The sequence below is a fragment of the Veillonella caviae genome (assembly GCF_003992125.1).
Classification (GTDB): domain Bacteria; phylum Bacillota; class Negativicutes; order Veillonellales; family Veillonellaceae; genus Veillonella; species Veillonella caviae.
The window spans coordinates 1-44,200 of record NZ_RQUY01000017.1 but is presented as its reverse complement, the minus strand read 5'-3'; the positions used below and the strand labels follow the sequence as shown (position 1 = coordinate 44,200).

General features: G+C 39.7%; 35 protein-coding genes and 1 riboswitch. Of the genes, 30 read left to right on the top strand and 5 right to left on the bottom strand.

Annotation, left to right across the window (positions count from 1 at the left end; all coding sequences use genetic code 11):
• The first annotated feature begins 423 nt into the window (after nucleotides 1–423).
• From EO120_RS06920 to EO120_RS06910, 3 genes are all read left to right on the top strand, one after another.
• A complete protein-coding gene (locus tag EO120_RS06920) occupies nucleotides 424–951 on the top strand; it encodes a hypothetical protein (RefSeq protein ID WP_127134755.1) in 528 nt (175 codons plus the stop codon).
• Between the two features lie 488 nt (nucleotides 952–1,439).
• On the top strand, nucleotides 1,440–2,063 hold the full coding sequence (locus EO120_RS06915; protein ID WP_127134754.1) for a hypothetical protein: 624 nt from the start codon (nucleotides 1,440–1,442) through the stop codon (nucleotides 2,061–2,063).
• 444 nt (nucleotides 2,064–2,507) lie between these two features.
• Nucleotides 2,508–3,938: a reverse transcriptase domain-containing protein gene (locus EO120_RS06910; RefSeq protein WP_127134753.1), complete on the top strand. Its 1,431-nt coding sequence runs from the start codon at nucleotides 2,508–2,510 to the stop codon at nucleotides 3,936–3,938.
• Nucleotides 3,939–4,045: 107 nt separating this feature from the next.
• On the opposite strand, the gene EO120_RS06905 is transcribed toward EO120_RS06910, so the two are convergent.
• Together EO120_RS06905 and EO120_RS06900 are read right to left on the bottom strand one after the other, a co-directional pair.
• Nucleotides 4,046–6,337, bottom strand: coding sequence for a hydratase (locus tag EO120_RS06905; protein WP_127134752.1), 2,292 nt, complete (start codon nucleotides 6,335–6,337; stop codon nucleotides 4,046–4,048).
• Nucleotides 6,338–6,721: 384 nt separating this feature from the next.
• Entirely contained in the window at nucleotides 6,722–7,606 is an 885-nt protein-coding gene (locus tag EO120_RS06900; RefSeq protein WP_127134751.1) for a LysR family transcriptional regulator, read from the bottom strand.
• A 98-nt stretch (nucleotides 7,607–7,704) separates the two neighbouring features.
• Here EO120_RS06900 and EO120_RS06895 point away from each other — a divergent pair, with 98 nt between their 5' ends.
• From EO120_RS06895 to EO120_RS06815, 16 genes are all read left to right on the top strand, one after another.
• Nucleotides 7,705–8,997, top strand: coding sequence for an SLC13 family permease (locus tag EO120_RS06895; RefSeq protein WP_241234911.1), 1,293 nt, complete (start codon nucleotides 7,705–7,707; stop codon nucleotides 8,995–8,997).
• A 24-nt stretch (nucleotides 8,998–9,021) separates the two neighbouring features.
• Nucleotides 9,022–9,837: an amidohydrolase family protein gene (locus EO120_RS06890; protein WP_127134750.1), complete on the top strand. Its 816-nt coding sequence runs from the start codon at nucleotides 9,022–9,024 to the stop codon at nucleotides 9,835–9,837.
• Nucleotides 9,838–10,326: 489 nt separating this feature from the next.
• Nucleotides 10,327–10,920 carry a DNA-3-methyladenine glycosylase I gene (locus tag EO120_RS06880; protein ID WP_127134749.1) on the top strand — a complete coding sequence of 198 codons (594 nt, stop codon included), beginning with the start codon at nucleotides 10,327–10,329 and terminating at the stop codon, nucleotides 10,918–10,920.
• 90 nt (nucleotides 10,921–11,010) lie between these two features.
• Nucleotides 11,011–11,727, top strand: coding sequence for a DUF554 domain-containing protein (locus tag EO120_RS06875; RefSeq protein ID WP_127134748.1), 717 nt, complete (start codon nucleotides 11,011–11,013; stop codon nucleotides 11,725–11,727).
• A 317-nt stretch (nucleotides 11,728–12,044) separates the two neighbouring features.
• On the top strand, nucleotides 12,045–12,398 hold the full coding sequence (locus EO120_RS06870) for a Spx/MgsR family RNA polymerase-binding regulatory protein (RefSeq protein ID WP_127134747.1): 354 nt from the start codon (nucleotides 12,045–12,047) through the stop codon (nucleotides 12,396–12,398).
• A gap of 335 nt (nucleotides 12,399–12,733) precedes the next feature.
• A complete protein-coding gene (locus EO120_RS06865) occupies nucleotides 12,734–13,504 on the top strand; it encodes a hypothetical protein (protein WP_127134746.1) in 771 nt (256 codons plus the stop codon).
• 292 nt (nucleotides 13,505–13,796) lie between these two features.
• A complete protein-coding gene (locus EO120_RS06860; protein WP_127134745.1) occupies nucleotides 13,797–15,827 on the top strand; it encodes a heavy metal translocating P-type ATPase in 2,031 nt (676 codons plus the stop codon).
• Nucleotides 15,828–16,019: 192 nt separating this feature from the next.
• The gene (locus EO120_RS06855) at nucleotides 16,020–16,610 is read left to right on the top strand and encodes a nitroreductase (RefSeq protein WP_127134744.1); all 591 of its coding nucleotides are present in this window, start codon (nucleotides 16,020–16,022) and stop codon (nucleotides 16,608–16,610) included.
• Between the two features lie 174 nt (nucleotides 16,611–16,784).
• Nucleotides 16,785–17,312: a MarR family winged helix-turn-helix transcriptional regulator gene (locus EO120_RS06850; RefSeq protein WP_127134743.1), complete on the top strand. Its 528-nt coding sequence runs from the start codon at nucleotides 16,785–16,787 to the stop codon at nucleotides 17,310–17,312.
• A gap of 90 nt (nucleotides 17,313–17,402) precedes the next feature.
• On the top strand, nucleotides 17,403–17,831 hold the full coding sequence (locus EO120_RS06845; protein ID WP_127134742.1) for a hypothetical protein: 429 nt from the start codon (nucleotides 17,403–17,405) through the stop codon (nucleotides 17,829–17,831).
• Nucleotides 17,832–17,903: 72 nt separating this feature from the next.
• Nucleotides 17,904–18,674: a carboxymuconolactone decarboxylase family protein gene (locus EO120_RS06840; protein WP_127134741.1), complete on the top strand. Its 771-nt coding sequence runs from the start codon at nucleotides 17,904–17,906 to the stop codon at nucleotides 18,672–18,674.
• Between the two features lie 8 nt (nucleotides 18,675–18,682).
• Nucleotides 18,683–19,324 (top strand): site-2 protease family protein, encoded by a 642-nt coding sequence (locus EO120_RS06835; protein ID WP_241234910.1) that lies wholly within the window; start codon nucleotides 18,683–18,685, stop codon nucleotides 19,322–19,324.
• Between the two features lie 21 nt (nucleotides 19,325–19,345).
• On the top strand, nucleotides 19,346–19,579 hold the full coding sequence (locus EO120_RS06830) for a (2Fe-2S)-binding protein (protein WP_127134740.1): 234 nt from the start codon (nucleotides 19,346–19,348) through the stop codon (nucleotides 19,577–19,579).
• Nucleotides 19,580–19,592: 13 nt separating this feature from the next.
• Nucleotides 19,593–20,738, top strand: coding sequence for a glycoside hydrolase family 3 protein (locus EO120_RS06825; RefSeq protein WP_127134739.1), 1,146 nt, complete (start codon nucleotides 19,593–19,595; stop codon nucleotides 20,736–20,738).
• A 142-nt stretch (nucleotides 20,739–20,880) separates the two neighbouring features.
• A complete protein-coding gene (locus EO120_RS06820; RefSeq protein WP_127134756.1) occupies nucleotides 20,881–22,428 on the top strand; it encodes a chloride channel protein in 1,548 nt (515 codons plus the stop codon).
• Nucleotides 22,429–22,612: 184 nt separating this feature from the next.
• The gene (locus EO120_RS06815; protein WP_127134738.1) at nucleotides 22,613–23,407 is read left to right on the top strand and encodes a sulfite exporter TauE/SafE family protein; all 795 of its coding nucleotides are present in this window, start codon (nucleotides 22,613–22,615) and stop codon (nucleotides 23,405–23,407) included.
• A 68-nt stretch (nucleotides 23,408–23,475) separates the two neighbouring features.
• Here the strand turns inward: EO120_RS06815 and EO120_RS06810 are convergent, their stop codons facing one another.
• Both EO120_RS06810 and EO120_RS09375 read right to left on the bottom strand, forming a co-directional pair.
• Nucleotides 23,476–24,153, bottom strand: a complete 678-nt coding sequence (locus tag EO120_RS06810; RefSeq protein ID WP_127134737.1) for a lactate utilization protein — start codon at nucleotides 24,151–24,153, stop codon at nucleotides 23,476–23,478.
• Nucleotides 24,154–24,308: 155 nt separating this feature from the next.
• Nucleotides 24,309–24,377 (bottom strand): putative holin-like toxin, encoded by a 69-nt coding sequence (locus tag EO120_RS09375; protein WP_407833089.1) that lies wholly within the window; start codon nucleotides 24,375–24,377, stop codon nucleotides 24,309–24,311.
• Between the two features lie 276 nt (nucleotides 24,378–24,653).
• On the opposite strand from EO120_RS09375, the gene EO120_RS06805 reads away from it, so the two are divergent.
• From EO120_RS06805 to meaB, 7 genes are all read left to right on the top strand, one after another.
• Nucleotides 24,654–27,476, top strand: a complete 2,823-nt coding sequence (locus EO120_RS06805; protein WP_127134736.1) for an FAD-binding and (Fe-S)-binding domain-containing protein — start codon at nucleotides 24,654–24,656, stop codon at nucleotides 27,474–27,476.
• 271 nt (nucleotides 27,477–27,747) lie between these two features.
• Entirely contained in the window at nucleotides 27,748–28,356 is a 609-nt protein-coding gene (locus EO120_RS06800; protein ID WP_127134735.1) for a tetratricopeptide repeat protein, read from the top strand.
• Between the two features lie 190 nt (nucleotides 28,357–28,546).
• Nucleotides 28,547–31,582, top strand: coding sequence for an S-layer homology domain-containing protein (locus EO120_RS06795; RefSeq protein WP_127134734.1), 3,036 nt, complete (start codon nucleotides 28,547–28,549; stop codon nucleotides 31,580–31,582).
• A 426-nt stretch (nucleotides 31,583–32,008) separates the two neighbouring features.
• Nucleotides 32,009–32,185, top strand: a riboswitch (cobalamin riboswitch).
• A gap of 116 nt (nucleotides 32,186–32,301) precedes the next feature.
• The gene (locus EO120_RS09175; RefSeq protein ID WP_164725731.1) at nucleotides 32,302–32,475 is read left to right on the top strand and encodes a hypothetical protein; all 174 of its coding nucleotides are present in this window, start codon (nucleotides 32,302–32,304) and stop codon (nucleotides 32,473–32,475) included.
• Nucleotides 32,468–34,630, top strand: a complete 2,163-nt coding sequence (locus EO120_RS06790) for a methylmalonyl-CoA mutase family protein (protein WP_127134733.1) — start codon at nucleotides 32,468–32,470, stop codon at nucleotides 34,628–34,630. The genes EO120_RS09175 and EO120_RS06790 overlap by 8 nt, the downstream gene beginning before the upstream one ends.
• 4 nt (nucleotides 34,631–34,634) lie before the next feature.
• Complete coding sequence (scpA, locus tag EO120_RS06785; RefSeq protein WP_127134732.1) at nucleotides 34,635–36,824, top strand: methylmalonyl-CoA mutase; 2,190 nt, start codon at nucleotides 34,635–34,637, stop codon at nucleotides 36,822–36,824.
• Nucleotides 36,817–37,962 (top strand): methylmalonyl Co-A mutase-associated GTPase MeaB, encoded by a 1,146-nt coding sequence (meaB, locus tag EO120_RS06780; protein ID WP_127134731.1) that lies wholly within the window; start codon nucleotides 36,817–36,819, stop codon nucleotides 37,960–37,962. The genes scpA and meaB overlap by 8 nt, the downstream gene beginning before the upstream one ends.
• Before the next feature lie 313 nt (nucleotides 37,963–38,275).
• Here meaB and EO120_RS06775 read toward each other — a convergent pair whose 3' ends face one another.
• Entirely contained in the window at nucleotides 38,276–38,680 is a 405-nt protein-coding gene (locus tag EO120_RS06775) for a CAAX protease (protein WP_127134730.1), read from the bottom strand.
• Between the two features lie 268 nt (nucleotides 38,681–38,948).
• Between EO120_RS06775 and purB the strand changes: the two genes are divergently transcribed.
• The 4 genes from purB to EO120_RS06755 all read left to right on the top strand — a co-directional run bounded on the left by purB (nucleotide 38,949) and on the right by EO120_RS06755 (nucleotide 44,069).
• The gene (gene purB / locus EO120_RS06770) at nucleotides 38,949–40,244 is read left to right on the top strand and encodes an adenylosuccinate lyase (protein WP_127134729.1); all 1,296 of its coding nucleotides are present in this window, start codon (nucleotides 38,949–38,951) and stop codon (nucleotides 40,242–40,244) included.
• A 243-nt stretch (nucleotides 40,245–40,487) separates the two neighbouring features.
• Nucleotides 40,488–41,627, top strand: coding sequence for an MFS transporter (locus tag EO120_RS06765; RefSeq protein WP_127134728.1), 1,140 nt, complete (start codon nucleotides 40,488–40,490; stop codon nucleotides 41,625–41,627).
• A 226-nt stretch (nucleotides 41,628–41,853) separates the two neighbouring features.
• Nucleotides 41,854–42,702 carry a pirin family protein gene (locus EO120_RS06760; protein ID WP_127134727.1) on the top strand — a complete coding sequence of 283 codons (849 nt, stop codon included), beginning with the start codon at nucleotides 41,854–41,856 and terminating at the stop codon, nucleotides 42,700–42,702.
• 83 nt (nucleotides 42,703–42,785) lie between these two features.
• A complete protein-coding gene (locus EO120_RS06755) occupies nucleotides 42,786–44,069 on the top strand; it encodes an adenylosuccinate synthase (RefSeq protein ID WP_127134726.1) in 1,284 nt (427 codons plus the stop codon).
• Nucleotides 44,070–44,200 lie beyond the last annotated feature (131 nt).

The following is a 44,200-nucleotide window of genomic DNA, read 5'->3' as shown; positions in this document are numbered from 1 at the left end:
CAAACTTTTTACCAACACCTTTTGTCCACCATTTAAAAATTACTAAACAATTTAAAAAGGCGATGCACTCAGTAATTTACTGAGTGCATCGCCTATAAAACCAACACTTTTTGTCCTATAACCCCGTAATTAGCTAAGCTGAAAGGCCATTTCTCAAAATTTTGTATTTTCCGAGATGAGCCTGACGCAACTACTCGTCTGGCTATCTACTTATAGTATAGCGATGTTTAGGTATATCGTCAAATGCGAATGGCTGATACGATACATAAGTAACACATCCAATGAGGTAAAAAATACCCGTTGGATGTGTTACTATTATAATATAGATATATATTGTTATGAGGCGGGTGTATATCTTATTTCACAACTTATTTCATAACTGATATAAATAGATGTTTAATCTTTGAAAGTAAGGTGAACGCTATGCCAAGTATTGTTCATAACATATGCTCTTTTTTGCGTTGGTTATTTACACCATCAAAGGGGCTTACATTAATTGCTAAAATCCTAGGGCTTATTGGCTTTTTATTAATTCCCTTCGTATCGATTCCTATACTAGTATTAGCAGTTGTTTTGTATTTGATTACATACATACCAATTGTTATTTTATTTAGCAGCCAGTTAGTTGCCAATATTGCAGGATGTTTTGTAGCTATTTGCTCACTGTTATATTTTATTGTTTATACTTGGCATGAATTATATGGTGAAAGTACAAATACCATCGTTACACATAGTGCTACAAATACTGTTAGAACGCCTAATACTGCAAATACTATTATAACGTCTAATACTACAGACTCTATTGCTACTTCTAGTATTACAGATACTAGTGACTATGCACATAATCCTGTAACATATAAACCTAGTGCACCAACACGTAGTGATGTGTTCTTTTGGGCCTTACTTGCTACTTATATTGGGCATCAGTTTTGGGATAAGGATGATTCTTAATTGAAGTCCCCCTCTTCGTTGTATGAAGAGAGGGAGATACTATGAGTGCCTTTGAAATCATTGCGATTGATTTTGGAATATTGACCGTAGTCTTTTCCTTTGGATTATTAATACCTCGAATGGTCTTGTGCTATGTATGGTAAAAGCAAATATTAATATTGGAATAATAGTTTTGCGTATTAATGAAATGTCGATGGTAATGAGGTCAAGCACAATACATATTAGTCGCCTAATTTAGAGATAGATAGAATCCCATAACCCTCAAAGTCGTTGTTAATGAACCTATCTCATATCTCCTTTGAATATCAACGTAATACAATGGGGGGATACAAAACTTGCTTTATGATTAATCGACTTATCTAGTAAGTATACCTTAATTATGTTGGAATGTTGGGAGTATGCGATAAGGAACTTGGTTGGGTGAGGGGCGGTATATTGGGGATAATTAAAATAGACTTAGTTTATAAATTAACTAAAAGGAAATTTATATGTATAAACGAATAAATTTGATAAAAATTAAAAATTCACTTGTTAGATATCTTAGGATGAAACTTTCTGTAGATATGCCAATCTCTACTTCAAATGATTCATTTGATAAACTTGTAAAAAGATACATTAAATTGTACCAGTCATTTTCTGTATTGAGAAGGAGAGAAGAGATTGCGGTTATACAGAGGAGGAAATCTCAAATTAAAGGGTTAAATCTTATTACATTACTTGGGCTTCTACAGGTTGTAATATGGCCAGTTATAAGTGTCGCAATAACTGGTAAAGAAGTCGATTGGCAGATAGAGCTTATATTGGCTGTATTTCCTTATGCAATTAACATGGCGGTAGCATTTTTCTTCTTATTAGGTGCGTACTGGGCTGCGCAAAACGATAATAAGGTAAAGAGATTGTGGGGAATAGGTGGCCTCTTAAATTTGATGATTTTATGGTTGATTGCTCATTTCCATCAGTTTTTTCCTGGTTATTCAACAGCATTTTCAATTATGGTATATGTTAGTGTTGTAATCGGGTGTATTTTTCCGATTTATTTAATTCTATACTATAAAGACCAAGAGTATACTGCTAGACTCGTAGCTTTGGAGCATCTATTAAGTCATCAATAGGGGAATCATTTGGTATTATAAGCTAATATGAAGATTTTGTACTATTAGGGGGAGAGATTATTTAATTTATATTGATGCAGTAAATATATCTTGATATAATAAAAGTACTCCAACGATATGCGTTGGAGGAGTCAAATTGATGTCAATCTCGAAAGTATTTTCGTAGATTGTCGCCGATAACAATAACTATATTGTTTACTCCTTAGATTTCTATGGAATATGAATATAGCCAATACGGTGACTAATGATATCACTTGAGTGATACCAGAGGTTTCATTGAACATAGTTTCAATCAACTCCTTTAGTATAACATTAATTGCTATTAAAAGACCTATAGGTCATTTGGTGGACGATTATATATGAAAATTATATATGGTGTAAATTCTTGACCCACGAACGCTCCATTCCACCAAGGTTGTTCGTGGGTTTTGCAATGAGGTGGACATGGATTTAAGTGAATGGGAAGCAAAGGTTCAGAAACTGACTCGTAAATATAATCATTTTGATGTATGGGTCTCTTATGAGCGCGTGAAGGAATATATACTTAATATAGAGAACATTGAACAGCATGGATTTTATCCTCTTATTCATTTTTTCATGCCTAAGTATAAATGGAAAAATGGTTTTATTGATAAATCTAAGAGAAGAGAGATATATTATGCTGCTCATATAGATTCATGGATTTATCGTTACTATAGTTATAAATTAAATGAATTATATAATACTTATGTAGAAAAATATAAATTTCCTTGGGCTCCAGTTGCTTATAGAACAAATTTGGGATTAAGTAATGTGGACTTTGCGTATAATGCATTTGAATTTATTCGTGAGTTACAAAAACAAAAAGAAGATTGCTATGTAGTGATTGGTGATTTTACAGATTTTTTTGATTCCTTAGAGCATGCATATCTAAAAGAGCAGCTCTTAGACTTACTAGGTGATGAGAATATTGAGATTAGTAGAAGTCGTAAATTACCTAAAGACTACTATAATGTATTCAAAAATATAACTAAATATTCATATGTAGATATTGAGGATATACTGGCATATCATAAATTAGAAGCTTGTGATCGTGATAAACGGTTGCTGAACAAAGAATCTTTTAATGGTGGGCGCGTATTATCCATGGCGAAACTTAGATTATCTGACAAGATAAGAATTCATAAACATAATAATATATATGGGATACCACAAGGCACACCTATAAGTGCAGTACTAGCTAATATATATATGATTAAATGGGACTTATTATTGAAGGAATGGGTTGATTCAAAAAATGGATTCTATCAAAGATATAGTGATGACTTTATCATTGTTATACCGAAGCTAGAATGTAGTAAAGGGAATTTGGAAGCTTTTATTAATAATCAAGTTAAATCTATTCCTAAACTTGTATTACAACCAGAAAAACAAAAATGGTTTGAGGTCAGGCCTGATGAGATTATTAATTTTGAAAAGATATTGTCGGAAAATATAAATATTGTAAAAAGTGAGAAGACGAGAATAAATTACTTAGGGTTTTCATTTGATGGTGATAAGGTTTCGATTAGAGATAAAACGATTTCTCGTTATTATGGAAAAATGAATGAAGCCATAAGAAGCATTATAAAACAAGATGGGGTGACTCATCCTAGAAATCCTAAAGTAAAGTCAAAAATAATTCCTCTTTATAGACTGTATAATCAATACACATATAAAGGCACAATATTTTATCGGAAATACCATAGAAATTATAAACATGTGCAATTGATTGAACAAGATAAGGGAAATTTTCATGATTATGTATTGCGCGCGCAGAAGAAATTCAAGAATGATGAAAGCATTAGTGATATTACGACCAAATCTATTCGTCATTTATTGAAAAGGTTTAAATAGTTTAGTTTCTTGCAGACTTATAATGCTTTAATTTTATATAAGATAAAAGGGGCTGTAACAAAATGAACATTTTTGTTACAGCCCCTTTCTCATAGAGCTATTAGATTTTAATTATTTTCTGCCGCATAGTAGTTAATCAAACAGCCTTTAGCGATGATGTCTTTTTCTTCATCACTGAGATAACCAAGATGCAATGTGATTTTTTCTTTTTTATTTGTATTGATAACATAGGCATCAAAGTTGTCTGTTGTACCTAGGAGCGTATTACGTACATTAGGGATCCAAATATAATCGAAGGTATCGATTTTTTTAGCAGCTTCTGCAGATGTTACGAATGGCAACATGCCCCAGTTAATTACATTAGAACGATATCGTTTTGTAGCATATTCAAGGGCGATATTAGCGCCACCACCGAGTACGCGTTGACATGATGCAGCTTGCTCACGGGCAGAACCGTCACCAGGTTTGTTAGCATAAATTGTACTTGCTACACTAGTTGTTTTAGCTAGGGATTCTACAGATTGTTCAAGATTCATAGCGGTATTAACTAATTCATAAGCTTGAGCTAATTCGTCTGGAATCGTTCCTTCTTGACGTGCTTTTTCAAGTTCTCGCACCTCTTTGGCACGGCTAACGTATTCAGGCACTTTGCGACTTAATGCAAATTCAGAGAGTGCATATGGATCGGAACGATAGGATGATGTTTCACCAGATGGAATTAATTCATCTGTCGTAGTTACTGGATCATCAATATAAGCAGCCACTTTCAATAAAATATTATCATTAAGTGCTTCAATGCTCGGCCATGCTTTAATCGATGGACCATAGATGATTTCCGAATCTTTATTAGCAGCTTGGAACCCAGAATATACTTTGTTCATGTATGGTTTATTATCGTAATGATATTCTGGAATAGTATCATCATAATCAATTTCTGTTGCTGGAGTTAAAGCACCATGATGGATAGCTGTAGCTGCGATGGATCGTGCATCCATTAATGCAACGGAAGCAATTTGACCATTACCTGGTTTAGAACCCTCACGGTTAGGGAAGTTCCGTGTAGCATGGCGCGCGGATAAACCGCTATTGTTTGGTGTATCTCCGGCGCCAAAGCATGGGCCACAGAATGCTGTTCGAACGATTGTGCCGGCTTCCATGAGGTCTACGAGAGCACCATTTTTCATCAATTCTAGATAGATTGGTTGGCTAGAAGGATATACGCTAAATGCAAAACGATCGTTGCCGACGCTTTTACCACCGACGATATTTGCGGCAGCCACAATGTTTTCGTATAAACCACCAGAGCAGCCGACGATGATGCCTTGGTCTACATGGACTTTGCCATCGAAATATTTTTCTGGTAATTGTAGACGAAGATTCTTGTTATCTAGTTTTTCAACTGCTTCATGCTCGATATGAGCGAGTAATTCTTTGCCACCTTCATTGAGTTCTTTGATGGTATATACATTGCTTGGATGGAATGGCATAGCAATCATGTTTTCTACCTTGGTAAGGTCAACTTTCACCATTCCGTCGTAGTAGGCAACAGTGCCAGGATTCAATTCTTTGTAATCATTAGGGCGATCATGGATGGTGAGGAATTGTTTTGTAATATCGTCAGTGCGCCAAATGGTAGATAAACATGTTGTTTCTGTAGTCATTACATCGATGCCATTACGGAAATCTTGTGAAAGCGATGCAATGCCAGGCCCCACAAATTCCATGACGCAGTTTTTAACGAAACCATTTTGGAACACTGCTTTTTCAATAGCCAAAGCCACGTCTTGTGGACCAACTCCATGGCGTGGGCTACCCTCTAAGTAAATAGCGATTACTTTAGGGCGTTGGATATCATAGGTACGTCCTAGTAGTTGTTTTACTAACTCCGGACCACCTTCGCCGATTGCCATAGTACCTAGTGCACCATAGCGAGTGTGGCTATCAGAACCTAAAATCATTTTGCCACAACCTGCCATGGTTTCACGCATGTATTGGTGGATAACAGCGAGGTGAGGTGGTACATAGATGCCACCAAAATGTTTTACTGCAGATAAGCCGAATACATGGTCATCTTCATTGATAGTACCGCCTACAGCGGCCAAGGTATTATGACAATTGGTTAAGACATATGGAATTGGAAACTTATCTAATCCACTAGCTATGGCCGTTTGAATAATCCCCACATAGGTAATGTCGTGGGAGGTAAGAGCATCGAATTTAATACGTAGAGTGGTATCACCATCAGCTGTTTGATGATTCATCATGATTTGATAGGCCATTGTTGCTTTATAAGCATCTGTATTAAATTGATTAGAATGTTCTTGGGCGGGTGAGTCTGTAGGTAAAACAATTTGAGTGCCGTTATATAAATATACTCCACCTGGAATTAAGGTAACCATAATGAACTCCTTTATATGTATAACAATAAGGGGACTGACACATTATGATGGATACACCATACTATATGCTACTAGCATAGTGATTTTTATGTATTATTACAAAGAGAAAAAACTTTCTATCAGCCATAGGAAAACCTTATATCTAAAAAAGCTAATCCCAAAATAGGATTAGCTTTTTTATTTTATGAGTATGAGATTAAATTATAACCTTTATTGTATGAGTCTTGTTATTAAGTGGATAATTAGCTTTTGGTTTAAATTGTTACCAATCGGTTTTTCTTATATCAGATAGTAAGAACTTACTATTTGTAGAGTTATAGTTATACATATATCATAAAATCATAATAATAATGCAATTAAGTGAAGTTACATTATTATGTAGTTCTATAACGTTACATCATTAGGTTGGTCTTGGGTATATAGATTCATAAAATCTACAAATGCCTTTGTAGCAGCGAATTGTTCATAGTTGTTGCGATAGTACATATATGTACTGCGTAATACTGGTTGTCCAGATTTATAGTATAAAGGGGACGCTAATAAATCTGGTGTATCAATGGTACAACTTTGTGACAATAACGTGTAGCCTAGGTTTTGTTGCACTAATTTTAATGCTGTATCCATAGCATCTACTTCTATGATTGTTTTAGGAGGTGTTTTGAATAAACTATACCACCATTCATCTAGCACGTTCTGTAACATAGGATCTGTTATGTAGTGTATATATGGCATATTGGGAATTTGATTCCAATCAGGGGGGTATTTAGAAAATAAACATAATGGTTCTTCCCATAGTAATGTTTTCTGTTCTTGCCAATTGTGATTGCCTCGAGCGATACATACATGAATATTGCCTTCTAAAAAATCTTTGAACCGATTATGACTATAGCCACTACGCATAGATACATCTACTTCTGGATAGAGTTCAATAAATTTTGATAAGAGAGGTGGTAGCTTGTATTTAGAGAATATATTAGAGCAGCCTATTTTAAGTACACCACGTGTAGTAGAGCGGTCTGAACTAAGCGTAGCTTTTAGTTGGTCGTAGTCTTGGAGATGACGTATAGCATATTGATATAATAGTTCGCCTTCACTAGTAAAAGATATACCTCTTGGTTGGCGCACAATGAGAGAACAATTTAATTCTGTTTCTAATTTATGGATCCGATCGCTAATGGCTGGTTGGGATATGAATAATCGTTTGGCTGTATGAGTAATATTCTTTTCTTCAAATAATGTTTTTATGAGTAATAAATCTTTTTCGTTCATTATGGGCTCCTTTCGTTAGAAGTCGATTACTTGTATTGTATCGAAAGTAGCCTTGTAGATTCAAGTGATAGTGTAGTTTATATGGAGAGTAGCATATCATGATAAATGGAATTATTATTTTAGCCATTGTGCTGGCTATAGCCCTCGGGTATAAAACTAAAATTAACACAGGTCTATTTGGCATGGTTTTTGCCTATATCATTGGCACGTTTATGATGGGACTAAAACCAAGCGAAATTATAAAAATGTGGCCGATTAGTATTTTCTTTGTTATTTTCTCAATTTCATTGTTTTATAACTTTGCTATTGGAAATGGAACATTAGAAAAATTAGCACAGCATTTGCTCTACAGAATTCGAAAATATCCAAAGTTATTACCTTTTGCAATCTTCGGTGCAGCTACTATTATGTCTGCCCTTGGTGCTGGATTCTTTGCTGTGTTGGCATTCTTTGCTCCTATCGCAATTTTATTGTGTAAAAAGACTAATACCAATTTATTGACAGGTGCATTAGCTGCGAATTACGGTGCTCTTTGTGGACATAATTTCATGATTAGTCCTGGAGGTATTGTGTTTGTAGGACTTATGCAACAAGCGGGATTTCAAGCTGAGGCCTATAGTTATGAATTTGAGATCTTTTTAGCTTCTTTTATTATTCCTATTATCGTGCTAGCCGTACTTGGTTTATTTGATAGAAAACAAGGCTCTTCTGATAGCTTGTTCGATATGGAAATTCCTACACCGTTTGATGGGGTACAGAAGAAAACATTAGGTTTAATTTTTAGTATGATCTTCATTGTGCTCATATTCCCTTTGTTAGATGGTGTTTTCCCAGGCGTTGCTTTCATAAAAGCGATGGATAAATCTATTGACGTTGGTTTAATTTCTATTATCTTTGCTGTTATTGGATTGCTAATGAAATTAGGAAATGAAAAAGAAATCGTCAAGAATGTTCCTTGGGGTACATTAATTATGATTTGCGGTATTGGCATGCTTATTTCCGTAGCCATTAAAGCTGGTACTGTATCTATGATTGCTAGTGTAGTAAGTTCTGCGTTACCAAGTGCTATTGTACCTGCGGTTATGGCTGTCATTGGTGGATTTATGTCATTCTTCTCCAGCACTACTGGCGTCGTAACACCGGCTCTTTTCCCAATTGTCCCTGACTTGGCAAAGGCCGCTAACATTGCACCATTCGTATTGTTTTCGTCTATTGTCATTGGGGCCCAAGCGACTGCGATTTCTCCATTCTCTACCGGTGGTAGTCTCTTATTGAGTGCCGTTTCTGATGCGGAACGTGAAAGTATGTTTACGGATTTGATGTTTAAAGGTGCACCAATTTGTTTGTTGGCAGCTATCGTATATTCCTTTGTTATTTCGATTCTTGTGTAATATGAAAGTAAAGGAGATAATGTTATGAAACTAGTAGATTCTCATGCACATGTGTTTAAACCAGGACTAAAACTAGCGGCTGTTCGGCGTTATGCACCAACCTATACAGCTAGTAAAGAAGATTTTATACGTAATTTTGAATCCAAAGGTTTAGAGGCTGGCGTATTAATACAACCTAGTTTTCTAGGTACTGATAATTCTCATATGATAGAAGCCATCAAAACAAATCCGACTAAACTCTATGGTGTTGCGGTAGTGGAACCTAGTATTTCTTTGGCTGAATTAAAAGAGCTTGATACTCATAATATTATTGGTATTCGACTCAATTTATATGGTGTGGAACAGCCTGATTTAACTAGCGATAAATGGAAAACGTGTCTGTTTTATATTAAACAATTAGATTGGCATGTTGAACTTCATACAGATGCTGTTAATTTGTCTACCTTTGTAGAACCTCTTTTGAAAGCGGGTGTTAAGATTGTTATTGATCACTGGGGGAACCCTACTGTCGACAACCCATTAGAAGATGAAGGTTTTAAATATATGCTTTCTATTGGAGCGACAAACCGCGTATGGGTCAAAATTTCTGGTGTATATCGATTGAAAAAAGGCGCAGATTTTGATACTTGCCAAGGATTGGCAAAACAAATGCTTCCTAATTTGTTAGAATCCTATGGTCCTAAGCGATTACTATGGGGCAGTGATTGGCCACATACGAATTTTGAATCAGATATTAACTATGATGCTACGTGGGAGTCTTTTGTAGATATGGTACCTGATGAAATCGTGAGAAATACTATATTAGGGGAGAGCTTTGCTGAGTTGCTTCCACAAAAATAGTACTACCGATAATTAGTTTAATTATATATGGTGATATGAAAAACCACTTGCTATTAGAAATAAATCTGATAGTAAGTGGTTTTTTCGTTCTATATTAGCAATAAATAGTTGAGAATGTTGTATTAACGAGTTCCCCTTACGTGTCTCCGTCCTATACATCCCCCAGTATTCAAATGCCGTCGGAATGTCATGCGCGGGTTTATCGTTGCTTTTATAGAGCTCAGACATACTTAGTTCGTATGCGGTGTAGTTGTCCATATAATCACAAACACATTGATACCGTTATTGCACTGTAATATAATGATGACTACAATTGTTTTATCGAAATGGGGCATTAGGCCCTATGCGTAGTTTATATTTGAGAGATCCAGATGGGAATTTAATAGAACTATGTAACTATATGACTGTGCTGTAGCCCTAAGATGTACATTTTATGGTATAATCATATTAAATAAATTCGATGTAATATAAGGTGCTAAAGGAGTTACTATGCACACATGTGAATGGCCTACAACGCCATTATACCAAGATTATCACGACCATGAATGGGGGAGACCAGTTCATGATGACAAAAAACAATTTGAACACCTTATGCTAGAGGTCATGCAATGTGGTCTCAGTTGGATTACAGTATTGAATAAACGCGAAGATTTACGCATTGCTTTTGATGGTTTTGATTATAAGAAGATTGCTCTTTATACAGACGCTGATGTGGAGCGTATCATGAACGCACCTAATGTGATTCGTTCGGATCGAAAAATTCGTGCTATCATTCATAATGCACAGCGTTTTATAGAGGTACAACGGGATTTCGGTTCCTTTTGTAATTATATTTGGGCTTTCACAGGCGGCAAAACTCTGGTCTACGAAGGGCATCCAGAAGGGAATATTCCTGCTAAAAATGAATTGTCTGAGCGAATTAGTAATGATTTGAAACAGAGAGGGTTCAAATTCCTCGGCCCTGTGACGATATATTCGCACTTGCAAGCTAGTGGTCTCATCAATGATCATGGGAGAGATTGTCAGTGTTTTGACGACATCAATGAATCTACGAATATTGTATATAAGAGAGAGGATGCGTAGCTTTCACTTCAATTCATATGGTGAGTTGTAATTAAGAATTTAATTCGTATAATGATATATGCTCAAGAATAGATTTTAGAAAGGAAATACATGCCAGGTTTAGGGACGGTCATTAATGTGGCTTTAATTATTGTCGGTAGCGTGCTAGGTCTTGCGTTTCGGCGAGGAATGAAAGAAAATTTAAAACAAACGCTTATGATGGTGAGCGGTGTCATCGTACTGCTATTAGGCATGAGCGGTGCTATGCAATATATGTTAGTCATCGTAAATGGTACGCTGCAAACGACGGGGCCTCTCATGATGATTATCAGTATGGTGGTAGGCGCCATTATCGGGGAATTGATTGATTTTAATCGATGGATTGTACGACTTGGTGATTGGTTGAAAGCCCGAACGGGCAATAGTGGAGATCCACAATTTACGAATGCTTTTATTACTGCATCCTTAACATTTACCGTTGGCGCTATGGGCGTTCTTGGGTCTATTCAAGACGGTCTGACTGGTAATTATCAAACGCTGTTACTGAAAGGTATCCTAGATGGTATTATCGTCATGGTTATGGCTTCGTCTATGGGGAAAGGTGCTTTGTTTTCTTTCATCCCTGTAGGTATTACTCAGCTCATGATTACCTATATGGCGAACTGGGCGGCACCGATTATGACTCAAGGTGCCATTGATAATTTGTCTTATGTTGGCTCTATTCTCATCTTTTGCGTTGGCATCGACCTTATTTGGCCTGGTAAAATTCGCATTGCTAACTTATTGCCAGCTATATTTATTGCTATGTTGTTAACTTTTGTATTTTAATTAAGTGCCGTTTTACAGTTTGACGAAATTAACAGTCTTTACATTAGGACCTAATAAGAATGTTAATCAGGTGTAGTTTTGTGAAATGCCAAAATATTAGCTGCCGATGTAGAAGATATGTTTTGTATAATAATGCATGTGTAGTTTTACTATTTTATGCATTCGGTGATACTGCTGGGCTGATGTAGACGGCTCCTTTTGTATAATAAAGTTGCCTATGTTATAATATTGAAAATAATAGATATAGTTGTTATACTAAGCATATAGCATTTAATATTTACAATATATTAGTTATTTATTTGATATAAGGAGTCCTTATGTTATTCGTAGAATACCCCAAATGTACAACGTGTAAAAAAGCTAAAAAGTTTTTAGATGACCATAATATCCAGTATACAGATCGTGATATTAAATCTGAAAACCCTACAGCCGAAGAAATCGCTCAATGGTACCCACAATCAGGCAAAGATTTGAAAGCTTTCTTTAATACGTCTGGTTTGATTTATCGAGAGCAACAATTGAAAGATAAATTGCCTAATCTTAGCGAGGCAGAAAAACTAGCACTTCTCGCATCTAATGGGATGCTCGTAAAGCGGCCAATCCTTGTGCTTGATGATAAAGTATTGGTTGGATTTAAAGAAGCTGAATGGAAAGAAGCATTAGGCATTTAATTTTCTTGTTTTATTGATATGGCGGATACCCTTGGTTAAAGTTTAGGAACGCTTAACGGCTGTTGGCCTACGCAATTCGCTTTAACGAAGGGTATCTGTCAGTTGTTATTATAAAGTAATTAAATACATTTCTTGTAAATCTTATGTATGTTCTGTATAATCATAATTAATACAACTACCCCTATAGGTATAAACTGAGTATATACTTAATATAAATCTTTTTGCTAGTACGTTTACAGATTGCTAGTACGTTTACAGAGATTGTAAAAGGTAAGTATAACAGTTGGTAAAACCGGAACAAGTGAGTCCGGCTATAGTTGAATAGAGAGGTCTTTATGATGATACAGAATATATTTGGAAAGCAAGCTAGTTTTGAGCGGCGCTTATTGTTTACGGTACTTGGTGCGGTGTTGGCTATGGTGGATGTGTTCACTGAACCATTTGGTTTAGCATTAGATGTTGCATGGATTACGGTGCTTTTTTGTGGGTTGCCTATCGTGTTTCAGTCGTTGGCGTCGATGTACGAACAATTGGAGATTGGCAGTAATTTTTTGACCTCTGTGGCGCTCATTGCGCTTGTTGCTATCGGCGATTATCATGATGCGGCGTACATAGCCCTCATATTTCAAATTTCGATTCTCGTGGAACAGTATTTGAGTCAGAACCGAATCTTGACGGTGAATGACAATTGGTTGCCTACATTGAATGATCAGTGGCATGAGATTCAGGTTCATTTGGAACCGTGGGCGCCTATTATGGTGGTATGCAGTATTTTTGTAGCCATTGGATCTTATGCAGTGACGCAGAATTTGGTGCATACTATTACCTTGCTTTTGGTACTTTGTCCGTCTGTATTAGCCATTATCGTGGCTCTTTATCAATTGACTCACCTTGTGGTGAATGCACCACATTTGTTGAGCTTATCTAATGGAAGTAAGCAAATTTTGCTCTTCACTACTATTGGTGCCATATGCATCTACGCATGGACTATCATTTGGGCCGTTATGGGAAGCATTGATCCTGTAGGGGCGGTGCTCCTCTTTGGAATGGGACATATGCTAACCCTCGGAAACGTGGCGATGATGCAACATTCCTTGGCTCAGTAATCGGATTCTTTTGGTGAAAGTTTTCATTTTATTTAGCTTCTCATGTATAATCTTATAACCTATATATCCTTGAAAACCCTCGCTACATTGTGTGGCGAGGGTTTTTGTGTGCGTATGGAATGTATAGTATCTGGTTATATCTGTATATGTGAATAAGTGTACATATATTTCTTCTTGAAAATATACCCTATAGGGTATATAGTATAAGTAATAGATATACCCGTATGGGTATATAAAATGAAATATAAAAACATAATCTGTATGTTAGTTTACACTTTCAAAGGAGGCATATATGGTAACATGGCGTAACATAGCAGAATGGTTTGATGTTAATGGAGAAAAATTGACTCTCGCAGTAGGCGGTGTAGGGGTAGGGTTTAGTTTGGCAGGTATTCAATGGTGGCTACCCTTCGACTGGGCATGGCTTGCCATCGTGTTTAATGGATTGCCTATTATTTGGGGTGCTGCAGTGGCTATGTATGAAGAATTCGATGTAAAAGCGGATTTGCTTGTTTCCTTAGCGCTCGTTGCAGCGGTAGCTATAGGCGAATATTTTGCTGCTGCAGAAATTGCTTTCATCATGCAACTAGGAGCCATGCTCGAAGAATTCACGGTGTCTAAAGCACAATCAGGTATTGAAAAGTTAGTGGATTTAACACCCACTACAGCTCGATTAATACGTAATAATAAGGAAGAAATCTTGCCAGCCGACGTTGTAATGGTAGGTGATGTAATTCGCGTATTCCCTGGAGAAATTATCCCTGTAGATGGCACGATTTGCAGTGGTTCTACGTCTATTGACCAATCTGTTATGACCGGTGAATCTATGCCGATTGATAGAACGGTAGGGGATGAAGTGTTTTCTGGTACCCTCAACCAATTCGGTGCATTTGATATGGTGGCTACGAAAGAAGGAACGGATAGTTCTATTCAACGGATGATTAAATTGGTGCAAGCTACCGATCCAGGGAATGCAAAAATCGTTAGTATTGCCGACCGCTGGGCAACATGGATTGTGGGTTTAGCTCTATTAACTGCTATCGGTACATATATTGTGACCGGCGATATGATTCGCGCTGTAACTATATTAGTTGTATTTTGTCCATGTGCCCTCGTACTGGCTACGCCAGCAGCTATTATGGCGGCTATTTCCAATGCTAGCAAGCATGGGTTCCTTGTGAAACGTGGTTCCATAATGGAAGAGCTGTCGAAGGTGGATACTATTACATTTGATAAAACAGGAACTTTGACACATGGTACGCCACAGGTGGTGGGATTATATTCTATGAATCATATGAGCGAGGCTGAGTTGTATCGCGTGGTGGCATCTGCAGAACAGCAGTCTGAGCATCCATTAGGGCGGGCCATCGTGGCTGGGTATACATCATCGTATGATGCACCTATGATGGGGATATCGGATGTATCCATTACGCCGGGTAAGGGCTTGACTGCCACTGTGGGCGGTGAAACTGCCGAATTCGCTTCATCGATTCATTTGGCGGTGACACCTAATATGGATCAGACGATTGCAGACAATGATGTGAGGATGAATACTTTAAAATCTCAAGGTTCTCAAGTGCTTGCTGGCAATGAGGATATGATGGCTATGTCTGGCATTGTGATTCCAGATACTGTGAAAGCTAGTGTTGATGAATATCTTGTACGAGGTGCATCTATCGTGTACGTAGCGATTAATTCTGTGTTGACTGGTTATGTTGCGTTGGCGGATCGTGTTCGCTCTGAAAGCCGTGCTGTAGTTGATGCATTGCACGGGTTAGATGTAACACCTGTACTCCTCACAGGGGATCACACAACTACGGCTCAATATATTGCTAAGCCTCTCAATGTGAGTCATGTCATGGCAGAGTGTTTGCCAGAGGATAAATTACATGTAGTAGCTAAATTGCAAGATAACGGTCATGTGGTGGCCATGGTTGGTGATGGTGTTAACGATGCACTAGCCCTAAAAAAATCTGATGTAGGCATTGCTATGGGAGGTATGGGTAGCGATATTGCCGTTGAGGCTGCAGATATAGTGCTTGTTAATGACACCGTGCAAGATATACCTCACCTTGTAGCCTTATCTAAGAAAATGATGAATACCATCAAGATTAACCTCACCTTTTCATTACTTTTGAACGGTGCTGCCATCATATTGGCCATGGTTGGTTCCTTATCCCCTGTATGGGGTGCCCTCGTCCACAATGGCGGAAGTCTACTTGTGGTAGTTAATTCGGCATTGTTGTTGACCTGGTCCTATAAAAAAATGAGTTGTCATAAACCATCTAGTGTGCGTATTGATGGGCAACTTCAAGATGCATGACCGTGAGATAGCCTCATGTGTATCACATGTGGTAGCGCTATTGTGGAGAGGCTAGTGTTGGATTATAATACAAATATATAGATACATAGTAGTTGCTATCTTATTGGTGAGAGCCTTGATGATATTTGGCGGAATCTTTAGATAGATGGTATTCAAGGTAGTATGACTTTCATAAATCGAGGGAGGATATAGATGGATATTTTAGAAGGCATTAAAACACGTCATAGTACGCGAAAATTTAAGTCGAATCCTGTTCCGAAAGAGCTTATTGAGGCGGTTATCGATGCAGGCCGTCGTGCTCCTACTGGGGGTAATTTACAACAAATCCATTTTATCGTGATTACGAACCAAGATATTTTGAAAAATCTTGTAACTATTGTACAAGAGGAATATGGTAAAATGCCTGTTACAGAGCATATGCCAGCATATATGCAAAATATCATTGAAATGTCTGCCCAAGGTAAATTTGTATTTAATTACAATGCACCAGTTCTTGTGGTAGTAGCCCATAAACCTGTGCTGGCGAATAATTTTGCAGACTCTGCAGTAGCAATGGAAAACATGATGCTTGCATGTAATGCTCTTGATCTTGGTAGCTGTTGGGTCAACCAAATCCGCCATCTTCAAGATAATGAACGATTGGTAAATCAGTTGCGTGAACTTGGATTAGGGGCTGACGAAAAAGTCTATGCCAGTCTTGCTGTAGGCTATCCTGATTTGCCGAATGGGTTAAATAGACGGGTGCTTGAAATTAAAGGGAATCCGGTTACGTGGATTGATTAACAAAATACAGGCTCAAAAAAGATTCTATTACGCTTACGGCTTTAGGCTTACGTAAAGTTACTTTTGGGGGCCTGTATTTTTTTGATAGTGAAGGCTTTACAAACACAAGTTGACTGTTTTTTGTAAAATTGTGTACAATTGATTTAGAAAATAGTGTGTTATGGAGGTTATTAAATGGCAAAAATTGGAACATTAGCAGGATATCAACGGGTGGAGGATGTGCCGGCTGATGATTTTTTATTACTAGAGAATCAATTGGGTTTTCCTTTGTATGTAGTGGCAAAGGAAATTGTTAATGCTTATCGGGTACATTTAGACCCATTGAATTTAACATATACACAATATATTGTTATGATGGCATTGTGGCAATATGGAGAACTATCTGTTAAGGAATTGGGACAAGTATTGCGTCTTGATTCTGGTACATTGACACCATTGTTAAAAAAATTGGAAACAAAAGGTTTCTTAAAACGGAAGCGAAGCCGACAAGACGAACGAGTAGTCATGGTAACACTTAGTGATACCGGTAAAGCACTTCGGTCTGAAGCTGTACAAGTACCGCAAACGATTGCGGCGCAAGCGAGCGAGATTTTCACGGTTGAAGAAGCGGTGGCATTGCGCAGTTTATTGAATAAACTACTAGATGCTATCGACATGGCACATGGTGTAGAAAATCCAGAGGATTTACTTGGTAAGAAATAATCATCGATGGAGTAACTATGGTATAATTAATCTATACTACTAGCTTTATTAAGAGGAATGCACTGTATATTAGGAAAAGAGGCGATAATTATGAATAAAAAAATATTTACTATCTGGGCATTAGCAGGGACTTTATTGGTCGGCTCTGTAGCCAGTGCAGCGAATTGGAATGGTTTAGCGAATTATCCAGAGGTACCAAACAGTGCTAACGGATCTGAAACATATTATTTCGACAAAGCGTCCCAGTTTAAAGAAATTGATGGAAGTCGCAATATAATATTTGGCATCAATGTGATAACTATGCATGATAATCAATATGGAGAGGCTACTTTGTTCAAATATATCGTACATCCTAGTTTGCATAGTGTGTATCGATTTACTCCAGATGGACAGTCCTATGAAATTAAGCCAGGAACTAACGAATATAATATGTTCTTAGCTACTTATAAAGAAGTGTACGGCGTAGACTTAGCATTTCCTGATATGCATGCAATGCCTGCTACTTTGAGTAATATGTAATTTCATAATCATATATATGGTGAAAGTCCCAACGTGGGCTTTCACCATTTTAACGATAGAGGAGGTTTTCCTATGGCAAAATCCGAATTTGCACAAGCCTATACGGAGAGAATGTTCCCGGATATTGCGGCGCCTGCAGGGTATATCGATCCTGAATTTGAGGATTTATTCGACAATTTTGCATTTCACGAAGTCATTACAGAAGAAGGGAAAAACGTAGCCGCACGGGATAGATTCCTTGCTATTTTGGCCACTATCGTCGGCGCTGGTGCGACGGAAGAATATTCCTTGATGATGCCAGCGGCGCTTAATTTTGGCGTTATTCCTGACGAAGTGGTGGAACTGATTTATCAAGCTGTTCCATACCTTGGCATTGGCCGTGTGCGTCCGTTTTTCAAAATTACAAATAAAATTTTTGATTATCGTAATGAAAGCATTTCCGATACGCAGCGTAGTACGGTAACGCCAGAAACGCGTCTTGAAAAAGGCATTGAAAAACAAGTGGAAATCTTTGGTGAAGGTATGCGTGAGTACTGTAAGTCAGGCCCTGAAGATACACGTCACATCAATAAATGGTTGGCGAACATGTTTGGCGATTACTATACGCGTAAAGGTCTCAGTGTGAAGCATCGGGAAATGATTACGTTCTGCTTTCTCATGGCCCAAGGAGGTTGTGAAAGCCAATTACAAGCACACGTAGAAGGGAACCTCAATGTGGGGAACGATAAACAATATCTCATCAGTATTGCATCTCAATGCGTGCCGTACATCGGTTATCCTCGTGTCCTCAATGCATTGGCATGTATTAACACAGGCTTTGCCGCGTGGAAAGCGAAGCAATAAGGAGTTTTATGTTTGATTTTAATTTAGTAGATATGCTGGCTCGCATACCGGCTATCATTATTGTATTAACCGTGTTTGGTTACGCCCAAGCGCAAGCAGCGGTGTGGCTTGGGGATCCGACGCCGAAAATGGCTGGTAGACTTAATCTTTACCCAACGAGCCACTTAGAATTAGTAGGTACATTGATTATGATGATGATTGGTTTTGGTTGGTCTAAACCGGTACCGATGAACCCAAATAACTTTGAAAATCCACGTCGGGATATTACACTAGTTACCTTTGCAGGCCCATTGTTTAGCCTTGTGGTGGGCTTTATCTTCACCTTTATTCTCGTGTTGGGCACAGGCCTTGGTATCATTACGTCCATAGGGCTTGTAGAAATATTGCGGAATATCATGCTCTATAGCATTGGCATTGCTTTATTCTGCCTCATTCCCATCCCACCATTACCAGGTTTCAATCTCATCTTGCCGTGGCTTCCATATCGTTGGCAAATGCAATACTACCAATTAGGAATGTGGAATCTGGTATTCCTTATTATCCTCATCAATACGCCAATCCTATCGGCTATTATTCGACCATTGATGGTTAATATTTTGAATATTTACATGACTATTATGTCTGCTCTATTAGGGCCATCATTTTTCTAAAGTGAACGATTGGAGAATAATATGGATTTTGAAACAAACCAAGTGCCTGAGGCGATTATGGACAAACTGACGAAGGTTTGTACGTGCCGCAGCATTACAAGAAAAACGATTAAAGAAGCTATTTTTGATGGAGCCCATACATTTCCTGCTGTGAAAGAAGCGACGAGGGCAGGAACCGGGGCGTGCGGAGGGAAAGGTTGCGGACCGCGCATCGTTAAACTTCTAGCAGAATTAAAAGAACAAGGTCGCATATAGCTGAGAGGGTTCGATGGTTAGAAAATTGATAACCGCTTGTTTGTTGGGGGCGTTGGTGATTGGCATAGCTGGGTGTGGCTTGCATCCGTTCGCCACCAAGACTGAGCCAGTTAGTGTGGCGAAGGTGGCAGAGAGTGAGCTTTCACCAGAGGAAAAAGTGGATAAGATGATGGACAGCATGTCGGATGCAGATAAGGTGGGGCAGCTCATGATGATTGGCATTCACGGCACATCGATGAACGATGATGCGCGGTTCATGATGAATGAGTATCGCGTAGGCGGTATCATTTTGTTCGATCGAAACATGACGTCGAAAGCTCAGGTGCAAACGCTCATTACAGATATTAACAAATTTGCGAAGTCGTCGGATTTGGCGCCGCTATTTATTGGCATTGACCAAGAGGGTGGTGCTGTGGCGCGTATGGAGGATCAGTTGGTGTCAGTACCACCTGCTGAGAAATTAGGTGAAGGTACCGTAGAAGAGGCGGTAGCATTAGCGAAAGCCTCTGGGGAGGAGTTGAAATCATTAGGATTTAATATCAACTTTGCACCTGATGCGGATTTGGGGCTCGCCTATGGCCGTTCGTATAGCACTGATCCAGATAGGGTAGTAGCATTTGCTAGTGCTGTGGGTAAAGCTTATGAAGACAGCGGTTTGTGGTATTCGTATAAGCACTTTCCTGGCATCGGCAAAACCGATGTAGATTTACACGCTGATACGAGTGTGGTGCCTGTATCGAAGGACGTGTTGATCAATGAAGATACGAAGGTATTTGTGGATTTAATGGCAAAATCGAAACCTAATTCATATATGATTATGGTATCTCATGCTATGTACCCTACTATCGACCCTGATCATCCGTCTAGTTTGTCTAAGACCATCATTACTGACTGGCTCCGTAGGGATATGCAATACAATGGTGTAGTCGTTACCGATGATATGGATATGGGCGCTTTGGCGAAACATTACACCTTCGGCGACATGGCAGTTCAATCTATACTAGCTGGCAGCGATATTCTCATGGTGTGCCACGAATACGAACATATGCAAGAGGCTTATAATGGTCTGATGAAAGCTGTGAAAGACGGTCGTATTTCTAAAGAACGATTAAATGAATCGGTGAAACGGATTTTGCTGATGAAAATGCAAAGCTTATAATTTATTAAAACCTAATCTATTAAAATGACTCAGCCTTCCATGCTATAATCAAATTAGCGTGGAAGGCTGTTGGTTTATTCAACATATTTGGTTTTTATAGGCAAAAAAATTTTATCTAATATACCCTAAGGGAGGCATGATGATGAAACGTTGGCAATTCAATAAGCGTAGTTCCACCTTAGCGGATATGTCCATGAACCGCGTGTTACTGTACGAGCTCATTCTAAAAGGAGCCTTAGTTGGTGTTATTGCTGGGATTTGTGGTGCCACGTATCGTTATTTGATTCTCGAATCGGAACATTGGCGATGGCACATGATGAAGGGCATTTCTTATGAGTCCATGCTCATTTGGCTGGGAGCAATGGTAGTATTTGCTTTTATCGTAGATAAACTGCTTACATGGGCACCACTGTCTGGCGGTTCTGGTATTCCTCAAATTGAAGGGGAAATGCTAGGTTTATTCGATATGAAACCGTATCGCACGCTCATCTCTAAAATGATTGGCGGAGTGATTACAGGATTTGCTGGATTTTCAGTAGGTCGTGAAGGACCTGCCGTGCAAATCGGCGGTTCCGCCGGAAAAATCGTATCCTATTGGATGCATTCTGGTTTAAGGGAGCAACGCATTCTTACGTCTGCAGGTGCAGGGGCAGGTCTTGCAGCGGCATTTAGTGCGCCTGTGTCGGGTGCTATGTTTGTGTTTGAAGAGGTGCATAAGAGTTTTTATCCATACCTCGTAGTTCCTACTTTTGTGGCTACCCTTATTTCTAATTATATTACGGTTAGCATGTTCGGTCTCGATCCAGCGCTGGGCTTTACCGTCACTACTGGCATGCCCCTCGATTATTTTCCCGTGCTCCTCTTAGTGGGCGTCGTCATGGGATTTTGTGGCGTTTTCTTTTGTCGCATGATTTTTCTTTTTAAACATCTATTTGATGCGGTGCAGGTGTCTCGGTTTTTCAAACTGGTCACTACTTTTGTGGTGGTGGCTCTCATTGGTTTCGATTCACAACTCCTTCTTGGCGGTGGCAATGATTTAGTGGCACATCTTGCTTTTGAAAGGCACGGTGTGTGGCTTCTACTAGGTATTGTTATTGGTAAAATTCTGCTTACCACTTTCTGTTATGGCAGTGGTGCGCAGGGTGGTATTTTCTTGCCCATGCTTGTTATCGGTGCTGCATCTGGTGCCTTTTGTGAAAGCCTATTTTCATCGCTCTCCCTCATTTCTGGTGATTTCACCGCTCAATTTGTCATCTGCGCTATGGGGGGCATGTTGGCAGCGGCTATGAGAACGCCGATTTTAGCGATTCTGCTGGTCCTTGAAATGACGAATAGTTTCTCTAATATCTATGCCATAGGTACCGTTACCATCGTGGCATACCTAGTAGCGGAGCTGTTGAAAGAACCTCCGATTTACGATTCCTTGCTCCAAGCCATGACTGGACAAAGCAATCTCGAATCGGTACAAACATTTTTTCAAACCAAGGTTCCTGTAGTGGCTACTTATACAGATATTCCTTTACAAGATTTGCCATTACCAGATGGGACCCTCATCGTAAGCATCCGTCGTAATGGTACCTACATCGTGCCACTCGGCGACGTCCGTTTAGAATCTGGCGATGAACTACAAGTCTCGTGTGAGCGGGGGAAATTAAAAGACGCAAAAATGTATTTTCAATCGGTACATTAATAGTGATTCATTAGTTGTAATGTGTAGATGTAAAACCACATTTTCAAGCTGTGAATTAAAGGACTGACTCTAACAATATATAAATTTAGAAAACGTACTTTTAAAGGTTCATCTTACATTAGTTATATAGACATTAGTTAAAGGTGCAAACAATCGTTTTAATGTGATATTGAGGAGTAATTGTATGATAGATAATCCGATTTTATATTATATATTCTTTATCATCGTTGGTTTTTTTACTGCCATGCTAGGCACCATTATAGGTGCTGGTGGAGGTTTGATTTTTGTGCCTCTGTTTATGTATTGGTTCCCTGAATGGACACCGTCTATGGTTGTGGGTACATCTTTGTTTGCTGTGATGTGTAATGCTATTTCTGGTGCTTTAGCATATATAAAACAGAAAAAGGTGCATATCAGCGCGGCTATTATTTTTAGTTTCGCCACATTTCCAGGGGCCATATTAGGGGCACAAATGTCTAGTTGGTTCTCGGGACCTGGGTTTATGTTTGCTTTTGGCTGTTTTATGGGCATCGTATCTATTTTGATTGGGTTTAAGAATTTCAGAAAAGGCACCCGTATTGAGGAATCTTTATCCCTTGATGAGGTAACATATAATAAACCAGTAGGTATTGGCATTAGTATCATGGTAGGCTTTATTTCTAGTATATTCGGCATCGGTGGTGGCCTCGTACATGTACCTGCCCTCATTTATATCATGGGATTCCCTACACATCTCGCTACTGCTACGAGTCAAGCCATTTTAGCAGTATCTACCATCGTAGGCGTTGTGACGCATATCGTGGAACAGCATATCGTGTTTTCTATCGCCATTCCTATCAGCATTGGTGCAGTTTTTGGGGCTCAAGCAGGCGCACAAATTGCAAAACGTTTGAAAGCTAAGGTTATTTTAGCATTGATGAGCGTATGCGTATTTGCTTTGGCAGTGAGGCTTATTATAGGGTCACATGTGTTACTCTAATATGAGAGTATGTACAAAAAAGCTGTAATAGATTGCGGTAAAATCGCAGTCTATTACAGCTTTTTTCATTAAAATCCAAAATCTCCATTTATAATGATAACTTCCATAATCTGCATATTCCGCATTTTTTTATAGTAAATGGTCAATGCGTTACAGATGCGGTCAGGTGAACCGCAGTCGTAGCATTTTTCTTCTAGCTTTGCACATGGATTGAGAGAGCTTTTTTTGTTTTTTTTGCTATTTTGTGGGGCCGCTACATTGCGAGCTCGATAAATGGCAGAGGCAAGATCTGGTGTGATTTTATTAGTACCGAGAACGAAAAATACTTCTTCAGAACCAAATAAGGAGGCAGCTATGCGATTGCCTGTACCATCTATATTCACCATTTCTCCTGTTTGTGAAAGTGCATTCACGGATGTTAAAAATACGTCTCGTCCCATCGTCCTTAATGCTGTTTCACGGAAACTTTCACCTGGAAGAGGGCGATGAATATCCGTTACTTCAATATTATAGGGCACCAATGCGTCGTACACGCCTAATTCTAACAAGGTTCGAGAATCGCCAAGGGCAACTCGTTTATTTTGAATACGATTCGCTAAATACGCCGTTGCATCTGTAGGATGTTCAAAGTATTTTACAATGAATTTGTTTCTTTCTAATGCTTTTATAGTGGCGGATATATCGATAGGAGTATTGTTATTCTGTGGATTTGTCACTGCTTTGATGGTTGTATCTGTATTTGCCATGGCACACCTCTGATATGGTTTGAAAACTATGTGTTGACTATGATATAATAGTTGCAAGGAGAGCCAATTAACGTTTCGGTATGCGTTAGGCTCATCTCCAGGAATTTTGAAAATGAGAAATGGCCTAACGTCCCGATTGGGGTGTTAGGTCATTCTTATTTCAGAATAAGAACGACTAATGTTGCGAAAGCAATCATCAATGATATAGCTTCATATGGGCTCATATCACCATCTCCTTTCGATGGGAAGGAGATGAACTAACACACGTCAATTAGCTCTTGGCTATAGTGTAACATAAGTAGCACCCGTTAGGGTGCTTTTTATCTTTATAATGACAGCTGATTATTGGTATTCCTAAAACTCATATATCATGTGAAATTTCTATAGAATTTATACAGCGTATACAATTTATGCATAATTATGGAATTGAGAATGAGAACGGCGTATACTAAGGATAATATAGAATCTTTCCTTGTGGTATGGGTTAGGAGGTTATTCAAGTGAGTGAACTAATTCGTGACTATGACCGTTTTGCCAAGGAAGCGCAGGCGATTTGTAAAAATCGAGTGTATACAGATTACTTGCGTCGTTACGCCTATGGCGTGGATGCATCGTGTTACAGTTATTTACCAAAGGTTGTGGTGAAAGCTGAAGATGAGCAAGAAGTTCGCCGCCTTGTAAGATTGTGCCAACAGTGTGGCACGCCATTTACATTTCGAGCAGCAGGTTCGTCCTTATCTGGACAATGTTCTAGTGAAGATGTGCTAATCGTTTGTAATGATGGATTTAAACGGATGGAAGTTCTCGATGATGGCAAAGCATTGCGATGTGATTGTGGTGTTATCGGTTCCGATGCGAATGATTTGTTGAAACCCTATAATCGCAAAATCGGTCCAGACCCTGCAACGATTACTACTGCATTAGTAGGCGGTATTTTAAATAATAACTCGTCTGGTATGTGCTGTGGTACGGCGCAAAATTCATATCAAACTATCCGATCCATCCGCGTTGTGTTGTTAGATGGTAGCATTCTCGATACATCAGATCAAAAGAGTATTAATCAATTCTTGAAAGAAAAACCTCAAATGGTTAAGGATATCCTCACATTGAGGGAAGAAATCCTTGCCGATGAAGAATTGACCCACATGATTCATCACAAATATAAAATTAAGAATACTACAGGTTACGGACTAAATTCTTTGGTTGATTTTGATAATATTGTAGATATTATCAATCATTTGTTCATTGGATCTGAAGGTACATTGGGTTTCGTGTCGGAAATCGTGTACAACACTGTTGAGGACGTGCCTCATAAGGGGTGTGGGCTTTTATTCTTTAGCAATTTGAATGATGCCTCCGAAGCCGTTGTTAAATTAGCTGGCATGGGCCGTGATAAGGTTATTGCAGCAGAAATGATGGATTATCAATCGCTTCGTGCCGTGCAACAATTAGAGTCCGTTCCTGATTTTGTGCGCGACGTGCCAGAAGGGACAAGTTGTATATTGTTCCAAACTGAAAGTTATACAAAATCGACGGTCGATGACAATCTTGCTTTCATTCAAAAAGAATTAAAAGATATTCCTACAGCTATTCCAAGTCTCTATTCTCAAGACCCTAAGGAATATGATTCATGGTGGGCTATTCGGAAAGGCATTTTGCCAATCGTAGCGGGGCAACGCAAGAAAGGCACTACCGTTATCACCGAAGACGTATGTTTCCAAATCGAAGATTTCACGAAGGGTATTGAAATGCTCACCGAGTTGTTCCATAAATATGATTTCGTGGACGGCGGTGTTATCTTTGGGCATGCTTTGAGTGGTAATGTTCATTTTAATATTACCCCAGATTTCAGCGACCCTAAGGATACGAAGAATTTCGGAGATTTAGTGCATGAAATGTCTGAACGAGTATCTGGTTTTGGTGGTTCTTTGAAAGCAGAACATGGTACAGGTCGCATGGTAGCACCATTTATTGAAATGGAATGGGGCAAAAAAGCTTACGAAATTAATCGTCGTATTAAAGCCATTTTTGACCCTACACGCATTTTGAATCCTGATGTTATCATCACCGATGATCCAGATGTGTACAAGAAAAATTTGAAAGCCCAATGCATCATTGACGATGCTTTCACCATCTGTATGGAATGCGGTTTCTGTGAAAAACACTGTCCAAGTCGGAATTTAACCTTAACACCGCGTCAACGTATTGCATTGTTACGGGAACAAAAACGGTTGGAACAAGAAGGCAATTTCGCTCTTGCTGCAGAGCTTAAAAAGGGTTACGAATACTATGGTGTCGATACATGTGCTGCATGTTCCATGTGTAAAGGTCTCTGCCCGCTCAGCATTGATACGGCGCAAATTGCATTATCTATGCGTAAAATTGCACCTCCTGGGCCGAATATTGCGAAAACTATTTATGATAATTTCGCTACTACCCTTGATATGTGTCGTGCTGGAGTGAGTCTAGAAGGTATTGCTGGTGCCATCGTAACGAAAAAGGCCATTGCGAAGATTACCGAAGGTCTTCACGGTGCTACAGGCATCACGCCATATTTGCCGAAAACTACGCTAAAAGCGAATACCTATAAATTGGTGAGCAAAATTAAACCAGGTAATTTTGACAAAGTAGTATATTTCAGTACTTGTGCAAACCGTGCGTTCCGTCCAAACCAAGGATATAATGATAACCGCAGTTTGCAACAAGTGTTTGAAAGCCTCTGCGGCAAGGCTCAAATCGACGTTATTTATCCACCGCATATTGAAAATCTCTGCTGCGGTCTAAGTTTTGAAAACTATGAAAACATCGATAAACGAGCACTCAAAGATTTGCATGATGCATTGATGAGTGCCTCGGAAAATGGTAAATATCCTATTGTTATCGATCATAGTGCATGTTTCAGCCATGCTTTCAAACATATTGAGGATTTAGAAATCAACGATATTTCTGAATATTTATACAAACATGTGGTGCCACGCCTTGATATTCACAAAGTAGATGAACGAGTTCTCGTTCATAAACAATGCAAAATTAAATCCGCAGGCAAATCAGAATACATTGAAAAATTGGCTCGCCTTTGTGCTGATGAAGTGTTCAATATTAAATCCTTTGCCTGTGATGGTTTTGCTGGTCAAAAAGGATTCTTTACACCGGAACTCAATAAATGCGCTACAAAAGACCTTTCTGCAGAGGTGGCTGAATACGGCGCTACCATGGGCGTAAGTTCTAGCTCAACCTGTGAAATCGGTCTCGGTGAAAATGCAGGTATCCCATTTGTAGGCATTGCGTTCCTTCTCGACAGATGCTCTAGTCGGAAACGGTAAAGGATTTACTTTTCCTAGACATGTGTTATGCTAAATACAGTAGTAGAGGATTGGAAATATTCCCACAAATTAATAAAAAAGGATGAGCTATAACTCGTCCTTTTTTTGCTTTATTTTTTATTCTTATTCTTGAGTCAATGGTTATTAGTATTGGGTTAATGACTGTTAGTGTTTAGTTAATGGCTATCATTGTTGAGCCAATGGTTAAATGGGTATTAGTGTTTAGTCAATGGATATTATTGTTGAGTCAATAGTTATGGTAGGTAGGTTTATGAAGTATTTAATTATTGTAATAGTATTACTGGTCTTTTCTGGTTGTGGACATGGTTTAGATGTGAATTCAAATGAGTCTGCGAATTCAGTGGGACGTACAAACCATAGTGCGAACAAAACTATTAATAATGACCTTGAGAATGCGAAACAATTTTTATCAAATGGCGATTATGACAAAGCCATTGATGCCGCAAACAACGCAATAGCATCTGATCCTAATAGTGCCGAGGCTTATTCTATTCGCGGATTCGCAAGGGCCCTTAATGGCGAGATAGAACAAGGTCTAGTTGATACAAAGACATCGTACCAGCTAGATCCTAATAATGTAGCCAATTACTATAATATGGCTATGGTCTATAAACTGGCGGGGCAATTAGAGGAGTCGAAACAGTGGTTTGAAAAGGTGTTAACTAAAGATCCAAACAACACCTGGTCTATTTATGGTATCGCCACTATTTATGCTGACCAAGGTGATGATGATAAGGCGCTTGAATGGTTAGCGAAGGCTATCAAAATAGATTCATCTGTGAAAGTGGTAGCAGCTGAACAAGATCATTTTGAGCGATTTCATGAAAACTCTGTATTTAAATCTTTAGTTCTTCCATAAACAAATTTTTATTATGCTATTTTTTTAATAGTTATGCCTAATATATATATATATATATATATATATTAGGCATTTTTATATTTCTGAAATTTATAGTATAATAATGAAGATCTCAAAATAGTGAGAGTAAAATGAAGATTATTTGTTGCATTAATATATTTATCATAATTAATATATTTGGGAGTGTACTATGAAATTACATGGAAAACATTTGGTCTTAGCCGTTACATTGGCTTGTTTATCGAGTGGTGTACAGGCTGCTAGTTCTGATTATATTGCTGTAAATCCTGAAGGTGTTAAACCTACTGCTACAGGCAGTGCTTCTGTGGCGGTAGGGATTAATACGAAGGCTTCAGGTCGTGATAGTTTTGCAGCTGGCATTAGTTCTAATGCATCTGGTCGTAGTTCTACAGCTGTTGGGGTAGGTTCTAATGCTAGCGGATACAGATCTATTGCTGTCGGTAATGGTGGTGTAGCAGGTGCAGATAATGCTATCGGCATCGGTGGTAATGCAAGTGGTCAATCAGCTATCTCTATGGGGTATCAATCTGTTGCGTCTGGGCTTAATAATGTTGCCATTGGTAAAACTGCAGTAGCCAATGGAGGTACTTCTATGGCGATTGGCTCTAATTCTAAAACCTATGATGCAGAAAATATTGCTGCTGATGCAACTAGCTTAACGAATTTAATTAGTAACTACACCATTGATGGTTATCCTATTGATACAGTAGATACTTCTATGACAGGCTCTGCACAAGTAGCGGTAGGTACTAATTCACATGCTGCTGGGTGGGGTGCCTCTGCGTTGGGGTACCAAGCTTATGCATTGAATAGCCAAGCTTCTGCACTAGGTGATGATGCAAAGGCAATGGGCTATGCATCTAGTGCTGTGGGTACACATAGTTATGCATCGGGTAAGAATTCCACTGCTCTTGGCAATGGTGCTGAAGCATTGGGAAATCAATCGAATGCAATTGGCTCTGGCTCTGCTGCTACGGCAGATAAATCCATTGCTGTTGGTTGGGGTGCTGGTGCTAGCGGTGCTAATGCTATTGCCATTGGTACGTCTACAGGTGCTGTTAAAACATGGTATACACAAGGAAATGCACAATCTGCACATGCTACTGAATTGGATCAATGGGCCGCATCTGGCGATCGTTCTATCGCTTTGGGTACTGATACATTAGCGAATGCTAGCGATAGTGTAGGTATTGGTACGCTTGCTACAGCTGTGGTATCTGGCGGTGTTGCTTTGGGTTCTGAAAGCGTAGCTAATCGTGCTGCTCTTACAGGGGTGAGTACATCTGCTTCTGCCACTGCAGCAGCAAATCAAGTGTATGCTATGGACAATTCGTCTGCTGCTGATAAAGCGGCTATCGTGGCTACTGTACAAGGGGGACAAGGGGCTGTATCTGTTGGCGTAGATGGGCAAACAAGACAAATTACAAATGTAGCAGCTGGTTCAGAGGATAGTGATGCAGTCAATGTTTCTCAACTAAAAGCGGTTGCTAATACTATCAAAGATGTAGAAGTAGCGGCAGGCAATAATGTGACAGTTACATCTACAACGGATGGAAATAAAACGACTTATACTGTAGCTGCTAAAGGTACTTCGATTTCTGCAGCGGATAATTCTGTCATTGTTAATAATGATGGTAATAATAACTATACTATTGCTGTATCTGATGATATTAAAAATCAAATTAATAATAATACAACGAATATTAATACTATTGAGCAACGTCTCGATAACATCAAAGATGTAGAAGTAGCGGCAGGCGATAATGTGACAGTTACATCTACAACGGATGGAAATAAAACGACTTATACTGTATCTGCTAAAGGCACTTCGATTGCTGCAGGGGATAATTCTGTTACTGTTAATAATGATGGCAATAATAACTATACTATCGCTGTGTCTGATGATATTAAAAATCAAGTTAATAATAATACAACGAATATTAATACTATAGAGCAACGTCTTGATAACATCAAAGATGTAGAAGTAGAGGCAGGCAATAATGTGACAGTTACATCTAAAACGGATGGTAACAAAACAACTTATACTGTATCTGCTAAAGGTACGTCGATTTCTGCAGCAGATAATTCTGTTACTGTTAATAATGATGGCAACAATAACTATACTATCGCCGTGTCTGATAATATTAAAAATCAAGTTAATAATAATACAACGAATATTAATACTATTGAGCAACGTCTTGATAACATCAAAGATGTAGAAGTAGAGGCAGGCAATAATGTGACAGTTACATCTACGACGGATGGCAACAAAACAACTTATACTGTATCTGCTAAAGGTACGTCGATTACTGCAGCAGATAATTCTGTCACTGTTAATAATGATGGTAATAATAACTATACTATTGCTGTGTCTGATGATATTAAAAATCAAGTTAATAATAATACAACAAATATTAATAATATGGGACAAGGTATTAACAATTTAGGGCAACGTATTAACAATTTAGACTCTCGTGTTAATAAGGTTGGTGCTGGTGCTGCTGCATTGGCAGGTTTACATCCACTTGACTTTAATCCTGATGATAAATGGAATTTTGCCGTTGGTTATGGTAATTATAGCAATGCTAATGCGGTGGCTTTAGGTGCATTTTACCGTCCTAATGAAGATATGATGTTAAATGTAGCTTCTACTATGGGCAATGGTGAAAATATGTTGTCTGCAGGTTTAAGCTTTAATGTGGGGCAATCTAGCGGTGTATCTCGTTCTCGTGTAGCTATGGCGAAAGAAATCGAATCATTGCAAGCTCGATTAGCACAATTAGAATCTCGTTTGGCGAACAATACTGTTAGTGTAAGTACTAATTATGCACAAGTTAATGTAGAATTCCCAGATGTACCTGAAAATCATTGGGCATATGATTATGTAGAGGATTTGGCGAAAAAAGGTCTTCTTGTAGGTTACCCAGATGGAGAGTTCAAAGGTGATCGTACCATGACTCGTTATGAATTTGCCGCTGTTATGTATCGTGCATTGCAAAATGGTGCACCTATCGATGGCAATATGGCTCGTATGACTAACGAGTTTGAACCAGAAATGCAAGCCGTACAACAAGCAGATCGATTCCGTGTAGACCGTGTTCATGGTGATGAAAATGACCGTTACAAAGTTGAACGCATTCGCGTGAATAGCGAAGACAAACAGACCCGTGATGTATACGGTGGGTTAATCTCTAATAACAAATAAATGACTAATACATATCGTTAGTAACTGATAAAAACAGGCTGTAACCTAAACGGATACAGCCTGTTTTTTACAGAAAATTTGCGGGCAAATGAACATCACTTTGAATACCATATATATAGGAATTAACACTAATACTGATGAATGCGGTGAATGAATACTGCGCCCAAAATGAATTCCCCTTGCTGTGGTTTTTCTCTAATTTACCCTTAAAAATTATATAAATAGGAATTAATATTACTATAGTTGATTGAAATGATAGAACACACCCCTAAAAATGAATTGGCCCCCGCAGGGAATAAGGCCTCCTGAATTTTTAGGGGTGTGTTCTATCATTACCCAAAACGTATAACTTTAATTCCTATGTGTATGATATTCAGTTATATCCATTGACCTACCGCATAATTTTCCACTATATTGAACATAGAACAGCGAATATAGAGAATAGGTGTCGCAAGACTTAATAGAGAAATCGGTACAAGCCGATGCGGTCCCGCCACTGTAAGGATGAGCCTGCTTTCATAATGTCACTGGAGCAATCTGGGAAGGCGAAAGCGAGAGGTTATGACCCCGAGCCAGGAGAACTGCCTATTTAATAATCACCGTATGTACCTACGAGCGATAGGAAGGGGATTGATGGTATGTTTTCTCAGTGTTTTGGCATACCTTTCAACTGGTAAACCTAACGTGCGTAAAGCACGTTTTTTTATTTAAATGAGATAATGGGTTTACTAGAAACTGAGTGGCGCAGTCCTTTTTATCGTGATGATGATGTATATGCATGGCATGATAGAAGCGTAGCTTTCATAGAAGGCATAGAACGTAATTGTAGTGCAGCGGTGACGGTGTTCCATTCGTATGGTTTCGAGTTGAAAAGGAGGCACATATATGTCTGACGTAATGAACTCAAATGCATCGGAGACCCAAATGTTGGAGCCGGTGTCGTTTGACGAGTTTGAGAAACCGACCTATGAGAAGTGGCAGGAAGAGGTAGTAAAAGCCTTAAAGGGTGGCGATTTTAATAAGAAAATGTTCACCAAAACTTACGAAGGCATCACATTGCAGCCGATTTATACGCCAAAACAACATCAAGAAGCCATTCCAAAGGGGGTGTACCCTGGAGCTGGTGAATTTATGCGTGGTACTAAGGCGAGTGGTTATATCCAAGAATCTTGGGGAGTATCTCAATATGTAGAGGAATCGTTACCGAAGGATGCTAATCATGCCAGTTTGTATGAAATTGTGAAAGGCAGTTCCATTCATAATATTCGTCTTGATGAGGCAACTCGGCACGACCAAGATGTACAAGTAGGCGCCGCAGTGGGCGTTGGAGGTACATCTCTGTCAACGTTACAAGATTGCAGTGAATTGGTAGAACGTTTTAATATCAAAGAAAACCCAGTGTACATCGAAACTGGAGCATCCAGTGCTATTTTGTTAGGCATGTTGAATGCGACGTTGTCAGAACAGAAAAAACAGGTCAAGTATTTAAAAGGGCTCGTTGGGGCGGATCCTATTGGCGTATGGGCTAAGGATGGGGCTTTGCATATTTCACTTGATACGGCCTTTGATGAAATGGCGCATACTGTGTTGTGGGCGAAGGATAATGCACCACATTTGCGCACTGTTCTCGTATGTGGTGATGTGTATGCTAATGGTGGTGCTAATGATGTACAAGAAGTGGCATATTCTTTGGCCACTGCAGTTTGCTATATTCGTCAATTAGCGCAACGTCATGTAGATATTCATACGATTGCGCAGTCCATGATGTTCACCTTCTCCTTGGGGGCGAACTTCTTTATGGAAATTGCGAAACTTCGCGCCCTTCGAATTATTTGGGCCCGTATTATGGCTGCTTTTGGTGCTGGTGAAAGCGACCGCGCAGTGCATGTTCACGGCAGAACATCGGCTTTTACAAAAACTGTGTACGATCCATATGTTAATTTACTGCGTAATACAACACAAGCATTTTCCGGTGTCGTTGGAGGCGTTGATAGTTTAGAAGTATCTCCATTTGACCAACCGATTCGCAAATCCGATGATTTCTCGCGCCGAATTGCTCGAAATATTCAAGTCATGTTGCAAACAGAATTTGAGTTGCGTCAACCAGTAGACCCAGTAGGCGGCTCGTGGTACGTAGAAACATTGGCGGCAGAATTAGCGGATAAAATTTGGGCAGAATTCCAATTAATCGAATCTAAAGGCGGTATTATCGCTGCGTTGAAAGAAGGATATCCGCAACATCAAGTAAAAGAAGTGCTGGCAGAGCGTTTTAAAAACCTGGCGTACCGCAAAGATGTGGCTGTTGGGAACAATATGTATGCGAATATGACGGAAGAATTATTGGATGTGAAAGCAGAAAACCAAGATACTTTGCGTCAAAAACGGGCAGAGCATATAGAGTCTTTTGTATCTCGTGCTGATGCAAAAGAGATAGCCGAAGTGCAAGCGGCGCTCGAAACGGGTACTACTGAACCAGGGGCGCTCATTGGTATTATTAGTAAAGCTGCAGAAGCGCGATTGACGATGCGTCAAATTCGTAAAGCTCTCGATGCTGGAGATATTCCATCGGAAATGATTGAAACCATTTCTGCACATCGCTGGACGGAACAATTTGAAGCGCTAAGGATGCGCACGGAAGAGTATAAAACGCGTACCAAAGATAATGTAAAGGTATTTTTAGCCAATATGGGGCCTATTCCACAACATAAACCGCGGGCTGATTTCTCTACAGGATTCTTTGAAGTAGGTGCTTTTGAAGTATTGAAAAACGATGGTTTTGAAACGACGGCTGATGCAGCGCAAGCAGCTCGAGATAGTGGTGCCGATGTAGTTGTTATTTGTTCTACAGATGCAACATATCCTGAATTAGTGCCACCATTGGCGAAGGAAATTAAAGAAACTATGCCACATGCAATGGTTATCCTTGCTGGCGCACCACCGAAGGATTTAGAACCTACCTATCGCGAAGCTGGAGTGGATGATTTTATTTCTGTTCGCGCCAATTGTTATGCTATCTTAAATGCCTTACAAGATAAGAAAGGGATGTGAGCTCATGTTTAAAAATCCTGATTTCTCTTCTCTTGATCTCGGTTCGCAGCATGCTACCTCTCGTGATGCATGGCTTAAGGAACTACAACAAGAGACGGGTAAAAGCTTTGAAGAATTGTATCATACAACGATGGAGCAAATTCAGTTGAAACCGCTCTATACGGAAATGGATTATGAAGGCATGACGCACCTTGATTATATGGCAGGTGTTCCTCCATTTCTACGTGGACCTTATTCCACTATGTATGTAACTCGTCCTTGGACAGTACGCCAGTACGCCGGTTTTTCTACTGCAGAAGAATCTAATGCGTTCTATCGCCGCAACCTGGCGGCTGGTCAAAAAGGTTTGTCCATCGCTTTTGACCTTGCTACACATCGCGGGTATGACTCGGATCATCCTCGCGTTGTAGGTGACGTTGGTAAGGCTGGTGTTGCAGTAGATTCTATTCTTGATATGGAAATATTGTTCTCTGGCATTCCATTGGACCAAATGTCTGTATCTATGACTATGAATGGTGCCGTATTGCCAGTCATGGCGTTCTACATTTTAGCTGGTGAAGAACAAGGTGTAGATAAAAAGGTTATGGCAGGGACTATTCAAAATGATATCCTCAAAGAATTCATGGTACGTAATACCTATATTTATCCTCCAGCTACGTCCATGCGTATCATTGGCGATATCTTTTCGTATACATCTCAATATATGCCTAAATTTAATAGTATTTCTATTTCTGGGTATCATATGCAGGAAGCCGGTGCTACAGCGGATATTGAATTAGGATACACGTTGGCGGATGGTCTTGAATATATTCGTACCGGTGTTAATGCAGGACTTCATGTTGACCAATTCGCACCGCGATTGTCCTTCTTCTGGGCTATCGGCAAAAACTATTTTATGGAAGTGGCGAAAATGCGTGCTGCTCGTATGTTGTGGGCTAAGATTATTAAAAGCTTCGGTTCTGAAAATCCGAAATCCATGGCATTGCGTACACATAGTCAAACATCTGGTTGGTCGCTTACAGAACAAGATCCATTCAACAATGTGGCACGTACTTGTATGGAAGCTATGGGCGCCGCCCTCGGTCATACCCAATCACTTCATACGAACGCATTGGACGAAGCCATTGCGCTCCCTACAGACTTCTCTGCTCGCATTGCGCGTAATACGCAATTATATATTCAAGATGAAACGAAAGTATGTAAAGTTATCGACCCATGGGGCGGTTCCTATTATGTAGAAGCGTTAACAGACGAATTGATTCGTCGTGCGTGGGGACATATTCAAGAAATCGAATCCCTTGGTGGTATGGCGAAAGCGATTGATACAGGACTTCCTAAGATGCGTATCGAAGAAGCGGCAGCCCGTCGTCAAGCTCGTATCGACTCTGGCCGTGAGGCTATTATCGGTATTAATAAATATCGGCTCGATAAAGAAGACCCATTAGATATCCTCGACGTAGATAATACAGCAGTTCGTGAAGCGCAAATCCGCCGCCTCGAACAATTGCGTGCTAATCGCGATGAAGATCGAGTTCAATCGTGCCTAGAAGCGATTACGAATGCTACAGAATCGGGCGAAGGTAACTTGCTTGCCCTTGCGCTTGAAGCGGCTCGTGCCCGCGCATCTTTGGGTGAGATTTCTTTCGCTGTAGAAAAAGTCTGCGGCCGTCATAAAGCGGTTATCCGCTCTATCTCTGGTGTATATTCCAGCGAATTTGAAGATGACGATGTTATCAAAGAAGTACGTCAAATGGCGGATGATTTCGAAGATATAGAAGGTCGTCGCCCTCGTATTATGATTGCTAAAATGGGGCAAGATGGTCATGACCGTGGCGCCAAAGTTATTGCTACATCCTTCGCGGATATGGGCTTTGACGTAGATATCGGACCGTTGTTCCAAACCCCAGAAGAAACTGCGCAAGATGCAGTGGATAACGACGTGCATATCGTCGGATTTAGCTCCCTTGCAGCAGGTCATAAAACATTGTTGCCACAACTCGTAGATGAGCTTAATAAACGCGGTCGTGGTGATATTCTCGTAGCCATTGGTGGCGTAATCCCTGCTCAAGATTATGAATTTTTACGCGAACATGGCGCTGTAGCTATCTTTGGACCGGGCACAGTTCTTCCAGTAGCAGCTAAAAAACTACTTGAAACATTAACTGCCCACGTTCAAGACGAAGATAATGACTGATACGTATAAACCGGATTGGGTGCCAGAAAAAGCAAAGGGTGATGATACCTTTGCGTGCCGTGTCATGAAAGGGGTCAACGATATGCATGATGGCCTTATGACGAGCACAAAACATCTGGCGCCTTCCGTATCGCCCGTGACACGGCGGAAAAAATTGACCGTTGCCGATTATATACGCGGTATCGAGCAGGGGGATCGCGTTATACTTTCACGGGCCATCACCTTAGTTGAAAGCAATAATAAGAACCATTTTGATTTAGCCCAACAAGTCTTACAATCTGTGTTGCCTCGCACAGGTAAAGCCCTTCGCATCGGTATTACTGGTGTGCCTGGTGCTGGTAAAAGTACCATTATAGAAGCCTTTGGTAATATGCTCATTGAAGCAGGTTTAAAGGTAGCAGTTCTCGCCGTAGACCCAACGAGCCAAGTTACGAAGGGCAGTATTTTAGGTGATAAAACGCGGATGGAAACGTTGACGAAACATCCTAATGCTTATATTCGCCCGTCCCCAGCAGGGGGCACTTTAGGTGGCGTAGCACGGAAGAGTAGAGAAACAATGCTCCTCTGTGAAGCCGCTGGTTATGATGTCATCCTCGTAGAAACCGTTGGTGTTGGACAAAGTGAAGTGACAGTTCGCTCTATGGTGGACTTCTTTATGCTTATCGTCCTCACCGGCGCTGGAGATGAACTGCAAGGTATCAAAAAAGGTGTTATGGAATTAGCTGATGCTATTGTAGTTAATAAAGCAGATGGTGATAATTTAAAACGAGCTCAAATCGCCCGTAGTGATTATGAGCGTATGCTCCATTATATTCGGCCTGCTACCGAACAATGGAAAACTAGGGCTTATACCTGTTCCGCAGTGACGAAACAGGGGTTGCCTGAACTATGGGATCTCATTCAACAATTTGCGGCACAAGGCAAAGAGAACGGTGTATTCTTAAAGCGCCGTCAAAATCAATCTCTGCAATGGGTGAGAGAAATGATTGATGAACACTTGCACAATCTGTTTTTCAATAATATCGTCATCCAAGGTCGTATGGGCGAAGTGGAAGATGCCGTACTGAGAGGGAAAATGTCGGAGTCCCAAGCCGTACAAGAACTAGTTAGCGTATTTGACAAATCGCTTACTAAATAGCTTTGGATGCGGGCCGACCTATTCTCATAAGATTAGATAAAGTTAGCTGAACATAAAATACCCCATTCCGTAAAAATCCTTTCGCCCGCGCGAAGGCGCGAAAACAGGCGTGGATTTTGAGGAATGGGGTATTTTTATGTCATGAACACTTGATACCGTCATGAGAATAGGTCAGCTTATTCTTAAATTATTTTATTCTAGCGATTTGTCGAATATAGTAACTAGGAGGGGGACAATACTTAGGTCTGCTCCGCAACACCGAAGTATGCCTGTTTGGGCATAACAATAGGCATAATCATTTGATTGAAGTCTTTTATTTCGTTAACACATCTTTCGTGCTATTAAACACCGCATAATAAATGATGGCGCCACCGATGAACAATGTGATTTGCATTTCTGGAGTGTATTGATCCACGCGCCATAAGGCAAGGGCATAAAAGAACATCGTTATAAGCATAATTAAAAATGCCACGATGCGACGTACATTGTTACGCACTGCTTTTGATTCAGTAATATGGTTTTTATTCAATATTACATAGGTTAGTGATACGATGATATCTACTGCGAATACGCCTAGTATCCAGTTAATTGATACATTGTTGAATACTAATAAGCCTAAGCTGATAAAACTGATGACAAAAAATGATTTTAAAACTGTGGTGGATGTGGTGGATTCTTTTGGTTTTGTAGGGCGCCCTTGGCGTTGGTGTTTAGCCATAATGTATATCTCCTTTTCCTTTTGTAGTTGGAATTCATTATTATAATAGTAGCATAGAATACAGTCATAACAGAAGATGGTTGATATAAAATTAGAGCTCAATTTTATATATGATTGAGAGTATGGAACTCATTCACACAAAGCCGAACGTTAATAAAAACTAATATATATATTATTCGGAAAATGACGCTGTTTTTATTGAACCGTGCTTTTTCATATGGTACAATAATCGTATATATTGATACTTTCATCATGCAAAGGAGACATCATGATACCACGTTATACACGAGAAGAAATGGGCCATATTTGGAGCGAGCGCAATGAGTTTGACACTATGTTGTTGGTGGAAACCTTAGCATCTGAAGCGCAAGCCGAGTTGGGCGTCATTCCTAAGGAAGCGGCAAAGATTATTCGAGAAAAGGGTAATTTTGATGTGGAGCGCATCCATGAAATCGAACGAGAAACGAATCACGACATCATTTCCTTCGTTACAGCTGTGGGGGAATATGTAGGTCCAGAAGCGGCGAAATATATCCATTTAGGTCTTACTTCTACTGATGTTAAGGATACTGCATTGGGATATATGATGAAACAAGCATGCGATATTTTGCTTAATGATTTGAAAACATTGCATGATGTGTTGCGTCGTCGTGCAGCGGAATTCAAACATACGTTGATGATTGGTCGTACTCACGGTATTCACGGTGAACCTACTACATTTGGTTTAAAACTATGTCTTTGGATGGCTGAGGTAGAACGTGATATAGAACGTCTTGAGCATGCTCGTAAAAGTGTTGCTGTTGGCAAAGTATCCGGTGCAGTGGGGACCTATTCTAATATCGATCCATTCGTAGAACAATATGTGTGCGAAAAACTTGGTCTTGAACCTGTTAAAATCGCAACCCAAGTGGTACAACGTGACCGTCATGCGGAATTGATTTCTACTATTGCTGTTATTGGCGGTACACTAGACAAAATTGCAAAGGAAATTCGTCATTTGCAACGTACAGAAGTGCGCGAAGCTGAGGAATATTTCAGTCCTAAACAAAAGGGTTCTTCTGCCATGCCTCATAAACGCAATCCTATTACTTGTGAAAGAATCTGTGGTTTGGCACGTTTGCTCAGAGGTTATGCGCAATCTGCCTTTGAAGACCAAGCGTTGTGGCATGAACGTGATATTTCCCATAGTTCTGTAGAACGTGTCATTTTACCAGATGCAACGATTACATTAAATTATATGTTGCATTTAACGATTCGCACGATTGATAAATTATTGGTATACCCAGATACAATGATTAAAAACCTTAACCTCACAGGTGGCTTGTTGTTTAGCCAAACAATTTTGACTCACCTTGTTGATAAAGGTGCTGTACGGGATGAAGCGTATCGCTGGGTACAGAAACACGCAATGAACCGTTGGCTTGAAGGTAAAGACTTTGCTACTGGTTTGAAATCTGATGAAAATATTAAACAATACATGACTGATGAAGAAATTGACGCATGCTTTGATCCGCAAAAACTCTTGAGACATGTGGATACGATCATGGCGCGTTTCGGATTATAATCTATGCAACGGACTGCCACCTTCCCAAAAGTTCAGTACGCTTAACGCCCCCTTTGGGGGCTACGTAAATTCACTTTTGGAAAGGTAGCAGTCCGTTTTATCATAGTTCTATATGCCTGTTGGAAAGTAAATTCACTTTCAGGAAGGCATCCGGTCTTTTTCTCAATGTATTTTAACACCTAAGGAAGGTAAATTCACTTTTGGAAAGGTAGCAGTCCGTTTTATCATGGAAAGGAGGTAATGATGAAAGGTACGATACGAAAATATGGGCCGCCTATTTTTCATTGTATAAATGATTTTGGGCAAGGGGCTCTTACGGCGTTGTTGCCGTTTTTTATTTCTCATTATGGGTTGAATTATTATCAAGCGGCGACGGTTATTTTTTGTAATACTGTGGTGGCATCGGTGGCACAGCCCGTATTGGGATATGTGGCGGATCGGTGGAGTGTGCCTTGGTTTATTCCCCTTGGATTTTTCGTGACATTGGTGTCTATCAGTGCTATTGCAGTGGTGTCGTCCTATGAAATGATTCTTGCCTTGTCGTTATTGGCTGGGGTTGGTGCAGCTTTATTTCATCCCGAGGCAGCTCTGTTGGTGAAACGAACTCAATCTCATGAAATTGGGAATGCCATGGGGCGTTTTGCAGTAGGTGGTAGTGCAGGATTTGCTTTAGGGCCTCTTATTGCTAGTGGTGTGTATACTTGGGGCGCGCCGTATTTGTGGGTATTCTCATGTATTGCGGCGCTAGGTGTATTGGTTTATATATATGCTTTCACAGGCGATGCGATGGTGACGGATTCTAGTTGTGCCGATGTTGGTGAAAGCTCCGCTGCTCGCAATGACTGGACTAGTTTTGGCAAATTATTTTTCGTCATTGCTGCCCGCTCTATCTTGTTTTCCGTGCTGTCTATTTTTATTCCTCTTCTGTACATTTCGGTTTTGAGCGGCACTGCGGATATGTCTAGCTTGGCGCTCACTTTATATTTTGCCCTTGGTGGCATTCTCACTTATGTAGGCGGTTGGTTATCCGATCGAATTGGATTTCTTAACACTATACGTCTAGGATACATTGTGTTTTTACCGGCTTTGCTAGGGTTTCTGTATATTCCCAATATATGGGGATTTTTTGGATTTATGATTCCCATGGCCTTTGGTGTATTCTCCCAATATGGTCCCATAACCGTGTTGGGGCAAAAATACTTAGCTAAAAATGCAGGATTTGCGTCAGGGATTACATTGGGACTGGGTATTACATTAGGTGGTCTCGTATCTCCTTATGTAGGACATTTGGCTGATGTATATGGTGTTCAGCCTGCATTACAAGTGCTAATGCCTGTAGGTGTAGTAGGGCTCATTATGAGTATGTGGTTGAAAGAGCCTTAGCCGTCATATTGACAACTCCTAAAACCGTGGTATGATATATCCAAGCCAAATATATCGATAAAATTAGATAAATGATTAAAGTAAACTTTAAAGATATAAAAGTTCACTTTCATTACTGAAATACTTATATCGTAGTCGCATAAGCTCTGCGTTTATAAGGTGTATCACAGTTAGTGTCGATAACAATAACGGCGATTATAATTCTTTCATAAAAGGAACTGATACTATGAGCAATGTAAGAAACATTCAAACTACTGTACAAGGGTATACTACTGTAGACGGCGCAGGGGTGAAATTGGTACGCGTGTTGGGTGGTGAAACGATTAAGGATTTTAATCCTATCTTGATGCTCGACTCATTTGATAGCACTAATCCTGATGAATATACAGCAGGGTTTCCAATGCATCCGCACCGCGGCATTGAAACGATTAGCTATGTGTATAAAGGTGGCATGGTGCATCGCGATAGCCTTGGCAACGAAGCGGCGGTACATAGTGGCGAGGTGCAATGGATGACGGCTGGGTCCGGTATTATGCACGAAGAACTTGTGCCTGCTGCAGAACGCCTACTGGGAGTACAATTGTGGCTTAATTTGCCTAAGGAACATAAAATGGCGAATCCTGCATATCATCCGGTGACGAATGACATGATTGAGGACATCGAAATCGACGGTGGTTATTTGCGCCTCTTGGTGGGCACATATCATGATCACGTGGGTCACAAAAGTAGCTATTTGCCTCTTAACTACTATGATGTGCACCTTGAAAATGGACGTACTTTCACACATACTGTGAAAGCAGATGCATCTATTATGCTCTTTACCTTGATTGGTGATATTGAAATCAATGGCACTGTGGTGAAGGAAAAAACGGCAGTGAAACTCACTGCTGGTGATACGGTAACTTTCACAGCAAAAAGCGATGATACACAAGTGCTCTACATTGAATCTATCGCCATCGACGAACCTGTAGCATGGGCAGGCCCAATCGTCATGAACACGCAAGACGAATTGCGCGAAGCTTTTAGAGAATTGCAAAATGGTACATTTGTAAAAGCAAAAATGGACGTGGAATAAAGATAGTGTTCGCCATATGAGAAACTATGTTGTATAATGATTATGGATTATTTTGACTTTCATAAAATTTGGAGGATATAGATATGGCAACAAGTATGGTTATCGGCACTCAATGGGGTGACGAAGGTAAAGGCAAAATTGTAGATTGGTTGGCGGAGCGAGCCGACGTTGTCGTACGTAGCCAAGGCGGTAACAATGCAGGTCATACCGTTGTAGTAGATGACAAAGCATTTGCATTGCGCTTGTTACCTAGCGGTATTTTATATGATGATAAACAAAATATCGTTGGCACTGGTGTCGTTATTGACCCTAAGGTGTTGTTAGAGGAAATTGCAGGTCTTGAAAAACAAGGAAAATCTACGAAATCTTTACATATCTCTGACCGCGCTCACGTTATCATGCCATATCATATCGCCTTGGATAATGCGGAAGAAGCGTCTAAAGGGGATGCAAAAATTGGTACTACTAAAAATGGTATCGGTCCTTGCTATGCGGATAAAATTAATCGTATCGGTATTCGTATGTGCGATTTGTACGATCTTGACGTGTTCAAAGAAAAATTGGCGTACAATGTAGAATTTAAAAATAAAATGTTGACCAAAGTATACGGTGCAGAAGGTGTTGACTACGATACAATCTTAGCTGACTATATTACATATGCGGAGGCTTTGAAACCATATGTAACGGATACTAATATTGCTGTGTTGAAAGCCGTTCAAGAGGATAAAAAGGTATTGTTTGAAGGTGCGCAAGCTACAATGCTTGACCTCGATCATGGTACATATCCATTCGTAACATCTTCTCATCCAATCGCTGGCGGTGCGTCCACAGGTGCCGGTGTAGGACCTAATTATTTGAAAAATATCTTTGGTGTTGTGAAAGCTTACGCTACTCGTGTAGGTGCAGGTCCATTCCCAACAGAATTAGTAGATGAAATCGGTGATAACCTTCGCAATATCGGTCATGAGTTTGGCACTGTTACAGGTCGTCCACGCCGTTGTGGCTGGTTGGATTTGATGGTTGTAAAATACGCAGCAGGTCTTAACAGCCTTGATTACCTCGCTATTACACGATTAGATATTCTCGATACTTTTAAAGAATTGAAAATCTGCGTAGGTTACACATTGAATGGCAAATCTGTAGAAGGATTCCCTGCTAATTTAAAAGATTTGGAAGCTTGTGAACCTGTATATGAAACATTGCCAGGTTGGGAAACTGATATTTCCGGTATTCGTTCCTATGATGAACTACCTGAAAATGCTCGTAAATACGTAGAACGCATTGCAGAGGTAACAGGGGTACCATTGGGCATTGTGTCCGTTGGACCAAACCGTAGTCAAACTATCGATTTAGTGAATGTATTCTAAAATTGAGTGAGCCTAAAGAACATCAGGATTTTGCTATAAGCTAATAAAAATGTAAAAGAAGGGGCTGTAACAAAATGAACATTTTTGTTCATTTTGTTCTCAGTCCCTTTTCACTGCATAAAACCTAGCCC

What these genes read in the sequence shown, in the direction of transcription:
- EO120_RS06755 (WP_127134726.1), top strand. Translation starts at nt 42,786, where the DNA reads ATGGCAACAAGTATGGTTATCGGCACTCAATGGGGTGACGAAGGTAAA.
- scpA (WP_127134732.1), top strand. Translation starts at nt 34,635, where the DNA reads ATGTTTAAAAATCCTGATTTCTCTTCTCTTGATCTCGGTTCGCAGCAT.
- EO120_RS06795 (WP_127134734.1), top strand. Translation starts at nt 28,547, where the DNA reads ATGAAATTACATGGAAAACATTTGGTCTTAGCCGTTACATTGGCTTGT.
- EO120_RS06870 (WP_127134747.1), top strand. Translation starts at nt 12,045, where the DNA reads ATGTTATTCGTAGAATACCCCAAATGTACAACGTGTAAAAAAGCTAAA.
- EO120_RS06895 (WP_241234911.1), top strand. Translation starts at nt 7,705, where the DNA reads ATGATAAATGGAATTATTATTTTAGCCATTGTGCTGGCTATAGCCCTC.
- EO120_RS06760 (WP_127134727.1), top strand. Translation starts at nt 41,854, where the DNA reads ATGAGCAATGTAAGAAACATTCAAACTACTGTACAAGGGTATACTACT.
- EO120_RS06800 (WP_127134735.1), top strand. Translation starts at nt 27,748, where the DNA reads ATGAAGTATTTAATTATTGTAATAGTATTACTGGTCTTTTCTGGTTGT.
- EO120_RS06910 (WP_127134753.1), top strand. Translation starts at nt 2,508, where the DNA reads ATGGATTTAAGTGAATGGGAAGCAAAGGTTCAGAAACTGACTCGTAAA.
- EO120_RS06835 (WP_241234910.1), top strand. Translation starts at nt 18,683, where the DNA reads ATGTTTGATTTTAATTTAGTAGATATGCTGGCTCGCATACCGGCTATC.
- EO120_RS06775 (WP_127134730.1), bottom strand. Translation starts at nt 38,680, where the DNA reads ATGGCTAAACACCAACGCCAAGGGCGCCCTACAAAACCAAAAGAATCC.
- EO120_RS06825 (WP_127134739.1), top strand. Translation starts at nt 19,593, where the DNA reads ATGGTTAGAAAATTGATAACCGCTTGTTTGTTGGGGGCGTTGGTGATT.
- purB (WP_127134729.1), top strand. Translation starts at nt 38,949, where the DNA reads ATGATACCACGTTATACACGAGAAGAAATGGGCCATATTTGGAGCGAG.
- EO120_RS06815 (WP_127134738.1), top strand. Translation starts at nt 22,613, where the DNA reads ATGATAGATAATCCGATTTTATATTATATATTCTTTATCATCGTTGGT.
- EO120_RS09175 (WP_164725731.1), top strand. Translation starts at nt 32,302, where the DNA reads ATGGGTTTACTAGAAACTGAGTGGCGCAGTCCTTTTTATCGTGATGAT.
- EO120_RS06855 (WP_127134744.1), top strand. Translation starts at nt 16,020, where the DNA reads ATGGATATTTTAGAAGGCATTAAAACACGTCATAGTACGCGAAAATTT.
- EO120_RS06765 (WP_127134728.1), top strand. Translation starts at nt 40,488, where the DNA reads ATGAAAGGTACGATACGAAAATATGGGCCGCCTATTTTTCATTGTATA.
- EO120_RS06900 (WP_127134751.1), bottom strand. Translation starts at nt 7,606, where the DNA reads ATGAACGAAAAAGATTTATTACTCATAAAAACATTATTTGAAGAAAAG.
- EO120_RS06850 (WP_127134743.1), top strand. Translation starts at nt 16,785, where the DNA reads ATGGCAAAAATTGGAACATTAGCAGGATATCAACGGGTGGAGGATGTG.
- EO120_RS06875 (WP_127134748.1), top strand. Translation starts at nt 11,011, where the DNA reads ATGCCAGGTTTAGGGACGGTCATTAATGTGGCTTTAATTATTGTCGGT.
- EO120_RS06790 (WP_127134733.1), top strand. Translation starts at nt 32,468, where the DNA reads ATGTCTGACGTAATGAACTCAAATGCATCGGAGACCCAAATGTTGGAG.
- EO120_RS06865 (WP_127134746.1), top strand. Translation starts at nt 12,734, where the DNA reads ATGATGATACAGAATATATTTGGAAAGCAAGCTAGTTTTGAGCGGCGC.
- EO120_RS06845 (WP_127134742.1), top strand. Translation starts at nt 17,403, where the DNA reads ATGAATAAAAAAATATTTACTATCTGGGCATTAGCAGGGACTTTATTG.
- EO120_RS06890 (WP_127134750.1), top strand. Translation starts at nt 9,022, where the DNA reads ATGAAACTAGTAGATTCTCATGCACATGTGTTTAAACCAGGACTAAAA.
- EO120_RS06810 (WP_127134737.1), bottom strand. Translation starts at nt 24,153, where the DNA reads ATGGCAAATACAGATACAACCATCAAAGCAGTGACAAATCCACAGAAT.
- EO120_RS06905 (WP_127134752.1), bottom strand. Translation starts at nt 6,337, where the DNA reads ATGGTTACCTTAATTCCAGGTGGAGTATATTTATATAACGGCACTCAA.
- EO120_RS06880 (WP_127134749.1), top strand. Translation starts at nt 10,327, where the DNA reads ATGCACACATGTGAATGGCCTACAACGCCATTATACCAAGATTATCAC.
- EO120_RS06915 (WP_127134754.1), top strand. Translation starts at nt 1,440, where the DNA reads ATGTATAAACGAATAAATTTGATAAAAATTAAAAATTCACTTGTTAGA.
- EO120_RS06840 (WP_127134741.1), top strand. Translation starts at nt 17,904, where the DNA reads ATGGCAAAATCCGAATTTGCACAAGCCTATACGGAGAGAATGTTCCCG.
- EO120_RS06830 (WP_127134740.1), top strand. Translation starts at nt 19,346, where the DNA reads ATGGATTTTGAAACAAACCAAGTGCCTGAGGCGATTATGGACAAACTG.
- EO120_RS06820 (WP_127134756.1), top strand. Translation starts at nt 20,881, where the DNA reads ATGAAACGTTGGCAATTCAATAAGCGTAGTTCCACCTTAGCGGATATG.
- EO120_RS06860 (WP_127134745.1), top strand. Translation starts at nt 13,797, where the DNA reads ATGGTAACATGGCGTAACATAGCAGAATGGTTTGATGTTAATGGAGAA.
- EO120_RS06920 (WP_127134755.1), top strand. Translation starts at nt 424, where the DNA reads ATGCCAAGTATTGTTCATAACATATGCTCTTTTTTGCGTTGGTTATTT.
- meaB (WP_127134731.1), top strand. Translation starts at nt 36,817, where the DNA reads ATGACTGATACGTATAAACCGGATTGGGTGCCAGAAAAAGCAAAGGGT.